This window comes from Actinoplanes sp. NPDC020271 (genome assembly GCF_044388125.1).
GTDB lineage: Bacteria > Actinomycetota > Actinomycetes > Mycobacteriales > Micromonosporaceae > Actinoplanes.
In genome coordinates this window covers 239,918-297,588 of sequence record NZ_JBIRWQ010000010.1, presented here as the reverse complement: position 1 = coordinate 297,588, position 57,671 = coordinate 239,918, and the positions used below count along the sequence as shown (strand labels likewise).

The 57,671-nt window shown below is 71.1% G+C and carries 45 protein-coding genes (2 of these 45 running past the window's edge); 14 read left to right on the top strand and 31 right to left on the bottom strand.

What is annotated here, in order from left to right; all coding sequences use genetic code 11:
• Nucleotides 1–587, bottom strand: partial view of a HipA family kinase gene (locus ACH442_RS23730; protein ID WP_396340270.1) — the 5' portion only. The gene continues 136 nt to the left of window position 1, outside the view; the window shows 587 of its 723 coding nt (coding positions 1–587); the start codon lies at nucleotides 585–587; the stop codon falls past the left edge of the window.
• Nucleotides 588–938: 351 nt separating this feature from the next.
• The gene (locus tag ACH442_RS23725; protein ID WP_396340269.1) at nucleotides 939–1,493 is read right to left on the bottom strand and encodes a hypothetical protein; all 555 of its coding nucleotides are present in this window, start codon (nucleotides 1,491–1,493) and stop codon (nucleotides 939–941) included.
• Between the two features lie 347 nt (nucleotides 1,494–1,840).
• Between ACH442_RS23725 and ACH442_RS23720 the strand changes: the two genes are divergently transcribed.
• Nucleotides 1,841–2,470, top strand: a complete 630-nt coding sequence (locus ACH442_RS23720; RefSeq protein ID WP_396340268.1) for a TetR/AcrR family transcriptional regulator — start codon at nucleotides 1,841–1,843, stop codon at nucleotides 2,468–2,470.
• Between the two features lies 1 nt (nucleotide 2,471).
• Here the strand turns inward: ACH442_RS23720 and ACH442_RS23715 are convergent, their stop codons facing one another.
• Together ACH442_RS23715 and ACH442_RS23710 are read right to left on the bottom strand one after the other, a co-directional pair.
• Nucleotides 2,472–3,938, bottom strand: coding sequence for a deoxyguanosinetriphosphate triphosphohydrolase family protein (locus tag ACH442_RS23715; protein ID WP_396340267.1), 1,467 nt, complete (start codon nucleotides 3,936–3,938; stop codon nucleotides 2,472–2,474).
• 10 nt (nucleotides 3,939–3,948) lie between these two features.
• Nucleotides 3,949–4,467, bottom strand: coding sequence for a hypothetical protein (locus ACH442_RS23710; protein WP_396340283.1), 519 nt, complete (start codon nucleotides 4,465–4,467; stop codon nucleotides 3,949–3,951).
• A 148-nt stretch (nucleotides 4,468–4,615) separates the two neighbouring features.
• Here ACH442_RS23710 and ACH442_RS23705 point away from each other — a divergent pair, with 148 nt between their 5' ends.
• On the top strand, nucleotides 4,616–5,716 hold the full coding sequence (locus tag ACH442_RS23705) for an MBL fold metallo-hydrolase (RefSeq protein ID WP_396340266.1): 1,101 nt from the start codon (nucleotides 4,616–4,618) through the stop codon (nucleotides 5,714–5,716).
• A 372-nt stretch (nucleotides 5,717–6,088) separates the two neighbouring features.
• Here the strand turns inward: ACH442_RS23705 and ACH442_RS23700 are convergent, their stop codons facing one another.
• The 13 genes from ACH442_RS23700 to ACH442_RS23640 all read right to left on the bottom strand — a co-directional run bounded on the left by ACH442_RS23700 (nucleotide 6,089) and on the right by ACH442_RS23640 (nucleotide 21,090).
• The gene (locus tag ACH442_RS23700; RefSeq protein ID WP_396340264.1) at nucleotides 6,089–6,304 is read right to left on the bottom strand and encodes a hypothetical protein; all 216 of its coding nucleotides are present in this window, start codon (nucleotides 6,302–6,304) and stop codon (nucleotides 6,089–6,091) included.
• A gap of 124 nt (nucleotides 6,305–6,428) precedes the next feature.
• Entirely contained in the window at nucleotides 6,429–7,325 is an 897-nt protein-coding gene (locus ACH442_RS23695; protein ID WP_396340263.1) for a diacylglycerol/lipid kinase family protein, read from the bottom strand.
• 77 nt (nucleotides 7,326–7,402) lie between these two features.
• Nucleotides 7,403–8,302 carry a DNA-3-methyladenine glycosylase family protein gene (locus ACH442_RS23690; protein ID WP_396340262.1) on the bottom strand — a complete coding sequence of 300 codons (900 nt, stop codon included), beginning with the start codon at nucleotides 8,300–8,302 and terminating at the stop codon, nucleotides 7,403–7,405.
• Between the two features lie 265 nt (nucleotides 8,303–8,567).
• On the bottom strand, nucleotides 8,568–9,701 hold the full coding sequence (locus ACH442_RS23685) for a Pecanex-like protein 1 (protein WP_396340261.1): 1,134 nt from the start codon (nucleotides 9,699–9,701) through the stop codon (nucleotides 8,568–8,570).
• Between the two features lie 43 nt (nucleotides 9,702–9,744).
• A complete protein-coding gene (locus ACH442_RS23680) occupies nucleotides 9,745–10,506 on the bottom strand; it encodes a DUF4142 domain-containing protein (RefSeq protein ID WP_396340260.1) in 762 nt (253 codons plus the stop codon).
• Between the two features lie 17 nt (nucleotides 10,507–10,523).
• Nucleotides 10,524–11,252 (bottom strand): hypothetical protein, encoded by a 729-nt coding sequence (locus tag ACH442_RS23675; protein WP_396340259.1) that lies wholly within the window; start codon nucleotides 11,250–11,252, stop codon nucleotides 10,524–10,526.
• A 168-nt stretch (nucleotides 11,253–11,420) separates the two neighbouring features.
• Nucleotides 11,421–12,200: a zf-HC2 domain-containing protein gene (locus ACH442_RS23670; RefSeq protein WP_396340258.1), complete on the bottom strand. Its 780-nt coding sequence runs from the start codon at nucleotides 12,198–12,200 to the stop codon at nucleotides 11,421–11,423.
• A complete protein-coding gene (locus ACH442_RS23665; protein ID WP_396340257.1) occupies nucleotides 12,197–12,880 on the bottom strand; it encodes a sigma-70 family RNA polymerase sigma factor in 684 nt (227 codons plus the stop codon). Before ACH442_RS23665 ends, ACH442_RS23670 begins: the two co-directional genes overlap by 4 nt.
• Before the next feature lie 978 nt (nucleotides 12,881–13,858).
• Entirely contained in the window at nucleotides 13,859–14,827 is a 969-nt protein-coding gene (locus tag ACH442_RS23660) for a hypothetical protein (protein WP_396340256.1), read from the bottom strand.
• Nucleotides 14,824–17,322, bottom strand: a complete 2,499-nt coding sequence (locus tag ACH442_RS23655) for an AAA family ATPase (protein WP_396340255.1) — start codon at nucleotides 17,320–17,322, stop codon at nucleotides 14,824–14,826. Before ACH442_RS23655 ends, ACH442_RS23660 begins: the two co-directional genes overlap by 4 nt.
• Nucleotides 17,319–18,467 (bottom strand): exonuclease SbcCD subunit D, encoded by a 1,149-nt coding sequence (locus ACH442_RS23650; RefSeq protein ID WP_396340254.1) that lies wholly within the window; start codon nucleotides 18,465–18,467, stop codon nucleotides 17,319–17,321. The genes ACH442_RS23655 and ACH442_RS23650 overlap by 4 nt, the downstream gene beginning before the upstream one ends.
• 21 nt (nucleotides 18,468–18,488) lie before the next feature.
• A complete protein-coding gene (locus tag ACH442_RS23645; RefSeq protein WP_396340253.1) occupies nucleotides 18,489–20,276 on the bottom strand; it encodes an ATP-binding protein in 1,788 nt (595 codons plus the stop codon).
• A 109-nt stretch (nucleotides 20,277–20,385) separates the two neighbouring features.
• Complete coding sequence (locus ACH442_RS23640; protein ID WP_396340282.1) at nucleotides 20,386–21,090, bottom strand: pyrimidine reductase family protein; 705 nt, start codon at nucleotides 21,088–21,090, stop codon at nucleotides 20,386–20,388.
• A gap of 332 nt (nucleotides 21,091–21,422) precedes the next feature.
• Here ACH442_RS23640 and ACH442_RS23635 point away from each other — a divergent pair, with 332 nt between their 5' ends.
• Both ACH442_RS23635 and ACH442_RS23630 read left to right on the top strand, forming a co-directional pair.
• Nucleotides 21,423–22,133 carry an amino acid-binding protein gene (locus tag ACH442_RS23635; RefSeq protein WP_396340252.1) on the top strand — a complete coding sequence of 237 codons (711 nt, stop codon included), beginning with the start codon at nucleotides 21,423–21,425 and terminating at the stop codon, nucleotides 22,131–22,133.
• Between the two features lie 128 nt (nucleotides 22,134–22,261).
• Nucleotides 22,262–23,326 (top strand): GNAT family N-acetyltransferase, encoded by a 1,065-nt coding sequence (locus ACH442_RS23630; RefSeq protein ID WP_396340251.1) that lies wholly within the window; start codon nucleotides 22,262–22,264, stop codon nucleotides 23,324–23,326.
• A 244-nt stretch (nucleotides 23,327–23,570) separates the two neighbouring features.
• On the opposite strand, the gene bioB is transcribed toward ACH442_RS23630, so the two are convergent.
• Nucleotides 23,571–24,566, bottom strand: coding sequence for a biotin synthase BioB (gene bioB, locus ACH442_RS23625; protein ID WP_396340250.1), 996 nt, complete (start codon nucleotides 24,564–24,566; stop codon nucleotides 23,571–23,573).
• Nucleotides 24,567–24,651: 85 nt separating this feature from the next.
• Between bioB and ACH442_RS23620 the strand changes: the two genes are divergently transcribed.
• From ACH442_RS23620 to ACH442_RS23605, 4 genes are all read left to right on the top strand, one after another.
• Nucleotides 24,652–25,788: an 8-amino-7-oxononanoate synthase gene (locus ACH442_RS23620; RefSeq protein ID WP_396340249.1), complete on the top strand. Its 1,137-nt coding sequence runs from the start codon at nucleotides 24,652–24,654 to the stop codon at nucleotides 25,786–25,788.
• A gap of 545 nt (nucleotides 25,789–26,333) precedes the next feature.
• The gene (bioD, locus tag ACH442_RS23615; protein WP_396340281.1) at nucleotides 26,334–27,062 is read left to right on the top strand and encodes a dethiobiotin synthase; all 729 of its coding nucleotides are present in this window, start codon (nucleotides 26,334–26,336) and stop codon (nucleotides 27,060–27,062) included.
• A 323-nt stretch (nucleotides 27,063–27,385) separates the two neighbouring features.
• On the top strand, nucleotides 27,386–28,138 hold the full coding sequence (locus ACH442_RS23610) for an ROK family protein (protein ID WP_396340248.1): 753 nt from the start codon (nucleotides 27,386–27,388) through the stop codon (nucleotides 28,136–28,138).
• Complete coding sequence (locus ACH442_RS23605) at nucleotides 28,117–28,863, top strand: HAD family hydrolase (RefSeq protein ID WP_396340247.1); 747 nt, start codon at nucleotides 28,117–28,119, stop codon at nucleotides 28,861–28,863. Before ACH442_RS23610 ends, ACH442_RS23605 begins: the two co-directional genes overlap by 22 nt.
• A gap of 1 nt (nucleotide 28,864) precedes the next feature.
• Here the strand turns inward: ACH442_RS23605 and ACH442_RS23600 are convergent, their stop codons facing one another.
• Nucleotides 28,865–29,494: a class I SAM-dependent methyltransferase gene (locus ACH442_RS23600; RefSeq protein ID WP_396340246.1), complete on the bottom strand. Its 630-nt coding sequence runs from the start codon at nucleotides 29,492–29,494 to the stop codon at nucleotides 28,865–28,867.
• 85 nt (nucleotides 29,495–29,579) lie between these two features.
• Here ACH442_RS23600 and ACH442_RS23595 point away from each other — a divergent pair, with 85 nt between their 5' ends.
• On the top strand, nucleotides 29,580–32,597 hold the full coding sequence (locus ACH442_RS23595) for a putative bifunctional diguanylate cyclase/phosphodiesterase (RefSeq protein WP_396340245.1): 3,018 nt from the start codon (nucleotides 29,580–29,582) through the stop codon (nucleotides 32,595–32,597).
• A 54-nt stretch (nucleotides 32,598–32,651) separates the two neighbouring features.
• On the opposite strand, the gene ACH442_RS23590 is transcribed toward ACH442_RS23595, so the two are convergent.
• The 9 genes from ACH442_RS23590 to ACH442_RS23550 all read right to left on the bottom strand — a co-directional run bounded on the left by ACH442_RS23590 (nucleotide 32,652) and on the right by ACH442_RS23550 (nucleotide 48,869).
• A complete protein-coding gene (locus ACH442_RS23590; RefSeq protein WP_396340244.1) occupies nucleotides 32,652–33,731 on the bottom strand; it encodes an NAD-dependent epimerase/dehydratase family protein in 1,080 nt (359 codons plus the stop codon).
• A gap of 730 nt (nucleotides 33,732–34,461) precedes the next feature.
• The gene (locus ACH442_RS23585; protein ID WP_203744943.1) at nucleotides 34,462–34,809 is read right to left on the bottom strand and encodes an Lsr2 family protein; all 348 of its coding nucleotides are present in this window, start codon (nucleotides 34,807–34,809) and stop codon (nucleotides 34,462–34,464) included.
• Nucleotides 34,810–35,432: 623 nt separating this feature from the next.
• A complete protein-coding gene (locus ACH442_RS23580; protein WP_396340243.1) occupies nucleotides 35,433–36,155 on the bottom strand; it encodes an SDR family oxidoreductase in 723 nt (240 codons plus the stop codon).
• A gap of 18 nt (nucleotides 36,156–36,173) precedes the next feature.
• A complete protein-coding gene (locus ACH442_RS23575) occupies nucleotides 36,174–37,850 on the bottom strand; it encodes an FAD-dependent oxidoreductase (protein WP_396340242.1) in 1,677 nt (558 codons plus the stop codon).
• A gap of 32 nt (nucleotides 37,851–37,882) precedes the next feature.
• Complete coding sequence (locus tag ACH442_RS23570) at nucleotides 37,883–39,535, bottom strand: ArnT family glycosyltransferase (protein WP_396340241.1); 1,653 nt, start codon at nucleotides 39,533–39,535, stop codon at nucleotides 37,883–37,885.
• 22 nt (nucleotides 39,536–39,557) lie between these two features.
• Nucleotides 39,558–41,222: an AMP-binding protein gene (locus ACH442_RS23565; protein WP_396340240.1), complete on the bottom strand. Its 1,665-nt coding sequence runs from the start codon at nucleotides 41,220–41,222 to the stop codon at nucleotides 39,558–39,560.
• Nucleotides 41,215–41,976, bottom strand: coding sequence for a CDP-alcohol phosphatidyltransferase family protein (locus tag ACH442_RS23560; protein WP_396340239.1), 762 nt, complete (start codon nucleotides 41,974–41,976; stop codon nucleotides 41,215–41,217). Before ACH442_RS23560 ends, ACH442_RS23565 begins: the two co-directional genes overlap by 8 nt.
• Nucleotides 41,973–44,195 (bottom strand): MMPL family transporter, encoded by a 2,223-nt coding sequence (locus ACH442_RS23555; protein WP_396340238.1) that lies wholly within the window; start codon nucleotides 44,193–44,195, stop codon nucleotides 41,973–41,975. Before ACH442_RS23555 ends, ACH442_RS23560 begins: the two co-directional genes overlap by 4 nt.
• Nucleotides 44,196–44,210: 15 nt before the next feature.
• Nucleotides 44,211–48,869: a type I polyketide synthase gene (locus ACH442_RS23550; protein WP_396340237.1), complete on the bottom strand. Its 4,659-nt coding sequence runs from the start codon at nucleotides 48,867–48,869 to the stop codon at nucleotides 44,211–44,213.
• Between the two features lie 364 nt (nucleotides 48,870–49,233).
• Between ACH442_RS23550 and ACH442_RS23545 the strand changes: the two genes are divergently transcribed.
• Nucleotides 49,234–49,653, top strand: coding sequence for a hypothetical protein (locus tag ACH442_RS23545; RefSeq protein ID WP_203749003.1), 420 nt, complete (start codon nucleotides 49,234–49,236; stop codon nucleotides 49,651–49,653).
• Between the two features lie 79 nt (nucleotides 49,654–49,732).
• Here the strand turns inward: ACH442_RS23545 and ACH442_RS23540 are convergent, their stop codons facing one another.
• Nucleotides 49,733–50,737, bottom strand: a complete 1,005-nt coding sequence (locus ACH442_RS23540) for a fatty acid desaturase family protein (RefSeq protein WP_396340236.1) — start codon at nucleotides 50,735–50,737, stop codon at nucleotides 49,733–49,735.
• 133 nt (nucleotides 50,738–50,870) lie between these two features.
• On the opposite strand from ACH442_RS23540, the gene ACH442_RS23535 reads away from it, so the two are divergent.
• Together ACH442_RS23535 and ACH442_RS23530 are read left to right on the top strand one after the other, a co-directional pair.
• The gene (locus tag ACH442_RS23535) at nucleotides 50,871–52,157 is read left to right on the top strand and encodes a sensor histidine kinase (protein ID WP_396340234.1); all 1,287 of its coding nucleotides are present in this window, start codon (nucleotides 50,871–50,873) and stop codon (nucleotides 52,155–52,157) included.
• Nucleotides 52,109–52,747: a LuxR C-terminal-related transcriptional regulator gene (locus ACH442_RS23530; RefSeq protein ID WP_396340233.1), complete on the top strand. Its 639-nt coding sequence runs from the start codon at nucleotides 52,109–52,111 to the stop codon at nucleotides 52,745–52,747. Before ACH442_RS23535 ends, ACH442_RS23530 begins: the two co-directional genes overlap by 49 nt.
• Before the next feature lie 190 nt (nucleotides 52,748–52,937).
• Here ACH442_RS23530 and ACH442_RS23525 read toward each other — a convergent pair whose 3' ends face one another.
• A complete protein-coding gene (locus ACH442_RS23525; RefSeq protein WP_396340232.1) occupies nucleotides 52,938–53,972 on the bottom strand; it encodes a WD40/YVTN/BNR-like repeat-containing protein in 1,035 nt (344 codons plus the stop codon).
• Between the two features lie 94 nt (nucleotides 53,973–54,066).
• Here ACH442_RS23525 and ACH442_RS23520 point away from each other — a divergent pair, with 94 nt between their 5' ends.
• Nucleotides 54,067–54,612, top strand: a complete 546-nt coding sequence (locus tag ACH442_RS23520; RefSeq protein ID WP_396340231.1) for an antibiotic biosynthesis monooxygenase — start codon at nucleotides 54,067–54,069, stop codon at nucleotides 54,610–54,612.
• Here ACH442_RS23520 and ACH442_RS23515 read toward each other — a convergent pair.
• On the bottom strand, nucleotides 54,609–56,303 hold the full coding sequence (locus ACH442_RS23515) for an alpha/beta hydrolase (RefSeq protein ID WP_396340230.1): 1,695 nt from the start codon (nucleotides 56,301–56,303) through the stop codon (nucleotides 54,609–54,611). The genes ACH442_RS23520 and ACH442_RS23515 overlap by 4 nt on opposite strands.
• A gap of 156 nt (nucleotides 56,304–56,459) precedes the next feature.
• On the opposite strand from ACH442_RS23515, the gene ACH442_RS23510 reads away from it, so the two are divergent.
• On the top strand, nucleotides 56,460–57,671 hold the 5' portion of the coding sequence (locus tag ACH442_RS23510) for a diguanylate cyclase domain-containing protein (protein ID WP_396340229.1). The gene runs 591 nt beyond the window's last position; the window shows 1,212 of its 1,803 coding nt (coding positions 1–1,212); its start codon is at nucleotides 56,460–56,462; its stop codon lies off the right edge, out of view.

Genomic DNA, 57,671 nt, shown 5'->3' with positions numbered 1-57,671 from the left:
GCGAGCGCCGGCCCTTCTGCGGCCAGCTGCGTGGCGTACGGCTTGAGCACGTGGTCGTCCCACTTGTACGGCCGGTGCACCACGCTCTCCGCCCGCGCCCAGTTGTGGTGGAAGTACAGGGTGGCCCCGTGGTCGATGAGCCACAGGCCACCGTGCCAGATCAGCAGGTTCGGGTTGCGCCAGCTGCGGTCCACGTTCTCGACGAACGCGTCGAAGGCGAGGACCCGGCTGGCCAGACCCGGCTCGACCGGGTGCGCGTTCGGGTCATAACCGAGCGCGCCGGGAAGGAAATCCATGCCCAGGTTGCCGCCGGCGCTGGCCTTGATCAGCTCCTGGACTTCCTCGTCGGGTTCGGCGCGGGCCACCACCGGGTCGAGCTCCACGCGGGCGAGTTCCGGCACCGGCAGCCCCAGCCGCCGTGCCAGCTCACCCGAGATGACCTCGGCGACCAGCGCTTTAGGGCCCTGGCCGGCGCCGCGGAACTTCACCACGTAGGTCCCGAGATCGTCGGCCTCGACGACGCCGGGCAACGAGCCACCCTCCCGGAGAGGAGTGACATAACGAATAGCGGTGACCTCGCGCAGCACTCGATCACCCTATCCAGCCGCAGTTGACGCCCGGGCCGGTGCACCCGTCACCCCGCTCTTCCGCAAGGTGGCGAGTGCACCGTCCCCGGAGACGGCCGGTCCGCGGGGTGCCGGTCCGCGGGGGCGCCATTCCACGACGGGCGCCGATCTGCGGAAGTGCCGGTCGGCCGGCGGTGCTGGTCGGCCGTGGCGTGGTGCGGAAGTGCCGGTCGGCCGGGGCAGTGGTCGGCCGGGGGTGCCGGTCGGCCGTGGCGCGGTGTGGAAGTGCCGGCCGGCCGGGGGCAGGGGTCGGCCGGGGCGCGGTGGCGGGCCGAGGGCAGGGGTCGGCCGGAGTGCGGTGGCGGGCCGGGGCTACTGGGTGTTGGGGCCCTGGCGGCGCAGCTCGTCGACCTTTGTCATGGCTGAGCGCAGGTCGGCGAGCCAGTCCTCGGTGTGCTGGCCGACCAGGCGCACGCACCAGGCGAGCGCGTCCGAGCGGGAGCGGGCCACGCCGGCGTCGACCAGCGTGTCCAGGACCTGGCGTTCGGGCTGCCGCAGGCGGGTCATCACCGGGGCGGCCAGGTGCGTGTAGAGCTCCGACGTGTCGCCGCACCGTGCGCCCCAGGCGACCTTGCGCTGGTAGCGGTGCTCGACCTGACGGGCGACCCGGATCCGGTCGTCGCGGGTGTTCTCCCGGAACTGGGCGATCCGGCCGCCCTGGGCAGCGGCACGGTCAGCATCGGTGGACTCGGCGGCCAGGTCCGGCTCGGGTAGCCGGCCCCAAATGATGATCTCGTCGCGGTCGACGACGACCTCGGGTGGTTCGGCGAACCATCCGTCCGGCACCGCGCCGGTGATCCAGGCGGCGGCGTCGTCAGCGGGCGGCGGCTCGGTGCGTGCCCCGGGCGGGGCGGGACGGAATCGCATGACGACCTCCTGAGTTCCTGTGTTGATTACATACTTACACCGCAATCCCGTAACTCGCCACTGCGCGGCCCGTCCGGGCCTGTCGAGGCGGGACTTGAGCAACTGCTCAACGGCGTTTAGCCTGACACTTGAGCGGCCGCTCAAACGGGGGGTGGCCGCTCATGAGCCGCACGGACGGGCGGAAGCCGGGGCGGATACTCCGCTGCGGATGTGGCGGTCGAGCCGTCCGCGTTTGATCATTAGCGCCTGGACGGCCGTACGGGAAGATGGCTTTTGATCTCAGGGGTTGAAGCCACCTCGCCGCGGAGATCCGACCGCCCGAACCGCACCCCCGCCGGAGGAATCAGGTGAGCGACACCAAGCAGCGCCTGCTCGACGGCGCGCTGACCGCTGTGCGTGAGCACGGCGTGAACGGCGCGTCGGCCCGCACCATCGCCTCGGCCGCGGGAGCCAATCAGGCGCTCGTCTTCTACCATTTCGGCTCGGTCGACGAGCTGCTCGGCGCGGCCTGCCGGCAGGCGACGGAGCGGCGGGTGGCGTTCTACGCGGACCGGTTCGCCGCCGTGACCACACTGCGCGAGCTGCTCCAGGTGGGCCGTGACCTGCACGCTTCCGAGCTGGCCCAGGGCAACGTGTCGGTGCTGGCCCAGACCCTGGCGGCGGCGCAGAGCAACGAGCGGCTGGCCGAGTCGATCCGGGCGACGCTGCAGCTCTGGACGGACGAGATCGAGGCGGTGTTGCGCCGGGTCCTCGCCGATTCGCCGATCGCCGAGGTGGCCGACCTTCCGGGGCTGGCCGGGGCGATCTCGTCGGCGTTCGTCGGGCTGGAGCTCTTCGAGGGGATCGACGCGGAGGGCGGGCGGCGTGCGCTGGACGCGATCGACCAGCTCGCGGTGCTGGTCGAGGTGATGGACGAGCTGGGCCCACTGGCGACCCGGGTGCTGCGCTCCAGGATCAAGAAAGCCGGCAAGAAGTAGCTCAGAGCACGAACGTGTCCGTCCACAACTGCCGCGACCGCCCCGCCAGCGCCTCCATCAACCCCACCGCCTGGCTGTCCGTCAACCCCGCCACGAAGTCGATCACCGCTCGCCCGCGGGCCTGGCCGCGCCGTCCCGGCGTACCCTCCGGAAGTTCCGCCTCGGCCAGCTCCACGAGATCCCGCAGCCGGCGGGGCAGCCGATCCTCCTCGTCGGGGTCGGTCAGCCAGGCCAGCAGGGCCTCGACCAGTGACGCCAGCAGCCGGCCCTGACCGCGCTGGTGCAGGGCGAGGTCAGGCCGCGCCAGGACGAACGTGTTCTGCACGAACTTGAGGACCTGCACCTCGTGCCACTGGGCCACGGCCAGCTGCGCGTGCCCGCTTCTGATCGCCGCCTGCTCGGTCAGTTCCACCGAGTCGACGAGCCGCCGCGTCCAGGTCGCCGAGAACGCCGCGACCCGGGCCTCGGCCTGCACCGACCCGTCGAACGGCTGCGCCAGCAACCCGTCCACCAGCTCGGCCCGGACCAGCTCGACCGCGTCGGCGAACGCGTCGTCGTCGGCGATCCAGCCCTCCTTGCGGTGCAGGCTGCGCCGCAGTGACTCGATCGCGCCGCCGGCCCGTTTCAGATCACTCTCGGCGCCCCAGCGCTGCCAGGCCATCAACTCGGTGGCCACGGCGCCCTGCTGCAGCACACCGACCCGGTGTACGTCCTCGAGATCATGGATGGCGTACGCGATGTCGTCCGCCGTGTCCATCACCGACGCCTCGACGGTCTGCTGCCAGTCGGCGATCCGGTCGGCGAAGGGCGCACGCGCCGCCCGGACGTCGTTGATCTCGGTCGAGTAGGCGCCGAACTTGGCCGATCCACTGTCCGGGTCGTCCGGATGGGCCGCGGCGCCGCGCGGTGGCGGATCCATGAAGCGCGGATGCGGGTCCGGATGCCCGTGCCGGGTCCACGGGTATTTCAGGATCGCCGCCCGTACGGCACTGGTCAGGTTCAACCCGATCGTGGCCTGCCCGCGGACCTCGGTGCTGGTCACGATCCGGTACGACTGGGCGTTGCCCTCGAACCCGTCGCGCAGACCGAGCCGCTGCCGGGCCAGCCGGTCCAGCACCCGCTCGCCGAGGTGCCCGAACGGCGGGTGCCCCAGGTCGTGGGCGAGCGCCGCCGCCTCCACCACGTCCGGATCGCAGCCGCCGAGTTTCTCCGTCAGATCGGGGTCGGCGGCCTGGAGCCGCTCGGCGATCGCCCGGGCCACCTGTGCCACCTTGAGGCTGTGGGTGAGCCGGTTGTGCACCAGCAGCCCGGCCCCGCCGGGGCTGATCACCTGGGTGACCCCGGCGAGGCGGGCGAAGAAGGGTGAGCTGACGATCCGGTCCCGGTCCACCCGGAAGGGGCTGAAGGCCAGGTCGCCGGGCGCTACCGTGCTGTCGCCGAAGAGCCGCTGAGCACGTGGATCGTTCATGCGCGGAAGGTTACCGGGACTGCAGGGCGTCCAGTGCGACGGCTACCGCGGTGACCAGGCGGCGGTCCAGGTTCGGCTCGTTGATGGTGACGTTGTAGCGGTCCCGCAGGCCCCACTTGCGCTCCACCGAGAACGCGATCCGGCCGTCGACCTCGAAGTCGAAGTGGTACGGCAACCAGGACAGGTAGTCCACGAAGCGGCGCAGCAGCGCCACGAAGAAGTTCCGCTCCTGGCCGACGAGCTCCGGCCAGCCCGGCTGCTCCAGCACCCAGGTGGAACGGAACAGGGAGGCGCCGAACTTCTTGCGGAACAGGCCGATGCCGTTGCCGGCCGCGTCGAACACGTCGTAGGTCGCGCCCAGGTCGAGCACCTGACGAGCCTTGAAGCCGAGCAGCGGAACCTGCTTGGTGTCGTCGGTGTAGAGGGTCACCTGCTCCTTGAACGCGAGCCGCTTCTGCTGCGCGAAGGCAAGGACGCCCGCTTCCTGACCGTCCGGGCTGACCGCGTGCACCTCGTACTGATTCACCATGAAACGAATGCGCTGACGCACGATGAGCTGCGTCTGCTGCTGGAGAATATCGATCGTCACCGCGGCAGTGTGTCATACCGGTCACAAGCTGAGGACGGGCTCAGGCAGGGGCTGGGCGGATTGCGCCGGATCAGGTCAGACTGGGCGCATGGCGAAGCGTGTTCGTACCCGTACAGTGGTGGCTCTGGCACTCGGCGCCGCGGCGGTCTGGGCCGCGCGCGACCTTCCCGCCCAGATGGGCGCCAAGGCGCGCGGCGCACGTCGCGCCCGGATGGAGTCGTCCCCGCAGTTCTCCGGCGGCAAGTTCCGCAACACCGTGCCGGCGACCGAGGTGGCGGCGGCTTCGATGCCCAAACTGTTCGTCGCGGCGGTGACCGATCGTGACACCCGCCGCCCGCACCTGCCGGTCCCCGTGGTCACCCCGGCCCCGGCTCCCGCGGACGGTCTGCACGTCACCTGGTTCGGGCACTCCACCGCGATGGTCGAGATCGAGGGCCGTCGCGTGCTGCTCGACCCGGTCTGGAGCGAGCGCTGCTCCCCGTCCCGGCTGACCGGCCCGCGCCGCCTGCACCAGCCGCCGGCACCGCTGCGCGAGCTGCCCCCGCTCGACGCGATCCTGATCTCCCACGACCACTACGACCACCTGGACATGGCGTCGATCCAGAACCTGGTGGACCTGCAGGCCGCTCCGTTCCTCGTCCCGCTCGGCGTCGGCGCGCACCTGGAGCGCTGGGGCGTCCCGGAGACCCGCATCATCGAGCTCGACTGGAACGAGTCGCACAAGATCGGCACCCTGGAGCTGATCGCGACCCCGGCCCGGCACTTCTCCGGCCGCGGCTTCAACCGCGACGAGACCCTCTGGTCCAGCTGGGTGATCAAGGGCCCGACGCGCCGCGCCTTCTACTCCGGCGACACCGGTTATTTCCCCGGCTTCGCCCGGATCGGCGCCGAGCACGGCCCCTTCGACGTCACTCTGGTGCAGGTCGGCGCCTACGGCGACGCCTGGCCCGACATCCACATGATCCCGGAGGACGGCGTGTCGGTCCACGTCGACGTCCGCGGCGACCTGATGATCCCGGTCCACTGGGCCACGTTCAACCTCGCGCTGCACGACTGGTCCGAACCCGCCGACCGCACCTGGAGCGAAGCCAAGGCCCGCGGCGTCAAGCTCGCCGTCCCCCGCCCCGGCGAACGCGTCGACGTCGACAACCCGCCCCCGGTCGACGGCTGGTGGCAACAGATCGCCTGAAGATCAACTTCAAGATCTTCAGGTCCTGGGTCCGCTGTGGTCCGGACCGTCGCTCCCGCGGGGACCCTTCCGGTCCTCGCAGGGCCGTGGCCGGCCCAGGACGCGAGGCCCGCAAGGGCGACGTCCGTGGGTGGTCGCGGTCAGGGCAACAAACCCGTCCACGGCTCAGCCCCCGTTCCCGCCTCCCGTCCCGGCTTCGGTCCCGTCACAGCCGCCCGTCGAGCGGCTGGTGCGGGCCGGGGAGCCGCGCTCGTCGAGCGGCTGTGGGGCGTCCTGCTCGTCGGAGTCCGGGAGAGTGGGACGTGCTGTTTCCGGGCCCACGGCTCAGCTCGCGACCCGTGGGCACCGGAGAGCGCACCCCGGTGGGAAGGGTCAGCGGGCCAGGCCGAAGGCGGCGGCCGTCAGGCCGAGCAGCAGGAGGACCGCGCCGACGGCTAATCGGGCGGTGTGCGACCAGGCGGTCCGCCGATCGTTGCGCAGTGACCGTTTCGCGTTGCGTGCGTCCTGCCAGGCGGCCTGCGTGCGGCCGATCCGGTAGGCGATGACCGGAACGACGCCGGCGGCGAGCAGGGTGCCGATGAGTGTCATGGGAATCTCCCTGGACGACGGATGGTGAACCGCCAGTCTGGGCTCGGCCGCCCACCGCAATCCAGGGGATTCTCGGGCGAATACGCGTAATAACTCAGCAGCCGACGACGAACCACACTGTCAGTTATCGGTCAGAGGCCTTGGGCACGCACAGCGAGACCGCGGCCGGCACGACCGTCGCGGTGAAGTGCTTCGTCCGTTCCCGGGCCCCGCCGTCCAGCTCGTACTCCAGCTTCGACTCCAGCGTGACCTCGATGTCGCGCGCCCGCGTGGTGCGCACGAACGGCGAGCTGTCGGACCGTTTCACCGCCATCGTCCCGAGCGCCCGCGCCCACTGCAGCGCACCCTGCGCGGTGGCCACGCCGACGTCGAGCCAGCCGTCGTCGGGTGAGGCGTCGTCGAAGGCGCGGATGCCGCCGGTGATGGTCCCGACGTTGCCGATCAGCACGCAACTGGCCTCGTCGTCGAACCAGGTGGTCCCATCGATCTTGATCTTCGTGCGGGGCGCGTCGCCGCCGACGTGGCGGATGCCGGTCCAGACGTACGCGAGTTTGCCCAGCCGGTCCTTGAGCGCCCCGTCCGCATCCTTGATCATCGCGCCGTCGAACCCGACGCCGGCCATCACCGCGAAGTGCTCGCCGCCGAGCCGGCCCAGGTCGAGGCGGCGGCGCTCGCCGGTGAACGCGATCTCGACGGCCTGCTCCAGGTCGGTGGGGATGCCGAGGTTGCCGGCGAACAGGTTCCCGGTGCCGGCCGGCATGATCGCGACGGGCACGTCCGAGCCCGCGACCACGTCCAGCGTGCGCTGCACCATGCCGTCGCCGCCCCAGACGACGAGCAGGTCCGGTTTTTCACGGAGTGCCCGGCGGACCTTCTTCGGCGCTTTGCGGCTCTTCGGTACCTCGTACCAGATGAGGTCTTTGATGTCGTGGTCGGTGAGGCGCCGGCGCAATTCGTCCAGGCCACCACCGAGGGTCTTGTTCTTGTGGGCAACGACGGCGATCTTGCGGGGGGTTCGCATATCGCCGCCGTTACCCGAACCGGAGCTCTTCCATTCACCGGCGGCACAGCAGTGCCCGGAAGGAAAGATCGACTAACTCAGAATCGGGCGAACGACCGAACCGGCATTCGCGGGCCGTATCGCGGGGCCAGGTGACCGCCGAGGGCGAGCAGGTCGCAGACCCGGCCCCGGTGCCCGCGGAACGGCTCCAGCAACTCCAGCATCCGCTCATCGGTGCCGCGCGCCTCGCCGGCCAGCGCGAACGCCACCGTGTTGGGAATGTGGTAGTCGCCGACGCTGACCGCGTCGGGGTCACCGAAGACGGTCCGCACCACCTCGGCCGCGGTCCACGGGCCGATCCCGGGCAGCGCGATGAGCCGGGTGGTCGCCTCGGCCGCGGTGGTGCAGCGCTCGAGCCGCTCGGCGACCCGGGCCGCTCCCAGCAGCGTCTGGGTGCGGCGCTGCTCGACGCCGAGCGGGTGGAACTCCCAGTACGCACTGGCGGCGATCGCGGCCGGGTCGGGCGGCAGCATCAGCTCCACCGGGCCGGGCGCGGGCTCGCCGAAGTGCCGGCAGATCGCCCGGTACGAGTGGTGCGCCTCCTTGCCCGTGACCTTCTGCTCGAGGATCGCCCGCAGGAGCCGGGGGAACAGCCGCAGGGTGGCCGGGACCCGTACGCCGGAGAAGGTCTTCGCCAGTTGAGCGACGACCGGGTGACGCCGCGCCAGCTCGGGGAAGCCGCTCACGTCGTCGCGGAGGCCGGCGATCGCGTCGGCGTGCTCGACGGCCCACTCCGCGCCCGGGCCGAAGCCGGTGGCGAGCAGGTCACGGTCGAGGCGCAGGGTCGCGGGGCCGGATGGCGTGCGCATCGCCAGCCAGAACGCGCCGTCCCGGATCGTCCCGCAGGGGTCGTGCTTGGGAACCAGGAGCGGGCGGACCGAGGGACCGAACTGATACCGCTCGGGCGGCGTCAGACGGCGGGTCACCTCGGAAGTCACGGCTGAACTGTGCCACGCGGACCCGGCAAACCAAAGAAAAAGCCGATGGCCCTGTCCCCGGTGCTGGGGGTCAGGGCCATCGGGCGGTGATCGAACGCCCGAGAAAGGCTCGATCACCCGGTTGCGGAGCGGTGCCCCGGGTGGAGGCCGGGCAGCCGCTGTTCCGTCCGGCAGGGGGAAGGACGGTCGGTGGACTCGAAGGGGGGTCCCCGGGAAGGGTTCGAGCCCACCGAACGGCTGTGCTCCGCGCGCTTGTTACAACGAGTTACCGCACCCGGATCCGGACCACGTCGAACGCCGGGGTCTGGTTGGCGCGCTCCATCATCGGGATGCGGTGCGAGCCGTCACCGGCCCACGAGGCGCACTGCGCGGTGCCGGCCTGCGGCAGGCCCGGAACCTGGATGGTGACGGTGTCCGGCGTGCGGCCGCCCTTGCTGTCCTCGGTGGCCACGAAGAACGCCGGCACCGGGTCCGGGGCGGGCGCCTCGGTGGTGTTGGCGAGCATCCGGCAGGCGGTGTGGAAGTGACCGCGGACCAGGCCGTTCTGCAGGACGCTGGACTCCACGTAGTACCCACCCTGGCCGGCCGCGAGGAACCGGTCGCGGATCAGGTTCCGGGTGCTGACCTGCAGCGTGAACGCGGTGTTCCGGTTGACCTGGCGCGGCGCCTGGGTGATCAGCAGCGACGGGTTGTTCGCGGCCGAGCCGACCTCACCGAACTCGGTGCTGACGCAGCGGTCGCCCTTCTGGAAACCGTCGTGCGCCGGCAGCTTGCTGGTGGCGCAGCTGTTGGTCAGGATCCCGAGGCCGGCGCCGGGCGGGGCGGTGCTGGGAGCGGCGGTCGCGCCGCCACCGTTGTTGTTCCCACCACCGTTGTTGTTGCCGCCGTTGTTGTTGCCACCGTTGTTGTTCCCGCCGTTACCGGCAGCGGCGCTGGTGGCGACGGTCGACGGCGCGGCGCTGGCCGCCCCACCGTTGTTACCGCCGTTGTTGTTACCACCGTTGTTGTTGTTGCCGCCGTTGTTGTTGCCCTTGCCGCCACGGCCCTTGTTGGTGTTGTTGCCGACGTTCTGCATCACCCAGTCACGGCAACGCGCCCGCACCTGATCGGTGGTCGCTTCGTCCCCGGCACCGTCGTCGGGGTGCTGGGTGACCTGGCCGTTGTTCGTGGTGTACGTGCCACGGCGGGTGTTCGTCGACAGCTGGTTGTTCCCGCCGGCCTTGAGGTTGTTGCAGGCCGCCAGCGCCGTCTTCTGTCCGTCGTTGGTGCTGGCGCTGGAGATCTGGGTAACCGTCACGATGCCGCCGAATGCCGCGAGCGTGGCGGCCACGGCGATGATCCGGCGCTTCCCGCTGAACCACTTGGAGTTGTCAGCGCGCCGGTACTTGGACCTTCGCATGGGGTGACACCTTTCTTCGTCGCCGTGGGGGCGATATCTCGGGCTACCGCGAACGGAAGATGCGCATGGTGGTGATCACGCCGATCACCAGAGCGGCAGCAAGGACGAGCAGGACTACGGTGTTGCTGAGACCCGGGACTCCGCCGCCGTTGCTGGCGGCCTGGATCATCTGGTCGTCGATCGGGACCGGGCCCTTCTGAGCCGGGTTGGCCGGCGCGGCCACCGTCGGCAGCGCGCCGTAATCGACAACCCCGCTGCTCTCCAGCAGCGTGATGTGGGTCAGCACGAACTGGTTGGCCTCCTGGGCCAGTTTGCGGACGCTGTCGTTGCGGGTGCCGGCCCGGATGGTGGCGATCGCCGGGAAGATCTTGCCGTGGGCCGCGCGGAGCCGATCCACGTAGATCTGGTCGAACTGCGCGCCGGTGGCATTCTTCATCTCGTTCAGCCAGCCCTGCTGATCACCATTGGGCTGGTTGGGCAGGTCGATGTTGAGCTTCTTGGCCGCCTCGCGGTCCAGGGCGTCCAGCGAGACGTGCTGTGCCGCGATCGACTTCCCGATCTTGACGACGTTCGGGTCGTTCGACTTCTCCTGGGCCATGTTGCTGGCCGGGATCTCCCAGAGGCCGGCCAGCCGCACCTTGATCACGAAGTCGATGTCGGCGGCGCTCACCGAGCCCTTGCCGGTGTCGGTCAGCCCGGTGTTCGGGGGGATCGGCACCGGGTTGTCGGCGGCCAGAGCCGGCGCCGCCGGAGTGAGCAGGAACGCCAGCGTCACCGCGGTGGCGCCGACCAGCCAGGACCTCATCTTTGTACCCACCACCATCAGTAGCTGTAGTCGCTGCCGGAATCACCGGAGCTGCCGGAGGCGCCCGCGGGCGGCGCGACCGGCTTCGAGATCTTCGGAAGGCAGGTGAGGTTCTTCGTACCGGTGGGCGTGATCACGAACCACTTGCCGTTGACGTTCTGGCCCTTCCACTCGCCGGGCTTCTTGTCGCCGACGTACGTGTAGAGCGGCCAGCCCTTGAGCGTGAGCTGCTTCGTGCCGTCCGACCGGGTGACCGTGCCGACCAGCTTGGAGTCGACGCCCTTGAGGGTCGGTTTGCCGTCGTTGGTGAGCAGAGGCGGCCAGACCTTCGCGCAGTCCCCGTCGCAGTTGGACTTCGACGGGTTGTCGCCGTCGCTGTCGAACCGGTAGGTCACGAAGCCTTTCGCGTTCTCCACGACCTGGCCCATCTTCGGCACCGAGGTGCCGGTGAGGGACTTGGTCACCTTGTTGTCGGCCACCTTGCCGGTGTCGGCCGGGGCCGGTTCGGCGGTGGACGCGGGATCCGCCGCGTTCGGGTCGACCGCGCCGTCGGTCGCCGCGGCGCCCGGGGTGGCCGCGACGTCGGCGGCGGCGGGTTCGGCCGCGTTGCCGTAGTCAGCCGCGTTGTATCCGGTCGGGGCGCATCCGGGCAGGGCGACCAACGCCGCCAGCGCCGCACCGGCGACCATCAACTTGCGCTTCTCCGGTAGCACTGGGTCCTCCAGCTGATCGATACCTCTAGCCATTTCCGCGCAGTAGTACGGGACCCGTGCGGCAGCGGTTGAATATTCGGCTCGATCAAATCGGGGAATTTTTGTTTGAACCCTCCAGGGGGTCACGTACGTATGGGAATGGCCCGGACAACGAAAAAGGGCCCAGCCGGAGTCGGCTGAGCCCTATTCGTGTTCGGACGATTACGGAATGCTTACCAGCGTGTCCGGGTTCCCGTTCGCGGGGAGCTCCTGAACCTGGACGTGCGCGATGTCGTCGCGCTGCGTACCGGTGACCGCCTGCAGCAGCAGCGGCGCCGGGTTGGCCGCGGTGCCCCAGCCCTTCTCGCCGATCGTCCAGCTGGCGACCCGCTCGGACGTGCCGTCCTTGTGGATCAGGGTCAGCGCGCAGGTCTTCGGGCCCTTGAGGTTGGAGACCGCGAAGGAGATCTGGGTGCCCCAGTCCTTCTTCTCCAGGCCGACCGCGGCGCTCACCTGAGTGCGTGAGTCGGTGCCGCTGTAGTTCTCGCCCGGCAGCGCGGTGCCACCGATGCCGACGCCGTTGCTGTCCGGCAGCGGGTCGAGCTGGTCGCTGCCACGCTGGGCGATCTGGGTGGCCGGGGTCGACGGCTTGTCGGAACCGAGCCACTTGCCGCCGGCGAAGAGCGCACCGATGGAGAGCATCGCGAAGATGACCACGGCGGCGGCCAGCGAGTAGAGCCGACGGCTGTTCGCCCGGGACCGGTCGGTGCGCACCTCGGTGAGCATCTTCGTGAGAAGAACGCCGTCCTTCTCCGACTTCTCCGCGGCGAGCAGCGCCTCCGCGTCGACGTCGGCCAGCGCGTCCGCCACCTGCACGAAGGACTCCAGCTCGAATGCGCACTGTGGGCAGTCGATCAGGTGGTCCTCGAACCGGGCGGCGTCACGGTCGTCGAGCACGCCGAGGGCGTACGACGCGACGTCGTAGTGCTGGTCCTGGGTCATTCCGTCACCCCCCGCTGCTGCAGAGCGGTACGCAGCGCACGCAGAGCGTAATACACGCGGGACTTCGCCGTACCCAACGGAAGGTTGAGTGACTCGGCCGCCTCGGGCACGGTCCGGCCCCGGAAGTACGTCTCGATCAGGATCTCCCGGTGGGAATGGCTCAACTGGCGGAGCGCATCCGACACCGTCATGGACTGCAGGACGCGGTCGGTCTCGTCCGACGTGGTCGGGAAGCTCTCCAGCTCGCGATCATACGTCTCCGCGGGGCGCGCGTTGGCGCTGCGGTGCTCGTCGATCGCGATCCGGCGGGCGACGGTGACCAGCCAGGGACGCAGTGACTGCTGGCCCTGCGCGCCGAGCCGGTGCGCGTTGCGCCAGGCCCGCAGCAGGGTCTCCTGCACGATGTCCTCGGCGCGCTGCCGGTCACCGCCGGTCAGTCGCAGCACGAACATCAGCAACGGTCCCGCGTGCTCTTCGTAGAGCAGCTTGACCAGTGTGTCCTCGTGGCCCGCGCCGGTGTCCGGCTGAGCTCCGTGCCGGGCCGACTGCTGGCGGGGAATCACCGAACCGTCATCCTTCGCACCGCGCCCTCCGTCGACCGCCTGCCACCTGCTTCCGGAGTGTCGCGCCATCACACGCACCCTCTCCGGCGTGAGCCGCTTCTCGGCCACCGCATGCATCGATTCCTCCGCCCGGACCTTTCCCCGTCGCCTGTCTTACGGCTGGGGGGCCCGGCCGGGATCAAAGCCGGCGCGAGATTTTCCGGGACACTCGGTCTCAAGGGTCCTCCGCTGTGGTGACGATCGTGTGGGCGTGCCGGGCCGCGGATCATGGGGGGATTGATCTACGCCGATTCGGACGCCAGGTAAGGCGGAATGATACTCAGTGACATCGGACCCGAGACATGGCTCCGAGAATAATTTCCCCTGATGCAGGAGAGCGTGATCTCGCTGCGTGAACGAATGATTCCGTTGCGTGTTCATCGGTGAGTAATGTGTGGTGAAAGGCGGGGTCACGGAGCCGTTCGGGGGATGCCCGGATATCTCTTGGACCCTTTCGGGCGACACCCGGTGGGGAGCGCTCCCATTTCTTGATCTTGCTGCTCGGACGCTTCCCGATCTTGTAAGCGTTTGTTTACCGGATGGCGCTGTGAGCCGATCGGCCGGGCTCCCGGGCCTCAACCCGGCCGATCCGGGCCGGTGACTCAAAATTCCTGGCCAATTTTTGTTATCCGGCCGAAGTGTTCCGATATGCGGGCGCCGATCCCGAAAACTGGGACACGGCGAGGGCTCCGCCGTCCGATGTCAGGTCCGCTCCACTCGCGCCCATCGATTTGCTCGTACGCCGTGAGCCCGCGCCCGCCCAGCCCCCGCGAGCTCCGCCCATCTCAGCCCCCAGCCGCGCCCCCGCCCCCGGCCGGGCCCCAGAGGTCCCTCAGCCCACGACAAAGACCCTGAGAGCCAGCCGGTACCAAGCCCACGCCCCGCAGCGCCGCGCCGACTGCCCGGCTGGCTCTGACCGTCGTCATCGGGCACGAATCACCACGCTGAGGGCCGGTCCGGCTGCTGCCCGTCGCCCGCTGCCCGGCTGGTTCGCACGGGCGTGAATTACACCCCCTCGGAGCCGGCCGGCGGCGGGCGACCCGGCGCCGGCGGAGCTCAGCGGGACTGGGACGTGGCGAGGGCGAGCGCCCGGTGCAGCACCCGCGAATCGCCGAGCATGCCGCGCAGCCGACGTTCCAGACCCGCGATCGGCACCAGGTTCTGCGGGGCGCGCGGGTCCTTGTACGACGAGGAGGCGAACCTCGGCAACGTCGCCGACGAGAGCCCGGCCAGCTCGATCGCCTGGTCCACGGTCAGGTCGGGGGAACACTCGACCCGCACGATGCCGGACCACGGCGCCCCGGTCGCCCCGGGCAGCCGCAGGTACCAGGACCAGCCGCCCCACACCGTCCCGAGGTGGAAGACGGGTGTCCGCTGCCCCGGCCGCAGCCGGGTCACCACAGTGGTCAGCCCGGCCGGCAGATACTGCTTCTGCTGAGTCTTCACATACCCGATGGTGCGGGGCAGCTGCCGCCGGTTGCGCAGCGGACCGTCGACGATCAGCAGGTCGGCGCCGTCCGTCCCGCCGTCCCGGGCCGCGCTGGAGATCTCGATCTCGAGGGCGGTCAGCGGCCCCTGCACCGCGGCCGGCAGTTTGCTGGCCTCCCCGGTCCCGTTGATCCGGTGGATCTCGTAGCGCACCGTCCCGGCCTGGAGATCGCCGGCCGAGGGGCTGGCGGTGAACAGGCCGCGCCCGACGCGCGCGCCCACCAGTTCGGCCGCCCCGCGCGCCAGGTCGCAGCGCACGACCCCGGCCGCGTAGGACGCGGCGAGGCCCGCATACGACGTCCCGTCGTCCTCGGCGGTCCACAACCCGGCGTCGTTGCGCCGGACACCGTCGACCAGGAACACCACGTCGGGCGGCCGGGCCGACGACGGCACGTCGATCGGTGCCCACTCGGCGGCCGGCACCTCCACGTCGGTGTCGACCTGTGCGCTGCTGGGCGAGGCCGGCCCTTCGCCGTCCCCGCCCTCGAAACTCGCCCCGTACGCCGGGTCCCACGCGTCGACGAACATCCGTGTCACAGGCCGACCCTCTCGACGTGCGCGGTCCGCGCGTCCTTGTGCACCTCGAATCGCACCGGCACCCGCTCGGCCAGCCCCTGCACGTGGGTGACCAGCCCGACCATCCGGTCACCGCGGGCGGCCAGGTTCTCCAGGGTCGCGGCGACCACGTCCAGCGTTGCCGAGTCGAGGGTGCCGAAGCCCTCGTCCAGCACGATCGACTCCAGGCTGGCGGCCGTGGTGCTCATCCCGGCGAGCTGCTCGGAGAGGGCCAGGGCGAGGGCGAGCGACGCCTGGAACGTCTCCCCGCCGGAGAGGGTCCGCACCCCGCGGCGCAGTCCGGCGTCGTGGTGGTCGACGACGTAGAACTCGCCCTTGTCGTGCATCAGTTCGTACTGCCCGGCGGTGAGCTCGCGCAGGATCCGGGACGCGCCGTCGACCAGCATGTCGAGCGCTTCCTCGAGCAGCCAGCGCTCGAAGTTGTTGGCTCGCAGGTGACCGGCGAGGGACTTGGCGACCCGGCTCTCCTGCTGCAGGAGCATGCGCTGTTCCTGCTGCTCGCGGGCCTGCTCGAGCCGCTCGGTGAGGCGCTGCCAGGCCGCCTCGGCCCGCTCGGCGGTGACCGCGGCCGCGCGGATCAGGGTGGCCTCGGCGTCGTCGACGCGGGCCGACGGCGGCTGCACCTCGGCGTCGGTGAAGAGCGCCACGATCGCCGCGTGCGCCCGGACCGTGGTCTCGTGCGCGGCGGTCACCGCCGCCTCGGCCTCGTCGCGGCGGGCGAGGCGGGCGGCGTGCTCGTCCCGCGCCCAGCCGACCAGGGTCAGCCACGCGCCGGCCAGGTCGTCCCGGTCGGCGGACGGTGGGACGAAACGGGCCAGCCCGTCCCGTACCACATCGAATTTCCGCCACGCGGAACGCTGTTGCTCCTCAGCGGCCTGGACCGACCTCTGCGCGGAGCGCAGCGTGTCGCGCGCGCCGCGGACCGCGGCCGTCGCGTCCTCCAGCTTGCCCTGCAGGCGGCTGAACTCGGCGAGCCGTTGCTGGATCGCCTCCGCCCCGGGCAGCCCCTGCACCGCCTTGCGGACCTCGGCGAGCCGGGTCAGATGGTGCTCATACTGCCCGCGCTTGCGCTCGAGGTCGCTCTCCAGGTTGCGGGCCACCGCGTCGCGCTGCTGCCAGCGGGCGGTCGCCTGCTCGGCGGCCTCCCGCGCGGCGGCCCCGGCGGCCTCGGCGAGCCGGACCGCGGACTCGCGCGGCCCCGTCGGCACCACCGCGACCGGCTGCTCGCAGACCGGGCAGTTGTCCCCGGCGGTCAGTTGCCCGCGCAGCGCGGTCGCGCGATCACGCTGCTGAGCGTCCCGATAGTCCTGCCGGGCCTGTTCCAGCAGCTGCTGGGCGCCGACGTGCTCGGACTCGGCCAGGTCGGCCGAGGCCCGCGCATCCTGGCTCTCGACCTCGGCGACCGAGACCTTGCCGGCGAACCACGCCTCCTGCTCGACGAGACGTTCCAACTCGGTGTGCCGGTCCAGTGCGAGGCGCAGCGACCCGGGATCGCCGGCCGCGGCCAGCTCACCGCGGACCTTCTCCTCCGCCTCCTCGGCCTCGTGCACCGCCTCGGCGGCCTTCGTGGCGGTCTCGCGGGCGGCAAGGATCGCCCCGGTCGCTTCCTCAAGACCGTTCGGCGTACGCACGGAGGAGAGCAAGCCCAGCTCCGTGTCGAGCGTGTCCCGGGTGCCGCGGGCCGTCTCCTCGGCCGCCCGCGCCGCCCGCAGCCCCGGCATCGCCGCCTCGACCCGCGTGGTCAGCTCCCGCATCCGGGCCAGGCGTCCGGCCGCCTCCTCGACGGCCTCGTCGGTGGCGTCCTCCAGCGCGGCCAGCGACTGGTCGACGACGGTCAGCTTGGCCTCCGCGGTCTTGCCCCGCTCGGCCGCCTTGACCTGCACTTTCTCGTACATCTGGAGGCCCAGCAGGTTGACCAGGATCTGCTGCCGGGTGGCCGGCTTGGCGTGCAGGAAGTCGGCGAACTGGCCCTGCGGCAGCACCACGCAGCTGGTGAACTGCTCGTAGGGCAGGCCGACGGCGTGCAGCACCGCGTCGTCCATCTCGGCCGGGACGCCGGCCAGGACCTCACCGAGATCCTCCAGGTCCATGCCGGTGTCGAGCTTGGTCACGTCGAAGCCGGGCGGCATCAGCTGCAGCCCGGCCCCGGAGGTCTTGACGTTGCCCCGGCCGTCGCGCCGGACGACCCGGGTCGCGACATACCGATCGCCGGCCGACTCGAAGACCAGGCGGACCCGGGCCTCGGCGGCGGACGGGGCGAGCGCGTTGCCGATGCCCCGGGCGCCGCCCCAGCGCGGGACCTGGCCGTAGAGCGCGAAACAGATCGCGTCCAGCACCGTCGACTTGCCCGAGCCGGTCGGGCCGACGAGGGCGAAGTAGTCGGCGTCGGTGAAGTCCACCGTGGTCTGGTCACGGAACACCGTGAACCCGGACATGTCGAGCCGAATGGGCCTCATTGGTTGCTGCTCACCTCGTCGTACAGCGCGTCGAAGAGCTCGCGGACGCCCTCCTCGGCGTTGCCGCGACTGTCCAGGTAGTCGCCGAAGAGCTCGCGCGGGGACCGGCCGGCGCGCTCGGCGGCGCGGGCACCCGTGCGGTCGGGCAGCATGTCGGGGTCGATGCGGACCTCCAGAGCGTTCGGCAGCAGCTCCTGCACGTCCTCGCGCAGGCCGGGGCGGGGTGCCTCGCGCACCAGGACACGCAGCCAGGCCTCCGGAAGGTTCACCGTGGCGAGCTGTTCCAAGGTTCCTCTGACAGTTCGCAAAGTGAGCGCTTCGGTCACCGGCACGTCCCGCACCTGGGCCGCCTTGTCCACCCCGACGTCGACGATCGCGACCGAGCTGACGTTCTCCTCCTCGCCGAAGTCGACGGCGAGCGGCGAACCCGAGTACCGCACCGGGCACGGGCCGATCACCCGCTGGGAGCGGTGCAGGTGGCCGAGCGCGACATAGTGCGTGTTCTGCGGGAAGACCGTGGACGGGACGGCGTAGCCCATGATCGTGTGGGCCTCGCGCTCGCCGCCGCCGGTGCTCGCCCCGACCAGGGTCAGGTGCGAGGTGATCAGGTTGACCACGCCGGGCTCGGCGAACGGCTCGCTGAGCTTGCCGATCAGGCGGGCGATCAGATCCGCATACGTCTGGTTGGACTCGGCCTCGGTCAACTCGTACATCTCGACGGCGCGGACCGCGAAGCGCTGCGAGAGGAACGGCAGGGCGATCAGCCGCCAGCGCTCGCCGGCCTCCGTAGTGCCCTCGATCAGCAGATCCTTCGGGTTGTCGAAGGAGCCCCGCAGCTCGATGCCGGCCGCGTCGGCCCACGGGCGCAGCGCGTCCAGAGCGTGGCCGTTGTCGTGGTTGCCGCCGATCGCCACCACCCGCGCGCCGGTGCGGCGCAGGGCGGACAGGGCCCGGGTGACCAGCTTGGTCGACTCCGCGGTCGGCGCCGCGGTGTCGTAGAGGTCACCGGCGACGATCACCAGGTCGGGTTTCTCGGCCTGGGCGATCTCGATCACCTGGGCGAGCACCCGCCGGTGCTCGTCACGCCGGTCGCGGCCCTTGAGAACCTTGCCGACGTGCCAGTCGGAGGTGTGCAGGATGCGCATCGCTGAACCCTAGCCCCAGCCCTAGAACGGAATGTCGTCGTCGGCGCCCGGGCGCCCGCCGATCACCGCGAACGGGTCGGCGGACTGGACGATCGACCGCAGCGACTCGGACGGCGGGGGGCCGGCCTCGGACTTGCGGGTCGCCCAGGCCGGGAACGGGAACTCGACGCAGAGCGGGACCGGGATGTCCGGCTGGTTGACGAACATCGTGCCCGGGCGGGCCAGCAGCGCCCGCTGGCGCATCGCGGGCGGCAGGAACCCGTATTCCGGGCGGGAGGCCTCGGCCGGGTCGAGCCGGCCGACGACCCGGATCGCCGAGTTCGTCACGATGCGGCGCTCGACCTCGCTGGCGGTCTGCTGCGCGCCGATCAGGATCACGCCCAGCGAACGGCCGCGCTCGGCGATGTCCAGCAGCACCTCCTTGATCGGGGAGGAGCCCTCACGGGGTGCGTACTTGTTCAGCTCGTCGAGGACCACGAAGAGCAGGGGGCGCCCGGTGCCGGACTTCTCCTTCTCCTCGAACTCGGACTTCAGCGTCACGCCGACCACGAACCGCTGCGCGCGATCGGGCAGGTTGTGCAGGTCGACGACGGTGACCTGGGCGCTGTCGGCGGTCTTGATCTGGTGCGGGCGGCGCTGGGCCAGGTCCCCCCGGATCAGCCGGGACAGGTCGCGCTTGCTGCTGATCAGGCGGCGGGCGAACGCGTTGACCGTGCCCATGTTGACCGCGCTGCCGGCCCAGGTCGAGCGGGTCTCGTCGTCGGTGAGCTGCTCGACGATGTGATCCACCAGGTCGCCGTAGGAGCCGATGCGCCGGCCGTCGATGCTGATCCCGCCCTCGGCCGGCACGGCGAACCGGTTCAGGTGGGCGGTGACCGAGTGGACGACCATCGTGTACTGCTGGCGCTCGTCGTCGGCGTCGGCGAACACATACGGCAGGAGCTTGGTCGAGCAGAACTCGTCGAGCGTCCAGTAGAACGAGTCGACGCCGGTCAGCCGGCCGCTCACGTCGGGAGCGCCGGACGGGTCGCCGGCGCGGGGCGGGGCGTAGACCCGTACGTCGGTGAAGGGTGTGTCGGGAAGGTCGAGCAGCTTGTAGTAGGACCGGGTGGACTCGTCGAGCTTCGTGTTCGGGTGGTCGAGGAAGAGCAGGTCCTCACCCTTGACGTTGAAGATCAGCGCCCGTGCGTTCGCCCCGTCGGCGCCGAGCTGACCGGAACGGAACACCGAGTAGAGCAGGAACGTGGCGAAACTCGTCTTCGTGGCGACGCCGGAGATGCCGGAGATGGACACGTGCGCGCCGCGGGTGCCGTCGAGAAAGTCCGCGTTGAGGAAGACGGGGACGCCGTCGCGGCCGGTGCCCATCGGGACCCGGCGCTCCATCCGGTCGAAGTGCAGGGCGGCGTCCCGCTCCTCACCCGAGGCGCGGTGCACGATCGCGCCCGGAGCGGGCGGGACGTAGAGCTCCGGGTCCACCCGCGTGGTGGTGATCTCGGCCGCCTCCTGCACCATGGCCGGCAGTGTGCCGTCGGCGATGGCGAACACGTCCGAGTCGAACTGGGCGCCCTCGTGCCGTGCCCGGACCTGGGTGACCACGCCCGAGATCGTCACCGGCTCGCGGTCCGGCAGGTCACGTTTCGTGGTCACGACGTCGTCGAGCTGCAGGTAACGGCCGGGGGCGACAGCCGTCCAGAACTGGAGCGGCGTCGCGTCGGCCGTACCGAGCACCCGCCCGACGGGCGCCGAATCCGCCTTGTCATTCTGTTTTCCGCCGCGGATGGGCTCAGCTTCGTCAGACACGCCGATCATGGTGCCTCAGAGGTACGACAAAATCCCCACGGGATCTTCCCTCTTTCGGGTTTTCCACAACTTCTGGGGTTCATCCACAGAGTTATGCACAAGATCTTGATCGATCGGGTCAGACACGCGGACGCGTGTATCGGAGGAACAGCATGTCCTCCCGGGTCAGTGCGTGCGCCAGTGCCAACCTCCGCGGCGCGGTCGCCGGGCCGTGCGCGATCCGCCCCGCCGGGCCCCCGGCCAGCAGCGGCGCGACCGTCAGGCAGAGCTCGTCGACCAGATCCGCGGCGATCATCGAGCCGAGCAGGCCCGGGCCGCCCTCGCAGAGCAGCTGGGTCGCGCCGCGCTCGTGGAGCGCGGCCACCCCGGCGGCCAGGTCGACCGCCTCGTCGCCGACCCGGATCAGCTCGGCCACCTCGGCGATCGGAGAGTCACGCGGGGCGGCGCGGTGGGTCAGCACGATCGGCCGGCGCGGTGCGTCCGAGAAGACCAGCTGGGCCGGGTCGAGATCGAGCGAGCCCGAGACGATCACCATCAGCGGGAACTCGGGCAGGCCATGGGCCGTACGCCACATGCGGTCCTCCGGTGCCGAACGGAGGGCGTCGTAGCGCTCGGCGCGAACCGTGCCGGCCGCGACCACCAGCGCGTCGCAGACCATCCGCAAGGTGTCGAAGACCTCCTTGTCGCCCGGGCCCTGCAGCCCGGCCGAGAGGCCGTCGACGGTGACCGCGCCGTCGGCGCTGGCGATGAAGTTCACCCGCAGGGCCGGTCGGTCGAGGCGGGGATAACGGCCGGCCAGCTCGTCGCGGCCGGAGGGCAGCATGCTCACGGGCCGGGTGGCCCGGTCACCGGCGGGACCGGCTCGGGCTCACGATGCTGGCAGTCGCACCACGACCCGCCCTTGCAGTCCCCGTGCCGGCGATCCCGGCAAGCCTCGCAAATCATGCCCTGACCCTATCGGTCGGCGGACTGTCCGACAGCCGACAGTCGCGGGGAGGGCCGGAGCCCGGAAGGCCGGGGATGAGTTGTGAAATCGGGCACACTCGACCGGCTTGACGGCCGGGACACGACCGTGCAACGGGTCGGAAACGCCGGGTGGGCACTGTTGGGCATCAGCAGGACGGCGCCACCGGCCGTCGCGACGGGAGGAGCTACATGTTGCTGCGGGTTCGAGTCACCCTGCCGGACCGTCCCGGTGCTCTCGGCCAGGTCGCGCGCACCCTGGGTGTGGCCGGCGCGGACATCGTCCAGGTCGTCGTGCTGGAGCGGCTCGGCGGCCGGGCCGTCGACGACTTCACCGTCGTGTGGCCGGGCGCGGCCCGCGTGGAACGTCTCCTCGCCGGTCTCGCCGCCATCCCCGGCGTCCAGGTCGACGGCGTGTGGAAGGCGATCGGCGCGCCCGTGAACGGCGGTCACGACGCCGAGCTGCTGGCGCAGGTCGCCGCGAACCCGGCGGACGGTCTGGCCACCCTGGTCGACGCGATGCCCGGCCTGCTCGCCGCGGACTGGGCGGCCGCCGCGATGGTCCCGGCGGACTGGGCGGCCCGCAGCGGCGCCAAGGGGGTCAACCACGAACCCCGGGTGGCGTACGCGTCCTGGCGCGCCCCGTCCCCGCTGCACCTGCCCGAGGTCACGCCGTTGCGCGCCCGCCCGTTCGCCGAGCCCGGTGGCGCCCGTTACGCGGTCGCCCCGTTCGGTCGTGGCGGTCTGGTCCTGCTCGTCGCCCGCACCGACGAGGACGACCTGCCGGCCGCCGCGTTCCACGTGACCGAGGTGGATCGGGTGGCCCAGCTGGTCCGTGCCGCCGCCGTGATCCTGGGCGACCGGCTGGACGCCGTGACGCCCGCCACCATCGCCCAGGTGTGATCGCCTTAACGACGAATTCGCAGCTCAGGCAATAAGACGGCAACATCGCCGGGGCACTCTTGAGGCAGGCCTGCATCGCGGCTCGCGCGGGCCGCGACACAGGCCTGGATCGAAAGGAGTGCCCCGCAATGGCGTTGTGGAGAGTCCGGGCGACGGTCGACGACCGTCCCGGCTACCTGTCCGTGCTGACCGCGAGTCTCGCCCTGAAATCGGTCAACATCCTCGCCGTCCAGGTTCACACCACCGAGGCCGGCGCGGTCGACGACTTCCTGGTCGACGCTCCGGACGCGATGACCGAGTCCGATCTGCTGGCCGCGGTGGCCAAGGGCCGCGGGCGGGACGCGTTCGTGACCCGGGCCGAGGCGCAGGGCCTGGCCGACCAGCCGACCCGCGCGCTCGCCATGGCCGGCCGGCTGGTCCACGAGCCCGACGCGCTCGGCGAGACCCTGGCCACCCTGCTCGACGCGACCGACGTGCGCTGGCGTCCGCACCCGGCCTTCGACCAGCCCGGCGTCCACGGCGGCCGGATGACGCTGGCCGATCCGGCCGGCGGCTCCTACGAGATCCTGCGTGCCCTGCCCGCGTTCACCCCGGCGGAGTATGCGCGCGCCCAGGCCCTGGTCGAGCTCGCCGCCGCGGTCACCCGCCACCAGCGGGAAAATGTGACGTTCATGCTGCCCGACGGAGCCGAGGTCGTTCTGCGCCCGGCCGTCGCCGACGACCTCGCCGCCGTCCGCGAGCTGCACGCCCGGTGCTCGGCCGGCACTCTGCGCCGGCGTTACCTGGGCGGCGGCTCGCCCGCCGAGGCCCGGCTGCGCCGCCTGCTGGAGCCGGCCGGCGGGGTGACCCTGCTCGCGGTCGCGGCCGGCGGGCGCGTGGTGGCCATGGCCGGCCTGCTGGCCGAGGGCGAGCTGGGCGAGATCTCGGTCCTGGTGGAGGACGACTGGCAGCGCCGCGGCCTGGGCACCGCCCTGCTCCGCCGGTTGCGGACGCACGCCGAGCGGGCCGGGTTCGCCGCGCTGGTCGCCCACCTGGCGGCGGACAACGCGGCGATGCTGCGCACCCTGCATCGACTGGGCCACGGCCCCGTCGAGCACGACGGCGGGCTGGTCAGCGTCACCCTCCCGGTCTCCGCCGAGCCGGTGACGGACGAGGCCGCCTCGGAGCAGGAGAACTCTCGCTACTTCGGGTAGCGGGTGAGAGGGGTGGCGGCGGGTACTGGTTCAGGCCCGCTGCCACCCAAATATCCCGTGCGGCGGTCAGCCGTGACGTTCGCCGTGCTCGACGCAGGTGGCGGTCCAGCCGGTCGGGACGACCTGGACCTTCATCCGCCGCCGGCAGTCCGGGCAGAAACGGGGCGGCTCCAGCTCGCGAGCCGCCGCGCACCCCGTGTGGTCACCCTCCGCGGCGACGTGGCCGCACCGGTCGCAGTACACCTCAGAACGTCGCCGACAGCGACTTGACCGGCATCTTCAGGTCCTGCAGGAGCTCCAGATCCGCAGTCGCGGGCCGGCCCAGCGTCGTCAGATAGTTCCCGACGATCACGGCGTTGATGCCCCCCAGCAGCCCCTCCCGGGTGCCCAAGTCACCGAGCGTGATCTCGCGCCCACCCGCATACCGCAGAATGGTCCTGGGCATGGCCAGGCGGAACGCGGCGATGGCGCGCAGCGCGTCCTTGCCCTCGACGACCGGGCGGTCACCGAACGGGGTGCCGGGCCGCGGGTTGAGGAAGTTCAGCGGAACCTCGTGCGGGTCGAGCTCGGCCAGCTGCGCCGCGAACTCGGCGCGCTGCTCGATCGTCTCGCCCATGCCGAGGATGCCGCCGCAGCAGACCTCCATGCCCGACTCGCGGACCATCGTCAGCGTGGACCACCGCTCTTCCCACGAATGGGTGGTTACCACGTTCGGAAAGAAGGACTCGCAGGTCTCGAGGTTGTGGTTGTAGCGATGCACGCCCATGTCGACGAGGTCGTCGACCTGCTCCTGGGTGAGCATGCCGAGGCTCGCCGCGACCTGGATGTCGACCGCTTCCTTGATCGCCTTGACGCCCTCGCGCATCTGGTCCATCAGGCGCTGGTCGGGCCCGCGCACGGCGGCGACGATGCAGAACTCCGTGGCACCGGTCGCCGCGGTCTGCTCAGCCGCCTTGACCAGGGAAGGAATGTCCAGCCAGACAGCCCGGACGGGGGACGCGAACAGCCCCGACTGGGAGCAGAAGTGGCAGTCCTCCGGGCAGCCGCCGGTCTTCAGCGACACGATTCCCTCGACCTCGACCTCGGGGCCGCACCACTTCATGCGGACGTCGTGGGCGAGTTGGAGCAGCTCGGGAAGGTCCTCGTCGGGCAGTCGCAGGATCTCGAGGATCTCGGCCTGATCGAGGCCGGCGCCGCCGTCGAGGACCCGGGCACGGGCCCGGTCGAGGATCTGAGGCATGTCCGTACCCTACAGACTTCCCTTCCCGGCAGGGACTGTCGGAGGTGGGTGGTAGTTTCCGGTTCTCGTGATCTCTGGGGGCGTCTTGGCGGAGTGGTTGGAGTCGCTGGATCGCCTGGCCCGCGAACGGGCCAAGGCGGGGCTCACCCGTCACCTCAGGCCGCGGCCGGCCGACGACTCCGTCGTCGACCTGGCCGGCAACGACTATCTCGGCCTTTCCGGGCACGTCGCGGTGGTCTCCGCGGCGAGGTCGGCACTTGAGGCGTACGGGTTGGGAGCCACCGGTTCACGCCTCGTCCGCGGCAGCACGCACGCGCACGCCGCGCTCGAGTCGTCGCTGGCCACCTGGCTCGGCGCGGAGGCGGCGCTGGTGTTCTCCTCGGGCTACTTGGCGAACCTGGCCGTGGTCCGTGCCGTCGCCGCGGTCGCCGACCTGATCGTCTCCGACGCGTACAACCACGCGTCCCTGATCGACGGCTGCAAGATCTCCGGCCGGCCCGTGACGGTGGCGCCGCACAACGATCCGGCCGGTGTCGCCGCGATCCTCGACGCGCACCCGGGCCGCACCGCCGCCGTGGTCACCGAGTCGGTCTTCTCCGTGGACGGCGACCTGGCCCCGCTCGCCGAGCTGCACGCGGTCACCTCGGCCCGTGGCGCGCTGCTGATCGTCGACGACGCGCACGGGCTCGGCCTGCTCGGCGGGTCCGGCAGCGGCGGCGTCGCCGCGGCCGGCCTGGCCGGGCAGCCGGATGTGATCGTCACCGCCACGCTCTCCAAGTCGCTCGGCGGCGCCGGTGGGGTGGTCGCCGGCGCCGAGCCGGTCATCCGTCACCTGATCGATACCGGTCGCACCTTCATCTACGACACCGCCCCGCCGCCGGCCGTGGTCGCCGGTGTGCACGCCGCGATCGAGCTGGCCCGGGCCGCCGACGACCGGCGTGCGACGCTGTTCGAGCGTGGCGCCCGGCTGGCGGCGCGGCTGCGGGCCGCCGGGTTCCCGGTCACCGAGCCGGCCGCCGGGGTGCTGTCGGTCGTCGCCCCGGGCCCGGAAGCCGCCGTCGGCTGGGCCGAGGACTGCCGGGATCGTGGCGTGGCGGTCGGCTGTTTCCGGCCGCCGTCGACCCCGGACGGAAGCTCCCGCCTGCGTCTGACCGTGAACGCGGGCGTGCCCGAGGCGGACTTCGCCCGGGCCCTGGACGTTATCGTGGAGTGCGCACCGTGAACGCCAACCCGCCCCGCACCGCCTCGTCGTACCCGGGAGTCGCGGTCACGCCGCTCCCGCGCGGATGGCGCAGCGGTGGCCACGGGCTGCCCGCGGTCACGTCACCGCGGGCGCCCGAGCCGTCCGACCCGTTGTACGCCCACGGTGGGGGTCACCACGGAGGGGACGCGGGAGACGGGGGGCGGGCTGAAGGCGTACCGTCGCGGGTTGTGACCGTGCCGTCCACTGAGCCGCCGACCGGAGAGCCCGGCTCCGCCGGCGCCGAGCCGGCCGTGACGCCGCAGGCGGGCGCGGCCCCGATCGGCGATCCCGCCGAGCGCGGCGATTCGGCTGGGGTCGGTGGAGCCGCCGAAGCGAACGACTCCGACAGGTCGGAGAGGCCGGATCCCGGCGGTGCCGGTTCGCGGGACGCGGCTCAGGCCGCCGACGGGGACACGCCGGCGACGCCCGCCGCGACCGCGGGAGTGCAGGCGGCGCCGGCGCCTACAGGAGTGCAGGCGGCCTCGGCGCCTACGGGAGTGCAGGCGGCGCCGAGGCGCGCCGCCGTGCCGGGGGAGTGGCACGGCATCGTGCTGGTCACCGGCACCGACACCGAGGTCGGCAAGACCATCAGCACCGCCGCCGTGGCCGCGGCGGCCCAGGCCGAGGGCCTCCGGGTGGCCGTGATCAAACCCGGTCAGACCGGCACGATCACCGGCGCGCCGACCGACGCCGAGGTGGTCACCCGCCTGGCCGGCCCGGACACCGTGAAGACCCTCGCGGAGTATCCGGAGCCGCTCGCCCCGCTGGCCGCGGCCAAGGTCGCCGAGCTGCCGCCGCTGGAGCTCTACGAGGTGGTCGACGCGATCCGCGCCGAGGCCGACAAGCACGACCTGGTCCTGGTCGAGGGCGCCGGTGGCCTGTTGGTCCCGATGGGGCTGCGGCCCGGTGGCGAGGCCTGGACGTTCGCCGACCTGGCCACCGCGCTGGGGGCGAACGTGCTGGTCGTGGCCCGCGCCGGGCTCGGCACGCTGAACCACACGGCGCTGACGCTGGAGGCGCTGGACCGCCGCGGTGTCGCCGCCAAGGTGATTCTCGGCGCCTGGCCGGCCGAGCCCGAGCTGGTCCACTGGGCGAACCTGAGCGAGCTGGTCCCGCACCTGGTCGGCGCGTTGCCGGCCGGTGCCGGGTCGATGGATCCGGGCGTGTTCCGGCGTTCGGCGCCGGGCTGGCTGACCCCGGCTCTGCACGGCGTCCTGGACAACTGGCGGGTCTGGGCCGAGGAAGCCGGCTGAGCCCGGCGCCGTGACCCAGCCGCCCGGCTGAGCCCGGCGCCGTGACCCAGCAGCCCGGCTGAGCCCGGCGCCGTGACCCAGCCGCCCGGCTGAGCCCGGCGCCGTCACCCAGCCGCCCGGCTGACCCCCGCGCCGCTGCTCAGCGGCCTGGCCTGAGGCCGGCACGGCCGCCCAGCGACTCGGCTGACTGCGGCGCCGTCGCCCAGCCGCCCGGCTGAGCCCGGCGTCGCTGCTCGACCCCCGGGCCGGGCTGGGGAGGCGCGGTAACGACGCTCCCGTCACAATTGCGTTGTCGGGAGGTGAGTTCCATGCAAACTGGCGGCGTGACTTTCACCTTGACGATCGATTGTGGTGGCGGCGGCATCAAGGGCTCGGTCCTCGACGACGCCGGGACGATGCGGGCGCAGCCCATCCGGGTCCCCACGCCGTACCCGCTGCCTCCGGAGCTGTTCGTCAAGACACTGGTCGATCTGGGTGGTCAGTTGCCGAACGCGGACCGCGTGACGGTCGGCATGCCCGGCATGATCCGGCACGGTGTGGTCGTGGCGACGCCGCATTACGTGACCCGCAGCGGCCCGCGCACCCGGGTGGACCCGGAGCTGGTCGAGGCGTGGCACGGTTTCGACGCCCGGACTGCTCTGGCGGAGGCGTTCGGTCTGCCCACGCTGGTGCTCAACGACGCCGAGGTGCACGGCGCCGGGGTGGTCGCGGGCACCGGCTGCGAGCTGGTGCTGACGTTGGGGACGGGGCTGGGCTGCGCGCTTTTCGACGGCGGCGAGCTGGCCCCGCATCTGGAGATGTCGCAGGCGCCGGTGCGCTGGGGGATGTCCTACGACACGTACATCGGGGAGCATGAACGTCGTCGCCTGGGCGACGCGCTCTGGTCACGGCGGGTGCGCAACGTGGTCGAGGGCCTCCGGCCGGTCTTCCTGTGGGACCGGGTGTATCTCGGCGGTGGCAACTCCCGGCTGATCACCCCGACGCAGCTCGCCCGGATGGGTGATGACGTGGTCGTGGTGCCGAACACGGCCGGCATCGTCGGCGGGGTGCGCGCGTGGACGCTGGGGCAACGATGAGGCCGGCCGCGTTGTTGCTGGATTTCGGCGGGGTGCTCGCCGATTCGCCGGGGGAGGCCCGGCCGTGTTCGCCGGAGCTGGTGCTGAAGGTCTACAACGTGATCCACGGCGTGCTGACGCCGGGGCAGATCCAGCAGTCGTTCGCCGAGGGCGGCGAGGCGTATGCCCGCTGGCGGGACGAGGACTCGCCGGACGAGTTGCCGCAGGCCGAGGTCTGGGAACGGTTCGTGATCAAAGGTTGGCCGGCGGCCGCGCAGGTGCCGGTCCGGGGCGCGATCGCGAAGTTGAGCCATGCCTGGGCGTGGCGTAACAGCTGGGAGTTGCGGCCGGGGATCCGGGCGGCGCTGGAGGCGTACACCGCGGCCGGGGTGCCGCTGGCCGTGGTCAGCAACACGCTGTGCGGCGCCGCGCACCGGGACTATCTGACCGCGGCCGGGGTCGGTCACCTTTTCGCGGTGCAGGTCTACAGCGACGAGGCCGGTGTCCGGAAACCGAATCCGCAGATGATCTGGAACGCCACCGACGCGCTCGGCGTGTCCCCGGCCGACTGCTGGTTCGTCGGGGACAGCAAGCGGCGCGACGTGGCCTGTGCCCGTCGCGCCGACGTGGCGAGGGCGATCCTGATGCCGTCCGGCCGGAAGGACCCGGACGATCCGGTGCTCAGCCCCGAGCCGGACGTGGTGGTCGAGGACGGCTTCGGCCTGATCCCGCTCCTGTCCGAATAGGTCAGGACAAGACCTGCCAGACCGACGTACGGCGTACCGTGCAGCTCTCCAACGCCTCGGTGACCGGCACGTCATAGGTCGCCCGTTTGACCAGCCCCGGCGGTAGGTAGGCCCGACCGGGGTCGCCGACCAGGACGAGCGACCCCCGTCCGGCCGCTCGCCGCAGGAACGGCAGCACCCGCGCCGCCATCTCCCGGCTGTAGAACACGTCCCCGGCCAGCACCACCCCGTACTTCTCGTCGGTGTCGAGCAGGTCGGCCTCGAGCGTCCGGACCACCACCCCGTTGTCGGCGGCGTTGGCCTCGGCCGCCGCGAGCGACAGCGGGTCGATGTCGTTGGCGATCACCGGCCGGGCCCCGGCCAGCGCCGCCGCGACCGCGACCAGCCCGGAGCCGGTGGCCAGGTCGAGCACGCTGCGTCCGGCGACCAGCGACGGCTCGTCGAGGATGTGCCGGGCGAGCGCCTGCCCACCGGCCCAGGCGAACGCCCAGAACGGGGGCGGCTGCTCGGCCCCGCCGGCCTCGGTGGCCTCCCAGAGCGCGATCGGCTCCTCGGCCTGCCGGAGCTGGACCTCCGGGGCGAAGGCGACCGGCGCCAGGACGGTGTGAGCGCGTACGAAATCGAGGAGCACCCGACGATTGTGCCCTTTCCCTCAGATCGGTGACCTACCAGCCGAAGAGTCGGTCATACGGGACTGAGTCGGGAGGGTGACGGGGATGCCGACGCGCTGGCCGGCTGCCCTTTTCGGCGCCTGGATCGGGATCCTCGCCGTCGTCTACTCGCTCGCCACCGAGCTGCGCGGCTGGCTGGTCCTGGCCGGTGGCCTCTCCGCCGCGGCCGCCGTGCTGTCCGGCACGTATCGCGCCCAGCCCGACGACCGCCGGCCGTGGTGGTTGCTGGCCGGCGCGACCGGGCTCTGCGCGCTGGGCGCCGCGATCGGCAACGCCCCGTCCTTCCTGACGAACTGGCTGCCGTGGCTGGAACCGGTCGGCACCGGACTGCTGCTGGCCTCCTATCCGCTGCTGGCGGCCGCGCTGGCGGTGTTCACCCGGCGTCGCACCGGCTCGGCCCGGGACGTACCCGGCCTGCTCGACGCGGCGATCGTCACGTCCGGCGCGGCGCTGCTGGTCTGGACGTTCGTGATCGGCCCACGGATGTCCGACCTGACCGTGGGCGGGCTGGAACAGCTGCTCCCGGTGGCCGACCTGCTGTGCCTGGGTCTGCTGATCCGGCTGGCCGTGGTGCCGGGGCGGCTGGTCGCCTCGGGGTACTGGCTCGGTGCGGGCACCGGTGCGATGCTGATCGCGGACGTCGTGCGGACCTCGGCGTACGGGCAGATGGCGCTTTTTGCGACCGCTGCGATGGCCGCCCTGATCCCGTCGATGGCCGAACTCACCCGGCCGTCGGTGGCGGCGGCGTCGGAGACCGGCCGCGGACGTCTGGCTCTGCTGGCGGTGGCCGCGCTGGTCGCGCCGAGCGTGCTGATGGCCAAACTGATCCAGGACAGCCAGGTGGCCGGCCTGTTCCTGGTGGCCGTGCTCAGCCTGCTCATGCTCATGCTGGTGCTGGGCCGGATGGCCGGGATCATGACGAGCCACCGCCAGGCCATGACCCGCGAGCGTGCGCTGCGCGAGGCGTCGGCGGCCCTGGTCTCGGCGGCCGACGCGGAGGCGGTCGGGCTGGCCGTCCGCACCACGGTCGCTCAGCTGCTGCCCGGGGACGTGCCGCACGGCGTGGTCCTGGCGATCAGCATCGCGCAGGTCGAGCCGCCGTCCCCGGAGGCCGCCGCGCAGGCCGCGGTGGACCGGGCGACCGGCACCGCGGCGCGGCTGGTGCAGACCCGGGACGTGGACTGGGCCGTCGCGGTCCGGCTCACCCAGTTCGCCGAGACGCTGCGCTGCCCGATGGTGCTGCAGGACCGGCCGCACGGTGACTCGCTGGTCGGTGTGCTGCACGTGGGCGCGCCCGGCTGGGCGTTGCGCGAGCTGCAGCGCTCGGTGGAGGTACTGGCCGGCCAGGTGGCGCTGGCGCTGGAGCGGATCGCCCTGAACCACGAGGTCAACCAGCGCAACAGCGAGACGTACTTCCGGACCCTGATCCAGAACACCGCCGACGTGATCACCATCCTGGACGCCGACGACCGGATCCGGTACGCCAGCCCGTCCGCTCTCGGGGTCTTCGGCGCCGACCCGACCGGTGTCCGCCTGCCCGACGTCATCCACCAGGGTGACCGGGACCGCCTGGTCGACGTCCTGAACGCGGTTCGCGGCGGTGACTCCGTCGCGCAGCAGCTGGACTTCCGGGCGATCAACGTCCGCGGCACCGAGCTGCTGCTCGAGCTGCACTGCCGTGACCTGCGTGAGGACCGCAGCGTGGCGGGCGTGGTGATCACCATGCGTGATGTCACCGAGCCCCGCAAGCTTCAGCAGGAGCTGATGCACCAGGCGTTCCACGACGCGATGACCGGCCTGGCGAACCGGGTGCTCTTCCACGACCGGCTCAAGCACGCGCTGGCCCGCAGCGCCCGGGACGGCTCGGTGGTCGGGGTGCTCTTCATCGACCTGGACGACTTCAAGATCGTCAACGACACGCTCGGCCACGCCATCGGCGACCAGCTGCTGATCGAGGTGGCGAACCGGATCGCCGGCTCGCTGCGCGCCGACGACACCGCGGCCCGGCTCGGCGGCGACGAGTTCGCGGCCCTGATCGAGAACGTCAACGACCCGCTGGCCGTCGAGGACACCGCGACCCGGATCCTCACCGCGCTGGCCTCGCCGATCGACACCGACGCCAAGCCCCTCTACGCGATGACCAGCATCGGCATCACCACCACGCTCGAAGCGACCGACGGGGACGAGCTGCTGCGCCAGGCCGACCTCGCGCTCTACGTCGCCAAGGGGGCCGGCAAGAACCAATGGCGGCGCTACCAGCGGCACCTGCACGCCGAGATGGTCGAGCGGCTGGAGCTGCGCTCGGCGCTCGACCACGCGGTCAACGAGGGCCATTTCCTGCTGCATTACCAGCCGATCGTCGACCTGACCAACGGTTACGCGGTCGGTTTCGAGGCGCTGGTCCGCTGGGCCCACCCGAACCGTGGCGTGGTCACTCCGGACCAGTTCATCGAGGTCGCCGAGGAGAGCGGACTGATCGTGCCGATGGGCCGGTGGGTGCTGGAGGAGGCGCTGCGCACGGTCTCCGAGTGGCGCCGGATCCTGCCGCCGGGCCGCGCACCCTATGTCAGCGTCAACGTGTCGGTCCGCCAGTTCCGGGAGGCCGGATTCGTGGACCAGGTGCGCACCGCGCTGCACCACACCGGCGTACCCCCGGAGTCGTTGATGTTGGAGATCACCGAGACGTTGCTGATGAAGGACGACGAGCAGCGGATCTGGGCCGATCTGAGCACGCTGCGCGAGATGGGCATCCGGATCGCCATCGACGACTTCGGCACCGGGTACTCGTCACTCGGCTACCTGCGGCAACGCCCGATCGACATCGTGAAGATCGACAAGACGTTCATCGACGACATGGTCACCAGCCCGCAACTGGTCGGCGGCATCGTCAGCCTGGCCCGCTCGCTGCAACTCGTGGTGGTCGCCGAGGGCATCGAGGACCTGGCCCACCGCGACCTGCTGGTGCAGATGGGCTGCCCCCTCGGGCAGGGCTTCCTCTTCTCCAGCCCGCTCGGCCCGACCGAGGTGCTGGCCTGGATGACCAGCTCCTCGGTCGCCGTTTGAGACATCGGCAGCAAAGACTGACAGTTTCCTCGAAACCCATTTTCCGGTACGTCGTCAGTAAGGGTTGCCAGAGCCCGGGAGCCGCCCGCGCAACAGTCCACCGAGCCGCCCCGGTTTGCCCGCCGCGGTGTCCAGCGTCGGCGAGTCGTCCCGCCCGGCCCGCTCGGCCAGCCCGCCCACCACGTCGTGCAGCGCTTCGACCGCGGTCCGGGACGGCCGCCACCCGAGCTCGTCCCTCGCCCGGTCGCACGACATCAGCGGCGCCTTGAGAGCCAGCTTGACCCAGCCGCGGTCCACCGGTTGCAGCCGCATCGCCCAGCTCAGCGCGGCCGCACCCGCCAGCGCGAACCCCGGCACCGGCAGCGGCAGCCCGTGGAACGCCTTGGCCAGCACCATCGGGTCGAGCACCGGCCCGGCCGCGATGTTGAACGCCCCGTGCACGTCGGCCCGCAACACCCGCAGGTACGCCTCGGCCACGTCGTCCGCGTGCACCGCCTGCAGCCGCAGTCCCGGGTTGGCCGGCAGCACCGGCACCCAGCCGAATCGCAGCAGCCGGGCCGGCAGCAGCGGCCCGGCGAAGTAGCGCCCGATCTCCGTCCCGGCGTCCCGCTGGAAGATCAGCCCCGGTCGCAGCCGCACCACCCGCAGCGTCGGATGATCCGACTCGATCTCGTCGAGCATCCGCTCGGTCAGTACCTTGTGCCGGCTGTACGACGACTCCGGCACGCCCGTCCGCGGCCAGGACTCCTTCACGTACGCCCACTTCGGGCCGGCCGAGTACACCCCGACCGACGACGCGTGCACCAGCGTCTCGACTCCGGCCCGCAGCGCCGCCCGGAACACCGCGCGACTGCCCAGCACGTTCGTCCGGTACAGCTGCCGCTGGTCGTGACTGGGCTGGATCTGCCAGGCCAGGTTCACCACCGCGTCGGTGCCGTCGAGGATCGGGGTGAGCCGCTCCAGGGCGTCGTCGCGGCTGATGTCGACGGCGTGCCACTCCATGTCGGCGTACGGCCCGCTGTCCTCCGGGGTGCGCCGCGCGATTCCGATGACCTCGACGTCCGGCTCACTCCGGAGGCGGCGCAGCAGCGCGGTGCCGGCGTTACCGGTCGCGCCCACGATGACGACACGCATGCCGGTTGCGGTACCCGCCGCGCCGCGATCGAATCGGATTCCCGCGACTATTCCGCGCCGCAAGTTTCCGGTGAAGGAGATTCCGCCGCTGCTTTCGGTGGCCCGATCGCCGGTTCCGGTTCGGCCGGCGTGGCGGTTCCGGTTCTTGCCGGGGCCGGGGTTTCCGGTCTTCCGGGGGCGGTTTCCGCAGTTCCCGGCTCCGGATTCCAGAGTTCGGATACACCGCGTTTCCGGCCGGGCTCGCTGTCGCGTCCGCCCGTTGCGCCCGCCGTTACGGCAACGAAAGGTCGACCCGGTACCGGCCCGGCGTCACCGATTTTCCGAGCGGTCAGATCGATTTCCCGGTACGTCGTGATCCCCGCTCGACCGCGATTACGCCGCGGGGAAGTGGGTCGCTCCGCGTTCCCGGCTTCCGGGAGGCATTCTGCGGGTCAGCCCGAAATGGCCGCGTCCTCGATCATGAAGGCGGGTTGTCCGCGCGGATCCACTCGGAAGACTCCGCAGAGAACGACGCACGCCGCCGCGCTCGCCCGATTGACTCCGGTCATCCCGCCGGCCGGGTGGCGAGGAGCGGCCCCGCCAGGCGTTCCCGGAGCTGAACCGGCTCAGCGGCTGCCCTGCCCGGCGCGGAGGTCTGTCGCTTGTCCCGCGGTTTTTGTGCAGCCCGGCGGATTTCCCTGTGAAAACGGCGTCACCGGGTCACCCGGTGACGCCGTTGACGACAGACTGCTTATCGCTTGGCGTGGTACGCCTCGACGACGTTGCTCGGGATCCGGCCACGCTCGGAAACGGGGTAGCCGTTCTTGTTGGCCCACTCACGAATGGCCTGATTCTGGTCGCGGCTCGACCGGCTCGTCGCGGCCGGGGCGGCCCGCCGGGCAACCGTCGGAGTGACACCGGAACGGCCCAGACGCGTTGCCGCGGAGAGGAACGGTTCCAGAGCCTTGCGCAGCTTGCCGGCGTTCTTCTCGGACAGATCGATCGTGTAGTTCACACCGTCCAGTCCGAATTCGACGGTGCGGTCGGCTTCCCCGCCGTCGAGGTCGTCGGTCAGAAGGGTAATTATCTGCTTGGCCATGTTGTGTTCGCTCCTACAGCGATGTCATTCGGGTGACGGCTGTACGCGAGCGATGGGGGTGCCGCGATTAGTCGTCGTCGCATTCATTGTGTCGCGCACATGGTAGCTATTGCAAATTGCGTCTCTTGGCATGTCGCAATTCCTCTGCGCATCCACCCGGCAGCGGAGGGTGGTCAGCCCAGCTCGGAAACGTTCCGCGGAGACTCTTGCGAGGATGGCCAGTCCGCTCGGAAACGTTGCCCGGAGAGTCTTTTCGTACTCGTGAATGTGCGGTAACGTCGCAGGTGGGAGCGCTCCCAGAGGTGCTGGGAACCCCCTGATCCGCGCTGCCCACGCCCGCTCGGGCGTCCCCGATCCCGAGCCGCCTCGTCGCCGATTCTCCGACGCCGGGGCGGTTCGTCCACCCCCGCATCAGGCAGCCCGGACACCTCGCACGCCCAGCCGCCCGCCCGTCGCTGGTTCCGGGCTGTGCCTCGCGGCCCCGGTCGTGCCCCTCCCGCCCCGCCGCCCACTCGTGGCTGGTGCTCAGGTGTGCTTCGCGGCCCCGGTCGCACCTCCCCGGCCCAGCCGGCGGCTTGGGGCCGGGCTGTGGGTGTGAGCGGCCGGGGGCGGTGGCGGATGGTTCAGAGGAGGAGGCCGCCGGTGGCTCGGATGTTCTGGCCGGTGATCCAGGCGGAGTCCGGACCGGCCAGGAACGCGACGACCGCCGCCACGTCCGCCGGCTGCCCGAGCCGGCCGAGTGCGGTGAGCGCCGGGATCCCCGCGATCCCGTCCGCCGAGTTCGCCCCGCGCAGCATGTCGGTGTCGGTCGCGCCCGGCGAGACCGTGTTGACGGTGATCCCGCGCGGGCCGAGTTCCTTCGAGGCGACGGCCGTGACCTGCTCCAATGCCCCTTTGCTGGCGCAGTAGAGCACCATGTTCGGCCCGGCTGCCGCAGTGTTCAGCGTGGACAGGTTGACGATCCGCCCGCCGTCACGCATCAGGGGTGTCGCGGCCCGGATGGCGAGCAGCGGGAACTTCGTGTTGATCGTCAGCACGCGGTCGAAGTGTTCCGCGGTCACCTCGCTGATCGGCGTCTTGTCGGCGATCCCGGCGTTGTTGACCAGGATGTCCAGCCCGTCCCGGACCGGCTCGAAGATCGCCGGTAGCGTCTCGGGGTCGGCCTGGTCGCAGCGCACCGCCAGCGTGTCGCCGCCGAGTTCGGCCACGAGACCGTCCGCCTCGTCCTTGCGCGAGTGGTAGGTGAACACCACCCGGGCCCCGTCGGCGGCGAGCCGTCGCACGATGGCCCGCCCGATGCCGCGGGACCCTCCGGTCACCAGTGCCGTCTTCCCCGTGAGCGTCATGTCCGGACGCTAACACCGTCACTGATCGTCGTGCATGGATGCGCTCGACCGGCGTACCGGAAAAGGAAGGCGCAACGCGGCGGGAGCATGCGACGGCACCGCGGGGGAAGCCGGCGCGACCGGCGTGACCTTCCGATATGCCGAGCCGAGGGCCGGCCGCGGGTCGTCGTCGCCCTTGTTCGGCCAGAGCGACATCGCCCGTTCCGCCATCGCCGTGATCGTCAGCGACGGGTTCACCCCGAGGTTCGCCGGGACCGCCGACCCGTCGACGACGTGCAGCCCGGGATGCCCGAAGACCCGGTGGTACGCGTCGACCACGCCCGTCTCCGCCGATTCCCCGATCGTGGCGCCGCCGAGGATGTGCGCGGTCATCGGAATGTTGAAGATGTCACCGACCGTGCCGCCGGGGAAGCCGTCGATGCGGTCCGCGATCCGCCGCACCGCTTCGTGACCGACCGGGATCCAGGTCGGGTTCGGGTCCCCGTGCCCGGGGCTAGTGGTCAACCGGCCGCGCTTCGTCCGCCGTACCGTCAAGGAATTGTCCAGAGTCTGCATCACGAGCGCGATGATCGTCCGCTCGCTCCACCGGCGCACCGAGATCGAGTACGCCAGGACCATCGGGTGCCGCACGCAGTTGAGCAGGAACTTCAGCGGTCGGGGGAGCCGCCCGCCGCCGTCGACGAGCAGCGTGGAGAGCAGGCCCATCGCGTTGCTGCCGGGGCCGTAACGGACCGGTTCGATGTGCGTGGTCGGGTCCGGGTGGAACGAGGAGGTGATGGCGACGCCCTTGCTGAACGGCTCGGCCGGCACCTCCTTGGTCTCCGCGCCGAGTAGTGCCTCGGAGTTCGTCCTGGTCAGCGAGCCGATCCGGGGGGAGATGCGGGGGAGGACGCCGGTGTCGCGCATGGCGTGCAGCAGCCGCTGGGTGCCGAGCGCACCGGCCGCGAGGATCACCTGGCCGGCCATGAACGTGCCGGTGCGCGTCTCGACCCGCCAGCCGCCGCCGTCGGGCCGGACGGCGGTCACCTCGGTGTCCGGGTGGACCGTGGCGCCCTTGCGTTCGGCCAGGTAGAGGTAGTTCACGTCGAGCCGATTCTTCGCGCCGACGGAGCAGCCGATCATGCAGTTGCCGCATTCGACGCAGCCGGTGCGGTCCGGGCCGGCGCCACCGAAATAGGGGTCCGGCACGGTTTTTCCCGGTTCGCCGAAGAAGACCCCGACCGGCGTACGGCGGAACGTGTGCCCCACCCCCATGTCCTCCGCGACCTGTTTGATCACCACGTCGGAGGGTGTCATCGTGGGTTGCTCGGTCACGCCGAGCATCCGGGACGCCTGGTCGTAGTGCGGCGCGAGTTCGGACTCCCAGTCGGTGATCCCGGCCCAGTGCGGGTCCTGGAAGAACGGCGCCGGCGGCTGGTAGAGCGTGTTGGCGTAGACCAGCGAACCCCCGCCGACCCCGGCCGCGGACAGCACCATGATGTCCTTGAGCAGCGTGATCCGCTGGATGCCGCGCATGCCGAGCTTCGGCGCCCAGAGGAAGTTCTTCAGATCCCAGGACGTCTTCGGGAGCGTCTCGGGGGTGAAACGACGGCCGGCTTCGAGCACGCCGACCCGGTAGCCCTTCTCCGTCAGGCGCAGTGCGCTGACGCTGCCGCCGAAGCCGCTGCCCACGATCACGATGTCGTAGTCCGCCATCGTGTTACCTAAGCATTACTGGCCAGTAACGTCTAGGGGCGCCGGTAGATCGTCATTGAATATCCGACTTGGTCGATCTCGGTGCTTCCCGCGAGCAAAGCCCTCAGACGTACGGTCGTGAGGGCCACCCGGCTGTCGGAGACGACCAGAATGCCGTGCACCTGGTCCGCCGGCACGCTGAACGGGTCGCCCGCCGTGATGCCGTAGTACGCCGGCACCCCGCTGCCCTTGTAGACCAGCCAGATCTTCTCGCCCGGATAGTCCGTCCGCAGTTTCCGGCTGAGCCGGGCCAGGTCCTGCCCCCAGTCGACGTTGGAGTCGTGCAGATTCTTGTGCGTGTTCGCGGTCCCGCCGAACGCCTCGTTCGAATAGGGCAGGTAATACGGGAACGTGCGCAGCGAACTGACCGCGACGAAGAGAACCAGCAGCGCCGTGGTGACCTGAACCCAGCGGACCCGGATCAGCGCGACCGTGCCCGCGGCGACGGCCAGGAACATCGGCAGGAAGATCGCGTACCGGCTGCCGTAGTCGCGCGAGCCGGTCATCGCGACCAGGAACAGCACCGCGGAGACCGGGAGCAGGTAGAGCGCGGCGGCCCGCAGCCGCGGGATGAAGATCATGGTGAGCGCGCCGGCGGCCCAGAGCACCAGCATGCCCAGCGGCGTCTTGATCAGCATCGCGGCCGGCAGGTAGAACCAGAGACTGCCCCGGTAGGCGTGGCCGAACAGGAAGCCGTTGTAGGTCTTCAGCTCCAGCTTGAACTGCATCAGCATGCCGTCGCGGTAGGCCTGCGGGAACGGCAGCAGGTCGACGACGTCCGCCTTCAGACCGGTCGGGAGGTTCGGCGGGGTGGTCCAGCGCAGGTGCGGGTCCACGATCAGGTAGACGACCCAGACGACGGCGACCGCGACGAGACCGGTCACGACGGCTGCGCCCGCGCTGCTGAGCAGCCGCTTCTGCAGAGGCGTCGGCGCTTGTGAAAGCGCCGGCTCGGCGCCGGCCATGGGCTGATCCTGGCGGGCACCTTGCGCTTGCCACATGGACCAGGCCGCCAGCAGAACCAGCAACGGCACGGCCGGAAGCGCGCTCGCCCGAGTCGCCAACGCCGCCCCGAGCATCACCCCGGCCGGCGGCAGGTACCGACGGGGCCGGTTCCGTCCCCGCCACGCGAACCAGAACGCCGTCAGCAGCATCCCGGCCGCCGGGACGTCGAGCGTCGCCAGCGAACCGTGCGCGATCACGTCCGGCGAGAACGCGTAGAGCGCCAGCGCGAGCAACCCTCCGGCCGGCCCGGCCACGTCCCGTGCGAAGAAGAGCACCACCAGCCCGAACAGCAACGTCAGCACGATGATCGGCAGGCGGGCCGCGAGCAGCAGCCGGAACGGGTTGTTCCCGCTCTCGTAGAGCAGCGTCCGCCCGAGCGCAGACTGGCTCCCCGGGTACGCCGGGTCCAGTTCGTTCGCGCCCCCGAACGCCAGCCCGGTCGCCATGATCAGCTTCCCGAGCGGCGGGTGCTCGTAGTTGTACCGCAGGCTGTGCTGCTGCGTGTACACCTCGGCGGTGGCCAGGTAGACCGGTTCGTCGATGGTCGGCGTCTGCTGCATCGCCGTGGTCACCATCGCGAACGCCATCTGCCCGAGCACCACGACGACAGCAAGAACGTAGAGCAGGCGTCGTCGCGGCATCGGGCAAAGATAGCCGGAAAGATCAGCCGGTGTACTCGCCCGGAGGAGTGGCGGCCGGGTCGGCGTGCTTCTCGTTCTCGGCGGCGCGCAGCTCCACGCGACGGATCTTGCCGGAGATCGTCTTGGGCAGGTCGGCGAACTCCAGGCGCCGGATCCGCGCATACGGCGGCATGTGCTCCCGCGCGTGCTCGAAGATCGCCGCCGCGGTCTTCTCGTCCGCCGCCCAGCCCTCGGCCAGCAGCACGTACGCCTTCGGCACGGCGAGCCGCACCGGATCGGGTGAGGGCACGACCGCGGCCTCGACCACGGCCTCGTGCTCGATCAGCACACTCTCCAGCTCGAACGGCGAGATCCGGTAGTCGGAGGCCTTGAACACGTCGTCGGTCCGGCCCACGTACGTGATGTAGCCGTCGGCGTCCCGGGAAGCGACGTCCCCGGTGTGGTAGTAGCCGTCGACCATCCGCTCGGCGGTCAGTTCCGGGTCGCCGTGGTAGCCGACCATCAGCCCGACCGGCCGCGGTTCCATGGCGACGCAGATCTCGCCCTCCTGCGCCGGCTGCCCGGTGATCGAGTCGAGCAGCGCGATGGTGAACCCGGGCACCGGGCGGCCCATCGACCCGGACTTGACCGGCTGACCGGGGGAGTTGGCGATCTGCACGGACGTCTCGGTCTGCCCGAACCCGTCCCGGATGGTGACGCCCCACTTCGCCGCGACCTGCTCGATCACCTCGGGGTTGAGCGGCTCCCCGGCACCGACCGCGACCCGCGGCGGCGTCTTCAGCTCGGTCAGGTCGGCCTGGATCAGCATCCGCCACACCGTCGGTGGCGCGCAGAAGCTGGTCACCCCGCAGCGCTGCATCTCGGCCATCAGCCGGCCGGCGTCGAACCGCGTGTAGTTGTAGATGAACACGCAGGCCTGCGCGTTCCACGGGGCGAAGACGTTGCTCCAGGCGTGTTTGGCCCAGCCGGGCGACGAGATGTTGAGGTGCACGTCGCCGGGTTGCAGACCGATCCAGTACATCGTCGAGAGGTGCCCGACCGGGTAGGACACGTGGGTGTGCTCCACCAGCTTGGGTTGCGCCGTGGTGCCCGACGTGAAGTAGAGCAGCAGCGTGTCGTCGCCCCGGGTCACGCCGTCAGGAGCGAAGGAGTCACTTTCCTCGTACGCCGAACGGAAGTTCCTCCAGCCCTCGGCCGAGCCCACCGCGATCCGCGTCACCGACGGATCGACCTGGTCGAACTTGCCGGCCGCCGAGCCCATGGCGATCACGTGCCCCGCCCCGCCCCGGGCCACCCGGGCCGCCGCGTCGGCCGGGCCGAGCAGCGGGGTTGCCGGGATCAGGACCGCGCCCAGCTTGATCCCGGCGAGCACGGTCTCCCAGAGCTCCACCTGGTTGCCGAGCATCACCACGATCCGGTCGCCGCGTCGCACGCCCTGCGCGCGCAGCCAGTTCGCCACCCGGTTGGAGCGCTGCGACATCTCGGCGAAGGAGAGGCGCTGCTCGCTGCCGTCCTCCTCGACGATCCACAGCGCCGGGTTGTCGTTGCCCTCGGCGATCACGTCGAACCAGTCGAGAGCCCAGTTGAACTCGTCGAGCTGCGGCCAGGCGAAATGCTCGTACGCGAAGGAGTAGTCCTCGCGATGGGCGAGCAGGAAGTCTCGTGCCTGCCGGAACTCGTCAGCCATGCCCGTCAGTGTGCTCCGCCGGGGCGGGGCCCGCCAGTGAGTCCGCCAGTCTCGCCGCCTGGAACAGCCGCAGGACCACGATCAGCTCGAAGAACAGCATCGCCGCTCCCGCAGCCGCCGTGACCGGCAGGATCAGGCCGGTCAGCGGGCCGATGAGGTAGACGAACATCTCGTACTCGATGCCGCTGAACAGGTGGGTCCGGATCCGGTGCCGCCGCAGCCGGGCCGCCGTCCCGCCCCGCGGCTCGGCCGGCGCGCCGAACTCGGCGGCCATCCCGCTGCGGACCTTCGCGACCTGGCCGCCGTTCACGTAACGGATCAGGTCCAGGAAGATCGCCACGGCCATCATCCAGAGGTACGTCACGTCGTGGCCGCGTGCGTACTGGCCGCCGAAGAGCGCGAGCGCGCAGAAGAAGACGCGCACCCGGTCCAGCACGAAGTCCAGCCACTGGCCGAAGATCGTGCCGGTCCCGTTCAGCCGGGCGATCTTGCCGTCCATGCAGTCGGCCACGAAGCTCAGGTGGAACAGCACCGCGCCGGCGACCAGCGACCACCGGTCACCCCGGGCGAAGGCCACCGCGGCCCCGGCCCCGAGCACGGTCGCGACCAGGGTCAGCACGTTCGGCGTGACCCGGCGGTACGGCGCGATCAGCCACACCAGCCGGGACGCGAGCGGGTCGACCAGCAGCACGGTCCACCAGGCGTCGACCGGCTTGTAGGTGCGCTCCCGGATCTCGGCCAGCGGGACTCTCACGCGTTTTCCTTCAACCCCAGTCGCGCGTGGATCGCCCGTAGCGGCCGCGGCGCCCACCAGTTCCACCGCCCGGCCGCCCGCATGAACGCCGGCACCAGGATCGGCCGGACCAGCAGCGCGTCCAGGATGATGGCCAGGCTCGCGCAGAGTCCGAAGAACTGGATCAGCGACACCCCTGACGAGAGCATCGCCAGGAACGAGACGGACAGGATGCCGGCCGCCGCGCTGATCACCCGGACGCTCTTCGACATCCCCTCGACCACCGCGGTGTGCAGGTCGGCGCCCTGCTCGTGCCGTTCGATGACCCGGGACAGCACGAACACCTCGTAGTCCATCGACAGACCGAACGCCACGCAGAACAGCAGCACCGGGATGGCCACCGCGAGCGGCGCCCCGGTCTGCCCGAGCACCGACGACAGGTGGCCGTCCTGGAAGATCCAGACCGCCACGCCGAAGACCGCGCTCATCGTCAGCGTGTTCAGCAGCAGCGCCTTGATCGGCAGCAGCACGCTGCCGGTCAGCAGGAAGAGCAGGATGAACGTGGTGACCGCGATCAGCGCCGCGGCCATCGGCAGCCGTCCGCCGATCGAGCCGGTGATGTCCACCAGCTGCGCGGCCGGGCCGGTGACCAGCACCGGGACCTCGGCCGGGACCGGCACGGCCCGGACCGCGCGGGCCAGGCCGGCGCCCTCGTCGGAGTACGGCTCCACGTCGCTGACCACGGAGAACCAGGTCGCGTCGCCACCGGTGAAGCGGGGGTCGGCCCGGCCCGGGGCGACCACGATCACCCCGTGCTGGTAGACGCCGACCATGCTGTCCACCCGGGTCACCCCGGGCACCTCGGAGAGCCGCGCGGCGTAGTCGGCCACCCGGATCCGCGCGTCCGTCCCGCCGCCCCAGTGCTCGGCGACCACCACGGTCGCGCCGCTGCCGGTGTCGGCGAACTCGGTGCGCAGCGTGTCGGCGACGACCCGGCTCTCCGCCTCACGCGGCAGCACGCGGTCGTCGGCCACGCCGAAGCGCACGTGGGTGAAGGGCAGGGCGAGACAGAGCAAGATCAAGATCACGGGCGCGGCCGTACGGACGGGCCGGCGCAACACGAAAGCGGCCAGTCGCGCCCAGAAGGTCGACTCGGACCGCACCTTCCACAGCGACCACTTGTCGATCCGGTGCCCGAGCAACGCCAGCAGCGCCGGCAGCACCAGCATCGCGGCGCCCACGGTGGTGACCACCACGGCGATGCCGGCGAAGGCGAACGAGCGCAGGAAGTACTGCGGGAAGACGAGCAGACTGCAGAGCGCCACGGCCACGGTCGCGGCGCTGAACAGGATGGTCCGCCCGGCGGTCCGCATCGTGTTGCCGATCGCCGTGGTCAGGTCCGGCGTGCGGACCCGCTCCTCGCGGTACCGCGAGACGAACAGCAGGCTGTAGTCGACGGCCAGGCCCAGCCCGAGCGCCGTGGCCATGTTCACCGAGAAGACCGAGACGTCGGTGAGCGCGGCCAGCAGTCGCAGCGTGCCGAGCGTCGAGACGATCGAGAAGATGCCGATCAGCAGCGGCGCCCCGGCCGCCCCGACCGTCCCGAAGACCAGCAGCAACAGCACCAGGGTGATCGGGATGGCGATCGTCTCGGCGGTGGCCAGGTCCTTGGTCACCTGGTCGTTGATGTCGTTGTTGATCTGGGTGAAGCCGCCGAACTCGACCCGGACGGGCCCGTTCCCGGTGGCGAGGTCGTGGTGCAGCACGGCGGCCCGTTGTGCGCTGGTGTCGTCGTCGCCGTCCACGTGGACCAGGATCATGCCCTTGTCGTGGGCGCGGCTGGCGAGCTGCGGCAGCTTCCCGGCCCAGTAGGAGCCGGCCACCGTCACCCCGGGGTCGGTCACCAGCCGCTGGGTGACCCGTTGCGCCGTGGCCCGGGTGTCCGGGTCGTCGACGCTGCCGCCGGGCTTGGCGATCAGGATCACCAGGTTCGGGTCGGCGGTGCGGAAGTGCTCGGTGAGCAGCTGCCGGCCGCGTACCGAATCGGAGCCCGGATCGTCGAAACCGCCGGTCTTGAGCGCGCTCACCACATCACCGCTGAAGGCCACGGCCAGGCCGGCCAGCAGCAGCGCGACGAGCAGCACGAGCTTGGGGTGACGGGCGGTGAGCCGGACCACCGGCCCGGGAGCGACGACCGGATCGTCGGTCCCGGACCGGGGACGGGTCGAGAGAGAGGTCATGTTTCAGCGCTGCTTTCAGGCGGGCTGCGGCACGCGCGCCGGGTCGAGGAACCGGGCGCACAGGTCCACGGTCGTCTCGATGTCCTCGTTGCTGTGCTCTGCGGTGATGAAGAACCGCAGGCGGGCCAGCTTCTCCTTGACCGCCGGGTACATGATCGGGTTCGCGCTGACCCCGTTCTTCAGCAGCATGTCGGCCAGTTTCAGCGCCTTCATCGAGTCCCCGGTGATGCACGGGACGACCGGGGTGCCCGAGCTCGGCCCGGTGTCCAGCCCGGCCTGCTTGGCCAGCCGCAGGAACGTCGCGGCCCGGTCGTGCAGCACCTTCAGCCGCTGCGGCTCCTCGCGCAGGATGTGCAGGGCGGCGAGCGCGGCGGCCGCGTTGGCCGGGCTCATGCCGGCGCTGAAGATGAAGCCCGGCAGCGTGTAGCGCAGGTACTCGATCAGCTCGTGCCGCCCGGCGATGTACCCGCCGCAGCTCGCCAGCGACTTGGACAGGGTGCCCATCCAGATGTCGACGTCCTTGCGGTCCACCCCGAAGTGCTCGCCGACGCCGCCGCCGCGGGCACCGAGCACGCCGATGCTGTGCGCCTCGTCGACCATCAGCAGCGCGCCGTGCTTCTTCTTCAGGGCGATCAGGGCCGGCAGGTCACAGATGTCGCCGTCCATGCTGTAGACGCCCTCGACGATGATCAGCACCCGGCGGTACCGGTCGCGGATCCGGGTCAGCAGCGCGTCCAGGGCGTTCAGGTCCTGGTGCGGGAAGGGCTGGCGGTTCGCCCCGGAGAGGCGGCAGCCCTGCAGGATGCTGTCGTGCGCGAGCGCGTCGTGCACGATCAGGTCCTCCGGGCCGACCATGTGCCCGATGATCCCGACGTTGGTCGAGTGCCCGCCGAGCAGCGAGATCGCGTCCTCGGCGCCGACCAGCGCGGCCAGGCCGCGGTCCAGCTCGTCGTGCAGCGCCCGGTTGCCGGAGAGGATGCGCGCGGCCGAGACCGAGGAGCCGTAACGCTCGACCGCCTCCTTCACCGCGTAGTTGACCATCGGGTGTCCGGACAGGCCCAGGTAGTTGTAGCTGGAGAAGGAGATCAGCTGCCGGCCGTGCACCGAGGTCCGGGCGTTGATCACGCTGTCGTGCACGATGTAGTACGGGTTGGCCACCCCGACCCGCTCGAGGATGTTGCCGCGCGCCTCGAACTGCACCACCTCGGGCAGCTTGGTCACGTCGGCGACCTCGGGCCGGCGGGTGTCCGCACCCCGGTGCACGAGCGACTGCTCCGGCTCGGGCGCCGGGGTGGGGACGGGCGCGGTCGCGACCACCGGGGCCGGTGCGCCGCCGCCGAGTGCCTGGGCCAGCAGCTGGGCCAGCTCACCGACCGTGGCGATGCCGAAGACCTGCTCGGGCGCGAGTTCCAGGTCCGGCCAGCGGCGCTTGGCCGCGGCGATCAGCTCGGCCGTCATGATCGAGTCGAAGCCCAGGTCGGTCGCGAACGACTGCTCCGGGCGGACCATGTCGGCCGGGTAGGCACTGATCTTGCCGACCATTCCCGCGACCTCGGCGAAGATCTGCTTGTCCTCGACCTTGGCCGGGGCCGGCTTCTGCGCCGGGACCGTCACGCGGGCCGCGGCCGGCGGGGCGATCTCCGGCTTGGCCGGTGCGGGCGCCTCCGCGGCGACCGACGGCAGCGCCGGGATCGCCGGGACGGCCGGGCTCACCGGCGCGGGCGGCAGGGCGCCGGGCTCGGCACCGATGTCGCGAAGAACCGCAAGCTGCTCGCGCATCAGAGAGATGACGTCGTTCACCGGAATCTGCTCTCCGTTCCTGTTTGCGGCTACCGGCAACGCTTCGCGCGCCGGAGATTCGGGGGTACGAACGTGACGAGTGTCACTAGTGCGAACAAATCGGGCCGGGGCCGTACCCGGAGCGGTCCGCCGGATCGAGTAGTGCTGGGTGGCCAGCGGTGACGGCGGCAGCGTGACCAGCGGCACGCCCAGCCCCTCGAAGAGCGGCGTGAGATCCACCGGAGCGCCCGCCACGGCCAGCCGCCCCAGGCCCTCCAGCAGCGCGTACCCCTCGTCCGGCTCGGCCGGCATCAGCGCGATCGCGTCCAGCCCACGCGCCGACGGGGTCTGCGCCGCCATCCCGAGCAGCGAGTCCCCGGCCGAGACCTGGACCAGGATCCGCGCACCGGCCTGGACCGCCCGGTCCACGGCGTCGCGGAACAGCACCGGGGCCGAGCCCTGCCGGGCCCAGAGCACGCGCAGCGTCTCCGGGTCGGACGGCGCGGCCGGGTCCACGCTGGAGACCAGCGTCCGGATCGGCCTGCGGACGGCCAGCCGTTCCAGGTGCGTGGCGACCCGGGTGTCGACCTCGGACATCAGCGGCGAGTGGAAGGCGTGCGAGACGCGCAGCGGCACCACCGGCACGTCCCGGTCCCGGCAGCGCTCGACCAGCTTGGTCACCGCTTCCCGGTGACCGCTGGCGACGATCTGCGTCGGGTGGTTGTAGCACCCGGCCCAGACCCCGGCGATGCCGACGCGCAGCTGTTCGAAGCCGGCCGCGTCGATCCGGACCGCGGCCATCGTGCCCGGCGCCGGTTCCTGCCCCGAGGTCACCGCGGCACCGCGCTCGATCAGGAACTCGATGCCGTCGTCCGGGGTCAGCGCCCCGGCCGCGACCGCCGCGGCCAGCTCACCGACGCTGTGCCCGAGCGTGATCTGCGGGGTCACACCCAGGTCGGCCAGCAGCTGGGTCATCCCGATCCCGGCCACGCCGAGGCCGGGCTGGCAGATCCGGGTCGCGCTGACCTTGTCGTCGTCGCCCGGGCCGGGCGTGTCGCAGAGCAGGTCGGTGACCGGGGCGCCGGTGCGCTCGTCGACCCGGTCGGCCAGCGGACGCACGTGCTCGGCCAGCGCCGGGAACCGGGCGACCAGGTCGCGCAGCACGCCCGGGCGCAGCGAACCCTGCCCGGGATAGAGGAAGGCCAGCGACCGCTGTTCCGCCTCGAGCGGCTTCACGCTCGCGTAGAGGCCCGCCGCGAGCCGCCCGGTCGCGCCGGCGCCCAGCTCACGTGCCGCGACGGCGAGGCGTTCGGCCAGCTCGGCGCGGGTCCGGCACATCACCGCCAGACGCGCGTCGAGCAGGGTCCGGCTGGCCATGGTCCGCGCCACGGCGGCCGGCGTCAGCGCCGCGTTCGCGGCGATCAGACCCGACAACCGCTGCGCGTACGCCGTGAGCAGCTCCCCGTTGTCCGCGGAGATCAGCACCACCCACGGCCGGTCCTCGTCGTCGCCGTCCTCCTCCGGCTCGGGCGCCTCGCTGAGCACCGCGTGCACGTTCGTGCCGCCGAACCCGAACGAGCTCACCCCGGCCCGCCGCCGGTCGTCTGCCGGGGGCTCCCAGGCCCGCGGCTCGGTGGCGATGGCCAGTCCCGCCTCGGCGAGCGGCAGCTCGGCGTGCGGGTCGATGGTCGCCGGCTGCGGCGGGACGGTCCGGTGGTGCAGGGCCAGCGCGGTCCGCAGGACCCCGGCGGCGCCGGCCGCGGGCAGTGTGTGCCCGATGGTCGCCTTGCCCGACGACAGGTAGCAGGTGCGGTCCGCGGACTTGACCCGCAGCCGGCGGATCGCCTCCATCTCCACCTTGTCGCCGACCGTGGTGCCGGTGCCGTGCGCCTCGAGGAAGTCGATCGCGCCCGGTTCGACCCGTGCGTCCCGGTAGGCGGCCCGCATCGCCGCCTCCTGACCCTCGGCCTTGGGTGTCATCGGGCCGGCACCCTTGCCGTCGTTGGCCGTGCCGATGCCGTTGAGTACCGCGTAGATGCGGTCACCGGCCTCGAGCGCGTCGTCCAGCGGCCGCAGCACGGCGAGCGAACCGCCCTCGCCCAGCACGAAGCCGTCGGCGCGGGTGTCGAACGGCCGGCACACCCCGGCCGGCGACAGCGCGCCCACCCGGGAGAAGCCGACCAGCGCGTTCGGTGTGAGGTTGAGGAAGACTCCGCCGACCAGGGCCGCGCTGCACGAGCCGGCCCGCAGGTGGTTGACCGCCTCGTGCATCGCCACCAGGGCGGACGAGCAGGCCGCGTCCACGGCGAACGACGGGCCGCCCAGGTCGAGCAGCTCGCTGACCGTGGCCGGGGCCATGTTCAGCAGCGAACCGGCCATCGAGAACGACTGCGGCGGGTCGATCGCCGCCTTGGCCGCCTCGGCGATGGCTTTGAGCAGCTCAGGGTCGTTGGCGTTGGCCGACAGCGACCCGTCCGCGAGCAGGCTCGCGGTGAGCCGGGCCCCGACCATGTCCTTGTAGTCGGCGGTGCTCAGCCCGACGAAGACGCCGGTGGTCGAACGGTCGAACGGACGCCGCTCCCAGCCCGCGTCCTGGACCGCCTCGCGGGCCAGGTCGACGAGCAGGCGGTGCTGCGGATCCATGGCTTTGGCACGCCGCGGTGGAATGCGGTGGTGCAGGGCGGCGAACTTCTCGACCTCGTCGAGAAAGGCCACCCGGTCGGTGTACGTCGCATGGGTGTCACGGAAGTTCCTGGAGTAGAACGTCTCGTGATTCCAGCGCACCGGCGGTACGGGCCGGAATTGATGCGCGGCGGCCAGTGAGTTCGCCCAGAACTCGACCACGTCGCGCGCCCCCGGAAAACGGCAGGATAGGCCGACGATGGCAATGTCCAATGAAACTTCCCCATGCTTGCGAGCCTGAATGTCCGCCGGAGGGCGGCCAGGAAAGCGCGGGACAAGCCGATGGATGTCGTCGGCCGGTGCGCTAGTTCCGCAGAGGCTAACGCGCGAGAAGCCGAAAGGATTATGGACAACTGGTCCGGCGTTTCACGAGACCTGTCGCAGCTTCCTCGCAGAAGTTAAAACAGCCCGGTGCCGAGCGGTGTGATCTCCGACTCGGGGTCATCCTTTCGCATTACTGCCGTGTCGCGGCTTCGGCGTCTCGTGCGTTGTCCCCTATGCAGGTCAGGGAGGATTTCCGTCACCCGGAAGTGTTCCGATTTGGGAATTTGGCCCGCTTCGCCTAGTTTTGTGCGCCATGAAGCACACGACCATGCGGTGGCTCGCTGCGGCCGCGGTTCTGGCCGGCCTCGCCGCCTCCAGCCCCGCTCAGGCGGCCCCCGAGACCCACCGATCCGGTCCCGTTCGGATGAACGCGACCGCCTACTACGGCACGCTCGACGTCATCGCTCGCGAGACGCTCGGGCTCAAGGCCCACTTCACGACGTGGGACGGTCACCCCGTGGCCGGCCTGCCGATCCAGTTCACCACCACCGGTGAGCGCTTCCCGCTGTGCGAGGCGACCACCGACTTCGGCGGTTGGGCCGAGTGCAAGAACGGTCCCGTCCCGCCGCCCGTCTCCCTGGCGAACCTGCTCGTCAACGGTTACGACGCGGTGTGGCTGGGCAACCGGCGGTTCGCTCCGGTGAGCGCGCACAACAACATCGGAATCGGCTGACCATCCGTACGGGAAAATTGTTTTGATTCTGAACGCGGCCGTGGGGCGCGCACTCCGCGCGCCCCGGGGCGGCCGTTTCTCATCCGGCTCGCAGCTCCGCGCCGACCTCGTGCAGATGGCGCAGGGCCTGCCGGTAGGAATCGACGAGACCGGTCATCTCGTAGGACACCCCGATCTCCGCGCAGTAATCGCGCACGATCGGCTGAGCCTTTCGCAGATTGGGTGTCGGCATCGCCGGGAAGAGGTGATGCTCGATCTGATAGTTCAACCCGCCGAGTGCCGCGTCGGTCAGCCGGCCGCCACGGACATTGCGCGAGGTCAGTACCTGCTTGCGGAGAAAGTCCTCGGTTCCGTCCGGGTGCGGCATCCCTTTGTGGTTCGGCGCGAAGGTCATGCCGAGATAAACCCCGAAAAGCGCCTGGTGTACGACGAGAAACGCGAGCGCCTGCAACGGGGTCAGCACCAGTAGCAGGGCCGCGACGTACCCGATCAGGTGCACGCCGAGCAGCGTCCACTCCGGTCGGCGCTGTTTCACCGTGCCGGCCAGCAGCGCCCGGACGCTGTCCCGCTTGAGCGAGATCCCCAGCAGGGTGAGCAGCGGGAAGAAGAACCACGCCTGATACCTCGTCAGGAAACCCTTGCCACGGGCCTGCTCCGGCGACCAGATCAGCACCCCCGGCCCGACGTCCGGATCCAGGTCGTCGTGATTCGGATTCGCGTGATGCTTGGTGTGCTTGTCCATCCAGTAGCCGTAGGACATGCCGATCGCCAGGTTGCCGGCGATCATCCCGGCCCGCGAGCTGGGCTTGTTGGTGCGGAACACCTGCCGGTGCGCGAGGTCGTGCGCGACCAGCGCGACCTGGGCGAACACCACGGCCAGGAAGACCGCCACCACCAGCGTCCACCACGACGCGCCGACCAGGAAGAACGCCGTCCAGCCGCCGATCAGGGCGAGCGACACCAGGCTCAGGCGCACGGCGTAGTAGCCCGGCCGCCGGCGCAGCAGCCCGGCCGCGTTGATCCGCCGGTTCAGCTCCGCGAAATCACTTCCGGCGGCGCGCGGCCGCTCCGTCATGGTCGTCATAAGTGTTCAGCCAACCCTTTCGGAGCCGCTCGCACAGGAGCGCAGACCCCCGGAATCGCAGCCCGGAAAACCCCCGGCCGGAGGTAGGGCTGGCACTACCGACAAGCGTACGGGCGCTGGGCAGGATGGGGGCATGGACTCGCGTGACTGGATTCGCGACGGGCTCCGCTCCGTGGCCGGCGGGCTGATCGCCATCCCGCTCGCGGTGCTGAACCTGCCGCTGTTCGTGCTCTCGGTGGTCACTCTCGTTCTGGGGGTGGTGCCGTTCCTCGGGATGGTGCTGTTCCCGCTGGTCACCCTGCTCGTCCGGGCGCGGGCCAACCTGGCCCGGCAGCTCGCCGGCCGCTCCGGGCTCCCGGTCGACCGGCCCTACCGGCCACTGCCCGAGGGCAAGCGACTCGGCGTCTGGGGTTACTACTGGTGGATGCTGACCGACCCGGCCACCTGGCGCGACTTCGCGTGGCTGGTACCGGGCGCGGTGATCGGTATCACACTCGGGGTGCTCTCGCTGGCCGTCCCGCTCTACGGCCTGGAAGGCGTCCTGCTCATCCCACTGTGGATCTGGCTCGGTACGGGCTGGTACGGCTACGGCGCGATCTGGCCGTTCGACACGGTCGGGGACGCGTTCCTCTCCCTGCCCCAGGGTGCGCTGATCCTGTCGATCGGGCTGGCCGTCGCTCCCCACCTGCGCCGGGCCGATGCGCTCTTCACCCGGCTGCTGCTCGCCCCCACCCGCAACGCCGTACTGCGCCTGCGGGTCAGCCAGCTCACCGTCACCCGGGCCGACGCGGTCGACGCGCAGGCCGCCGAACTCCGGCGCATCGAGCGTGACCTGCACGACGGTGCCCAGGTCCGGCTCGTGTCCCTGGGCATGACGATCGGCCTCGCCGAGGAGATGATCGAAGCCGACCCGGCCGGCGCCCGCAAACTGCTCGCCGAGGCCCGCGAGACCAGCAGCGCCGCCCTGGCCGACCTGCGGCACCTGGTCCGCGGCATCCATCCGCCGGTGCTGGCCGAGCGCGGGCTCGACGGGGCGGTCCGCGCGCTGGCCATGGCGCTGCCGATGCCGATCACCGTGGAAGCGGCCGTGCCCGGCCGGCTCGACACCCCGGTCGAGTCCGCGGCCTACTTCGCGATCGCCGAAGCCCTGGCCAACACGATCCGGCACAGTCACGCCCGCTCGGCCCAGGTCGAGGTGTGGCACACCGGGTCGGTGCTGGTGATGCGGGTCAGCGACGACGGGCTGGGCGGCGCCGACCCGTCCGGTGGTTCCGGGCTGCGAGGCATCGAACGCCGTCTCGCCGCGTTCGATGGCACGATGAGCCTGTCCAGCCCACCGGGCGGACCGACCGTCGTGACCATGGAGCTGCCTTGCGCGTCGTTCTCGCCGAAGACCACGCCCTCCTCCGGGACGGGCTGACCCGCCTGCTGACCGCGCACGGCTGCGAGGTGATGTCCGCCGTCGACAACGGGCCGGCGCTGCTCCCGGCCCTGATCGAGCATCGTCCCGACGTGGCCGTCGTCGACGTACGCCTGCCGCCGACCTTCACCGACGAGGGCCTGCAGGCCTCGATCGCGGCCCGCAGCAAGATCCCCGGCATGCCGATCCTCGTCCTCAGTCAGCACGTCGAGCCGCTCTACGCCCGCGAACTGCTCTCCGACCGCAACGGCGGCGTCGGCTACCTGCTGAAGGATCGGGTCTCCCACGTCGCCCAGTTCATCGACGCCGTCCAGCGCGTCGCCTCCGGTGGCACGGCGATGGACCCCGAGGTCGTCTACCAACTCCTGGCCCGCCGTCAGTCCCCGCTTTCCGCCCTCACCGTCCGCGAACGCGAGGTCCTGGCCCAGATGGCCGAGGGGCGCTCCAACGGCGCCATCGCCACCAAACTCTTCATCGGCGAGAAGGCAGTCAGCAAACACATCAACAACATCTTCACCAAACTCGACCTGCCCGTCTCCGACGACGACAACCGCCGAGTCCTCGCCGTCCTCACCTACCTCCACGCCTGACGACCCGCGCTCCGCGCCTGACGGCCGGTCGCCTGCTTCACGCCCGGCGGGTGATCGCCGGCGGCCGGCGTCGCCGTGTCGCCGGGTCGCGAGGTCCGTGCTGGGTCCGGGGCGCGTCGCGGTTCCGGCCGGCGCTCGTGGGTGTGTTCAGGACGAACAACACCCACGAGCACCGGCCGGAAGGCGCGAGTCAGAGGTGCGGCAGGCGGGCGACCCGGCCCTGTTCGCCGGAGGCCCAGCAGGTGTGGGCGACACAGGCGACGGCGTCGAAGCTGCCCCGGTCGAAGCGGCGCCACGTCCGCCCGCCGTCGCGGGACAGGTCGCTGCCGGTCGGCCCGACCGCGACGGCGGTGCGGCCGGCCCAGGCGACGCCGGAGCGGTATTCGCCCGGGGGAGTGGCCGCGACGGTCCAGGTGCGGCTGGTGCGGGTGAACGCCGCGCCCGCCGGGGCGGATTCCGGAACGGTGTAGTCGCCGCCCACGGCCAGGCCGTGGGCCGGGTCGCGGAAGGCGAGGCCGTAGATGCCGGCGCTCGGCCCGCTCGGGATCGGCGTCGCGGTGACCTTCCAGGTGCGGCCGTGGTCGGCCGAGCGGAACACCCGGGATTGCGCGCCGCCGCCGGTCGCGAAGTACGCCTGTCCGTGGGTGGAGACGAGGCAGGTGCCGCTGGCGGCGAAGGCGAACTCGCCGTCGAGGGCGGCCGGCATGCCGGTGGCCGGGAGCACCGACCAGGTGCGGCCGCCGTCGCGGGTGGCGAGGATGCGGAACTTTCCGTCGACCGGATCGGAGAGGGCCAGGCCGTTCCGCCGGTCGAGGAATGTCATGCAGTCGTAGAAGGCGGCGGCGTCCTCGTTCTGGAAGGTCCGGGTCCAGGTCCGGCCGGCGTCCGCGGTGGTGTAGATCCGCGAGTCGGTGCCGGAGCCGATGGTCAGGGCCACCGCGTGGCGGGCGTCGAACGCCTCGATGTCGCGGAACTGCAGCTCGGCGGCGTCGGCCGGGCCGACCGAGGACCAGTGGCGGCCGCCGTCGACGGTGCGCAGGATCGTTCCGGCGCTGCCGGCCACCCAGGCGACGGAGTCGCTGACCGCCGCCAGCCCGCGGAAACGGGCGCTGGATCCGGTGTCGGTGAGGTGCCAGGTGGTGGAACCGGAGGCGGACGCGGGCGAGGGGATGGCCACCGCCGCGAGCGTGACCAGGGCAATCGACAACCTTCGTTTGATCGTCATGGAAGCAGAAGATACCGGCTCGGCCGGTGTGTGGCACGGCACTGATCGGCGGGATGCCATCGCGCCGAAACACTGGCATACCACAATGTGAGACATGGACTCTGCTGTCACTGTCGCCATCACCCGCCGCGCGGATCCGTCGCGAGCTGCGGAGATGGCCGCCTGGGTGCGTGCCGGGGCCTCGCTCGCCGAGGACTTCCCGGGCTTTCTCGGCACCGGCTGGGTGCAGCCCGCGCCGGGATCGCCGGAGTGGCACATGCTCTACCGTTTCGCCGACGCGGAGGCGTTGCGGGAGTGGGAGGAGTCGTCGCAGCGCAAGTGGTGGCTGACCTCCGCGGAGGGTTTCGTCGAGCACACCCGGGTGGAGCGGCGCACCGGCATCGAGGGCTGGTTCGATCCGCCTCGCGAGCTGCACGTCAAGCAGGAGGTCAAGACCCCGCCGCGCTGGAAGCAGGCGGTCACCATCTGGCTCGGCTTCTTCCCGGTCAGTCTGCTCGCCGGTTGGCTGCTCGCCCCGCACCTGACCGGCCTGCCCCTGATCCCGAGAACGATGATCACCACGCTGGTGCTGACGCCGATCATGACGTACCTCGTGCTGCCGAGGGTTACCCAGGTCCTGCAGCCCTGGCTGAAACGCTAGCTGCCGAGCCGGTCACGCAGGCGGATCGTGTCGGCCACGGTCCAGCCGGGCGGCGGCGCGACGGTCGCCCACCCGTCCACGGTCGCCGACTTGTAGACGTGCCCGTGCCCGGTCGGCGCCTGGTTCGCGAAGGCCAGGTCGCACGTCGTCTGCCAGAACGTCACCCACGGGAACCAGTGCATCGACGGCATCACGTCCGGCCCGCGTTCCCCGCGCAGCCAGGCCGGTGATCTCCAGAGCAGGCTCCAGTTCCACCAGACGATCGGGTCGGACGAGTTCTGCAGGTAGACGACCTTGGGTCGCGCCCCGGGACGGTCCCGCAGCTCGGTCGCATCGTCGGCGAAGTCGACCGGCAGGCCGGGGTGGACCGGGTCCCACACCGGTGAGCCGGCCGCCCGGTCGCGGGTGAGTTGCTGGTGGACCGGGTTGGCGAAGGTGGGACCTTCCATCAGCGCCCCGTCCGCCCCGGCGACCAGGGCGCGCGCGTCGCCGAAGGTCGCTTCGATGCCGTACGTCCCGAGGCTTTCCCCGAAGAGCAGCAGCTTGGGGCGGTGGTTCACGGGCAGCGCGGCCCAGCGCTGCTGCACCGCCGTGATCAGGGCGGACGCGGCGTCGACGACGTCGGACCGGTCCCCGAGGAAGGAGATCCAGCTCGGCAGGTACGAGTACTGCACCGACACCAGCGCGGTGTCCCCGGCATACATGTACTCCAGCGACTGCGTGACCTTGTTGTCGACCCAGCCGGTGCCGGTCGGCAGGAACAGCGCCACCACCTCGCGACGGAACGCGCCGGTCCGGTCCATCTCGCGGACCACCAGGTCGGCCCGCGCCTGCACGGTGCCGGCCGAGGCCAGCCCGGCGTAGAGCCGGATCGGCTCGGCGGCCGGACGCCCGGCGAACGCGCTCAACTCCTCCTGGCTGGGTGAACTGGCGACGAAGTTGCGGCCCTGCCGGCCGAGGGTGTCCCAGGGGACCAGCGAGGCAGGGCCGCCCGAGCGCAGGGCCGAGGACGGCACGTGCACCCCTTTGCCGGTCCCGCTGTTGATCACCGCGGCGGATCGATCGGCGACCGCGAACAGGTGCGCGACCAGCAAACCGTCGAACGCGCTGTAGCTGAGCACGGCCACCACCACGGTGCCGGCGCAGTAGGCCGCCCGGTCCGGCACGACCAGCCGGAAGACCTGGGCGCATCCGTGGGTGGCCAGGCGCAGGGAGCGCGCGATCAGCAGGATCAGGCCGAAGGTGAGCAGGCTCGCCCCGACGGTACGGACGATGTCGTACTCCTGGGCCGGTGCCATCCCCAGCCGGAGTCGCAGCTCACGCTGCCAGCGGACGCCGAGCACGAGACAGGTGGCGATCATGGGGAGCAGCAGGACGGCCAGCACGCGCCACCAGATCCGTACCGTCCGGGGGGAGAACCGGAACCGGATCCGGATCAGCGCCCCGATCACGGTGCCCAGCGCGTACCCGGTCGCGGCGGTGATCCCGGCGACCGCGCCCTGCAGGATGCCGGTGCGCGGGAGCAGCGACGGCGTGAACGCGAGGCAGTAGAAGACGGCGGCGAGCCCGGCGCCGGTGAGGCTGAGCGGGGCTCGCATGATCCTCGGGTGGAGGTTCTCGGTGGAGCGCCGGGGCCGGGGGATCCGGGTGCCGGAGCCCGATGCGGACGGCGCGGCCACTTCGTTGCGCATGCAAGCTCCGATCATCGACGGGGGCGTCGGGTCGGTACCTCCCCATCATCACGGGTCGATGTGTTCGTGCGCCTCCCCGTTTGCGGGTGGTTTTGTGCCACAGGTTCATTCAGCCGGGCGATCCTCTGCCGATTACCAGCGGTGAGGAGGGACGCGATGCGGGGACGGAACTGGATCGCGGTGTTGGTCAGCCTGTTGCTGCTGGCAGCCGCCGGCGGGGTCGCCATCATGGTGAACCGCTCGGCGCTGAGTGCGGCGGACACGGTTCACCGCACCGACAGCACCGAGCTGGGCACCAACAACGCGACCCTGACCGGTCAGCTGCAACTGCTCTCCGCGCAGGAGCTGGCGCAGGTCCTCGCCGATCATCCGTTGAGCCTGGCCGAGGGCGATGCGTCCGACCATGTGCTGCTGGTGCTCGCCGCCTCGAAGAGTTCGACTTTCCAGTACGGCATGATGCTCACCGACCTGGACGGCAACGTCCTGAACGCGAGCCGCGCCGCCGGCCTGCCCACCGTTGACAACGCCGGCTGGGCGCCGATGCGCAAGCAGTTCGCCGCGGGTGCCCAGGTCGGTTTCTCGTCGGTGATGACGGTGGACAACATCCCGCTGGCGGCGGTGGCGGTGCCGATCCTGGTCGGCGGGAACGCAGCCGGTTTCTTGATCGGCCTCAACCAGGTGGCGATCACCTCGCTGCAGAAGTACACCGCGCAGCTGGCCAGTGGCAATCACCGCACCGACGTGGTCGACAGCTCCGGGACGGTGGCCGCGAGCAGCGTGCCCGACCTGATCGGCGGCCGCGCCGAGGCGCCGATCGTGGCCCGGCTCGGCGTCGCCGGCACCCGGTTCGTGGAGTACAAGTCGGGCAGCACCGACATGGTCGCGATCGTGGTCGGCGGCCTGCCCAGCGGTTACTCCTACGTGCGGACCCAGACGAAGTCCGAGTTCTACGGCGCGGTCCACCGGCGCAGTCAGACGGTGACCATCACGCTGCTCGCGATGCTGCTGATCGGCGTGGTCGGCATCTCGGTGCTCGGCTACCGCACCCAGATCCAGCGACGTCGTGCCGACGAGCGGTTCCAGGCGCTGTTCCAGCACGCCCCGGACATCGTGACGGTGATCAACACCGAGGGCCGGATGATCTTCACGAGCCCGAGTTCGGCGGCGATCCTCGGTTTCGAGCACGGGATGCTCACCGGGCAGAGCGTCTTCGAGCTGGTGCACCCGGACGACCAGCCGGCGATGCGGGAGCGGCTGCAGTCGATCCTCGCCGATCCGGCCGGGGTGCTGCGCCTGCAGTGCCGGGTGCGGGCGGCGACCGGGCACTACCGCTGGTTCGACTTCACCGCGTCGAACCAGATGGCCAAC

What these genes read in the sequence shown, in the direction of transcription:
- ACH442_RS23725 (WP_396340269.1), bottom strand. Translation starts at nt 1,493, where the DNA reads ATGCGATTCCGTCCCGCCCCGCCCGGGGCACGCACCGAGCCGCCGCCC.
- ACH442_RS23715 (WP_396340267.1), bottom strand. Translation starts at nt 3,938, where the DNA reads ATGAACGATCCACGTGCTCAGCGGCTCTTCGGCGACAGCACGGTAGCG.
- ACH442_RS23710 (WP_396340283.1), bottom strand. Translation starts at nt 4,467, where the DNA reads ATGGTGAATCAGTACGAGGTGCACGCGGTCAGCCCGGACGGTCAGGAA.
- ACH442_RS23705 (WP_396340266.1), top strand. Translation starts at nt 4,616, where the DNA reads ATGGCGAAGCGTGTTCGTACCCGTACAGTGGTGGCTCTGGCACTCGGC.
- ACH442_RS23700 (WP_396340264.1), bottom strand. Translation starts at nt 6,304, where the DNA reads ATGACACTCATCGGCACCCTGCTCGCCGCCGGCGTCGTTCCGGTCATC.
- ACH442_RS23695 (WP_396340263.1), bottom strand. Translation starts at nt 7,325, where the DNA reads ATGCGAACCCCCCGCAAGATCGCCGTCGTTGCCCACAAGAACAAGACC.
- ACH442_RS23685 (WP_396340261.1), bottom strand. Translation starts at nt 9,701, where the DNA reads ATGCGAAGGTCCAAGTACCGGCGCGCTGACAACTCCAAGTGGTTCAGC.
- ACH442_RS23680 (WP_396340260.1), bottom strand. Translation starts at nt 10,506, where the DNA reads ATGAGGTCCTGGCTGGTCGGCGCCACCGCGGTGACGCTGGCGTTCCTG.
- ACH442_RS23675 (WP_396340259.1), bottom strand. Translation starts at nt 11,252, where the DNA reads ATGGCTAGAGGTATCGATCAGCTGGAGGACCCAGTGCTACCGGAGAAG.
- ACH442_RS23670 (WP_396340258.1), bottom strand. Translation starts at nt 12,200, where the DNA reads ATGACCCAGGACCAGCACTACGACGTCGCGTCGTACGCCCTCGGCGTG.
- ACH442_RS23665 (WP_396340257.1), bottom strand. Translation starts at nt 12,880, where the DNA reads ATGCATGCGGTGGCCGAGAAGCGGCTCACGCCGGAGAGGGTGCGTGTG.
- ACH442_RS23655 (WP_396340255.1), bottom strand. Translation starts at nt 17,322, where the DNA reads ATGAGGCCCATTCGGCTCGACATGTCCGGGTTCACGGTGTTCCGTGAC.
- ACH442_RS23650 (WP_396340254.1), bottom strand. Translation starts at nt 18,467, where the DNA reads ATGCGCATCCTGCACACCTCCGACTGGCACGTCGGCAAGGTTCTCAAG.
- ACH442_RS23645 (WP_396340253.1), bottom strand. Translation starts at nt 20,276, where the DNA reads ATGATCGGCGTGTCTGACGAAGCTGAGCCCATCCGCGGCGGAAAACAG.
- ACH442_RS23640 (WP_396340282.1), bottom strand. Translation starts at nt 21,090, where the DNA reads ATGCTGCCCTCCGGCCGCGACGAGCTGGCCGGCCGTTATCCCCGCCTC.
- ACH442_RS23635 (WP_396340252.1), top strand. Translation starts at nt 21,423, where the DNA reads ATGTTGCTGCGGGTTCGAGTCACCCTGCCGGACCGTCCCGGTGCTCTC.
- ACH442_RS23630 (WP_396340251.1), top strand. Translation starts at nt 22,262, where the DNA reads ATGGCGTTGTGGAGAGTCCGGGCGACGGTCGACGACCGTCCCGGCTAC.
- bioB (WP_396340250.1), bottom strand. Translation starts at nt 24,566, where the DNA reads ATGCCTCAGATCCTCGACCGGGCCCGTGCCCGGGTCCTCGACGGCGGC.
- ACH442_RS23595 (WP_396340245.1), top strand. Translation starts at nt 29,580, where the DNA reads ATGCCGACGCGCTGGCCGGCTGCCCTTTTCGGCGCCTGGATCGGGATC.
- ACH442_RS23590 (WP_396340244.1), bottom strand. Translation starts at nt 33,731, where the DNA reads ATGCGTGTCGTCATCGTGGGCGCGACCGGTAACGCCGGCACCGCGCTG.
- ACH442_RS23585 (WP_203744943.1), bottom strand. Translation starts at nt 34,809, where the DNA reads ATGGCCAAGCAGATAATTACCCTTCTGACCGACGACCTCGACGGCGGG.
- ACH442_RS23580 (WP_396340243.1), bottom strand. Translation starts at nt 36,155, where the DNA reads ATGACGCTCACGGGGAAGACGGCACTGGTGACCGGAGGGTCCCGCGGC.
- ACH442_RS23575 (WP_396340242.1), bottom strand. Translation starts at nt 37,850, where the DNA reads ATGGCGGACTACGACATCGTGATCGTGGGCAGCGGCTTCGGCGGCAGC.
- ACH442_RS23570 (WP_396340241.1), bottom strand. Translation starts at nt 39,535, where the DNA reads ATGCCGCGACGACGCCTGCTCTACGTTCTTGCTGTCGTCGTGGTGCTC.
- ACH442_RS23565 (WP_396340240.1), bottom strand. Translation starts at nt 41,222, where the DNA reads ATGGCTGACGAGTTCCGGCAGGCACGAGACTTCCTGCTCGCCCATCGC.
- ACH442_RS23555 (WP_396340238.1), bottom strand. Translation starts at nt 44,195, where the DNA reads ATGACCTCTCTCTCGACCCGTCCCCGGTCCGGGACCGACGATCCGGTC.
- ACH442_RS23545 (WP_203749003.1), top strand. Translation starts at nt 49,234, where the DNA reads ATGAAGCACACGACCATGCGGTGGCTCGCTGCGGCCGCGGTTCTGGCC.
- ACH442_RS23540 (WP_396340236.1), bottom strand. Translation starts at nt 50,737, where the DNA reads ATGACGACCATGACGGAGCGGCCGCGCGCCGCCGGAAGTGATTTCGCG.
- ACH442_RS23535 (WP_396340234.1), top strand. Translation starts at nt 50,871, where the DNA reads ATGGACTCGCGTGACTGGATTCGCGACGGGCTCCGCTCCGTGGCCGGC.
- ACH442_RS23525 (WP_396340232.1), bottom strand. Translation starts at nt 53,972, where the DNA reads ATGACGATCAAACGAAGGTTGTCGATTGCCCTGGTCACGCTCGCGGCG.
- ACH442_RS23520 (WP_396340231.1), top strand. Translation starts at nt 54,067, where the DNA reads ATGGACTCTGCTGTCACTGTCGCCATCACCCGCCGCGCGGATCCGTCG.
- ACH442_RS23515 (WP_396340230.1), bottom strand. Translation starts at nt 56,303, where the DNA reads ATGCGCAACGAAGTGGCCGCGCCGTCCGCATCGGGCTCCGGCACCCGG.